The organism is Pantoea sp. S-LA4, from assembly GCF_054482835.1.
The window spans coordinates 459,358-511,440 of sequence record NZ_JBTLRC010000004.1 but is presented as its reverse complement, the minus strand read 5'-3'; the positions used below and the strand labels follow the sequence as shown (position 1 = coordinate 511,440).

The window sequence follows — 52,083 nt, the reverse complement described above, 5'->3', positions numbered from 1 at the left end:
CACTATCTTAGTGCAGGGCGAGAAAACGCGGACGTGGTGGTGCTGCTCGCCGGTTTTCCGCAAAGCAGCTATGCGTGGCGAGACGTCATCCCTGGGCTGGCTGACCACTTTCATGTCATTGCGCCTGACCTGCCAGGACAGGGCGACTCGGACTTTCCTGCTGAGGGTTACGATACCGACACGGTGGCGCAGCGGGTGATGGCACTGTTACAGCAGCTGGGCATGACGCGTTTTCATCTGGTGGGGCACGATATTGGTGCCTGGGTGGCCTGGTCGCTGGCGGCGCAGTATCCGCATCACGTCAGCCAGCTGGCGCTGCTGGATGGCGGCATTCCGGGCATTACGCTGCCTGAGTCGCTGCCGTTAGCCGGCGATAACGCATGGAAAACATGGCATTTCGCCTTTCACTGCGTCAGCGACCTGCCGGAAGCGATGATTGCGGGCCGGGAAGGGATTTACCTGGATTGGTTTTTTAATCGTAAAGCGGCCAATCCCCGCCAGATCGACGCGGCCGCGCGGGCTGAATATCTGCGCATTTACCAGCAGCCGGGAGCGTTGCGTGCCGCACTGGCCTATTACCGCGCCGTCGATCAGTCAGCCCGTCAGAACCGCCAGCGCGCGCAGGCCGGGAAGCTGGCGCTGCCGTTACTGGCGGTCAGTGCCGATCGGGGGTCGATTCCGGATATGGCGGCACCATTACGCGCGGTGGCGCACCAGGTCAGCGGTGCGGTTATCGGGGAATGCGGGCACTTTATTCCCGACGAACAGCCGGAAAAACTGGCGGAAATATTAACGGATTTTTTTACTCACTGATCCGCTAAGCGGGTAACCGTGGCAGTGTGCCTGCCGTATCGCCTCAGGCCGCCAGCGCCAGGCTGGCGGCGCTAAGCGGGGATGCTGATATTCTGAGACAGGAAATAATCCAGCCAGCTGACAGCACAGCTGAAACGGCGCCGAACTGACCGCCCGGTCCGATCGATTGCCGGACAGCGTTAAGCCTCAAACGGACGGAGCTGAACACAGTTTGCGCTGTTTTCGGAGGCGGGCAAAAGGGTCTTCTGTAAAGCCCCTGCAAAACTCTTCTGCAAAACGGATTGTTTTTTGACCACCAGACGCTTCCATCCCGGGTCACGATCGTCGTTATATTTATCTGTCATTTCCTGTCTTTTATGACCCAGAAGCGTCCGGGTATCATTTGCATTGTATCTGCCACCAGAAGAACCATTCAGAGTACTATCCGACTGTAGCCGGTTGAATGATAACCGGACACGCTGCGATACCGAGAGTTGCCCCTGGTCTGGCGAACGATCTGGGCTGCCTGCTCTTTGAACCCTGACATTTTCCCCCTAATCAACTCTTCCCACTCAGCTTATGACCATAAGATCGGCTTTCAGATGACCCATAACAGGCAGGTTAGGTTCGTAATACAGCAAATATAGGGGACGCGATAAAGGTTGATGGGAGGAAGATAACGTAAAACCACGTAGCGTAGAGTAAAGATGATAAAAATAACCAAATATAGCGAGGGGAGTTTTCCTATATCTGCGTGTGACACAAGGGAATGTCCGATAATTTATTAGGAATATTCGCAATAAATTTATCTCACGGTGTAAGTCAGGGCGTTAAGCATAAAACATCGCCCGGGAGAATATTCCTATTCAAAGAAAAGAATTTATATTATTTCTTAACATTTCATTTTAATTAATATCAACTTGCGCGGCGTTGTGTTGTTTTATTGTTGCTAATGAAAGTGGTTTTTATTCTTCCTATTTTTCTTCTAAGTCGCTTTATGCGATGAATCCCCTATAAAATATTGTTTTGTCCTTTTGATCTGATCGGTGAGGACGTTTTGTCTTTAATTTCATTGGTGCTCTGTTTTTTATTTTGTTTTTGCGTTCCCATTAGCATAACTAATTGTTTTTAAAGACTTTTATTTTTAGCGTTACTCTTTTTGTCATAATTTGACAAAACTTTTCTTTTTTATATTATTGCCGCCGTCAAATGTATTCGCCTGATCAGGACATGGTATTTTTATTTTGGAATCAGGTGAGTGTGACTTTGTTTTTTGCAATAACGTTAAACAGGAAAATATAAATGAAGTTTTCAAAAATTGCACTGGCAATGGGTTTAAGCATGGCTATGGTTAGCGGTTTCGCAAATGCTGCGGCATCGGGCACTGTTGGTGGTCAGGGTCACGGTACCGTACATTTTAAAGGTGAAATTATTGACTCACCATGCTCAATCTCTCCAGCTACCGCAGATCAGACCGTTGACCTGGGACAGGTATCTAATTCAACACTGGCAAATAACGGTAAATCCTCTCCGGTTCCGTTCGAAATTGCTCTGCAGAATTGCGATATCAACACCTATAAAACGGTCACCGCCACCTGGAGCGGTACCGCAGACACTAACATGCCTGAGGCATGGGGTATTTCAGGTACTGCAAGTGGTGCGGCGATCGTTATCAACGACGCATCTGAAAAACAAATCAAGCTGGGTCAGGAATCTGCAGCAACTACCCTGACGGCGGACGATACCACCATCGCTATGTCTGCTTACCTGCAAGGTGATGGTCAGGCTGTAGTACCGGGTTCATTCTCTGGTGCCGCTGACTTCGTACTCTCTTATCAGTAAGTCTCAGAGTCTTTGAAATCCTACGGTGCTCGCCTACGGGCACCGTCATACACCGACACACCTGAATGATGATGAACAGACACTTTTATGCAGTGATGGTGTTGCTGTGCATGGCACATCCGGTAGTGGCTGCGGGGCATGGGCATATCCGGGTGCAGGGTAGCATTATCGACACCCCCTGCGCGATTGCCACATCGGATGCCGATCAAAGTATAGAACTGGGAAACGTACCTGTCAGTGAATTGATTAATGACGGTCATGGTCCGCAAGTGCCTTTCACTGTGCATTTGGTCAATTGCGTACTCAATCAAAACGCCAGCCAGACGCATCAACCCTGGAAGGATGTGCGGATCACTTTTGAAGGGGCGGCAGACGGTCCGAATTTATTCGCTCTGCAGGGGAGCGGGAGCGGCGAAGGGGTGGCCATTCTGGATGAGCTCGGCACACCGGTTACACCAAATAAACCCGTGCCGACGATAAAAATTGTCCCAGGCAAGATGGCGCTGCATTACCGCATGCAACTGACGGGCGATAGCCATCCACTTCAACCGGGAAGTTATTACACCACCCTGCGATATTTTATGGAGTACGACTAATGAAACCCTTTCGTCATGGCGGCAGGTTTCCCGCGCTAAATCCGCTGACGCAGGCAATTATGCTGGCGCTGGCCCTGAGCGGCACGGCTGGCAGGGTAACGGCGCAAGACAGCCTGCCTGCGTCAGCGGATTCCCTGAGTGAGGAAGCGATACCCGCAGCTGCGGAGGTGACCGAGTTCAACACTGATGTGATGGATGTCAAAGACCGCAGCAACATTGACGTCAGCCACTTTGCCCGTTCCGGATATGTGATGCCGGGTGATTATCCACTGACGCTGAAAGTCAACGGATCTGAAGTCCGCGAAGTGACGGTGACCTTTGCGATTCCGCCAGATGATCCGCACGGCAGCGAACCCTGTCTGACCACAGAGATGGTGGAGTTGCTGGGTTTGAAAGAAGACGTCGCCGGGAAGCTGGCGTGGAAAACACTGAACGGCCAGCAGTGCCTGAATATGGCCTCGGTGCCAGGCATGACCGCTACCGGCGATCTGGGCAGTGGATCACTTCGTGTGTCCGTTCCTCAGGCTTATCTGGAGTACTCCTCGCCTGACTGGGATCCTCCTTCGCGCTGGGATGAGGGCATTGCGGGGCTGCTGTTTGACTATAACCTCAACGCCACGCAGCAGTTTGCAGCCCGTGACGGCGACAGCAGCAGTGTCAGTGGTAACGGGACCGCGGGAGCCAATATTGGCCCATGGCGTCTGCGTGCTGACTGGCAGGGGCAACGGTACAGTACCGGCGGTCACACCAGCCAGAATTTTCAGTGGAGCCGGTATTACCTCTATCGGGCTCTGCCAGGGCTGGGGGCAAAGCTGACGCTCGGTGAGGCCGATCTCGATTCCGGACTGTTTGATAGCTTTCGTTTTGTCGGGGCCAGTGTTGCAACCGATGACAATATGCTGCCGCCTAACCTGCAAGGATATGCGCCTGAGGTAACCGGGGTGGCGAGAACCAACGCGAAGGTCACCATCAGTCAGCAAGGACGGGTGATATACCAGAGCCAGGTGGCACCGGGTCCGTTCCGTATTCAGGAGCTGAGTCAGTCTGTCGCGGGAACGCTGGATGTGCGGGTTGAAGAGCAGGATGGACGCGTACAGACCTTTAAAGTCGATACGGCACAGATCCCTTACCTGACTCGTCCGGGAATGGTGCGCTATAAGCTGGCTACCGGGAAGCCGACAGACTGGAAGCACCGTGTGCAGGGCGATCCGTTCGCCACCGGTGAGTTCTCTTGGGGGGTTTCTAACGGCTGGTCACTGTTTGGCGGTCTGGTGGGCTCAAAGAACTATGCCGCGCTGGCTGTGGGTATTGGGCGTGACTTGCTGGCCTTTGGGGCAGTGTCATTCGACGTGACCGAGTCGCAGGCCACTCTGCCCAACGGGGAGAAAAAACAGGGGGGATCATACCGCCTGAGCTATTCCAAACGGTTTGAAAAAATTGATGGGCAGGTGACCTTTGCGGGTTACCGCTTCGCCGAGAAAGACTTTATGTCGATGAGTGACTATCTGGAGACACGCTTCGATGACCGGTCATGGGGTATGACGCGCGGCCGTCAGAAAGAGCTGTACACCATCACCATGAGCAAGGCTTTACGCGACTACAAAATGAGTCTGTTCGGCAACTATAGCCACCGGACCTACTGGGATCGTCCGGATCAGGATCGCTACAGCGTAACGTTGTCGCAGTACCTCGACATTGGCAGCTGGAAAAATATCAGCATTAGTCTGACCGGATATCGCAGCCAGTACTGGGGAGTTAAAGACGACGGTGCCTACCTGAGCCTGAGCATTCCGTGGAGCAACGGGGGATCCGTCAGCTACAACGCGCAGAGTACCCGCAGCGGCATCTCACAGACCGCTGGCTGGTATGACAGCATTGATAACAACAACAGTTACAGCCTGCAGGCCGGCACCGATGCGAAAAACCGTAAAACAGCCAGTGGCTACCTGACCCATAACGGCGACGTGGCGCGTGGATCACTGAGTGCCAGCTACAGCGAAGGGGAATATAGCTCAGTGGGGCTTTCGGTACAGGGTGGGGCCACCGCCACCCGCCACGGTGCGGCACTGCATCCGGTCAGTACTAACGGCGGAACCCGTCTGATGCTGGATACCGGTGAGGCTGCCGGTGTCCCGCTGAAAAACAGTTCGGTTGTGCAGCACACCAATCACTTTGGTAAGGCGGTCGTTACCGGAATGAATGGCTACTGGCGCAGCAGTGCCGGGGTGGATGTAGACAGTCTTGGCGATGATATGGAAGTCAGTCATCCGCTCACCGAACTGACCATGACCGAGGGAGCCATTGGTTACCGCAAACTGGATGTGATGATGGGCCGCAAGCTGATGGCCGTCATGAAGTTTGCCGATGGCAGCAGCCCGGCGTTCGGTGCGGTAGTCTGGCGCGATACGCATCAGGTAGGCGTAGTGGATGACAACGGCAGCGTGTGGCTGGCGGGCGTTTAACCGGGTGTGCAGATGGAAGTGCGTGAAAATGAAACCCCGGTTTGTCAGTTCAGGGTGCCACAGAAGCTGCCTGCAGCGGATAGCGGATTACCGTTATTCCTGACCTGTCAGACAGTGAAGGCTGGACAGGGACTATCACAACAATCTGACCACTAAATGTCAGGCATAGAGCCTGTTGCCGGAGAGCGGCAGGTAAAAAAGGAAGCACAGGGCGGTGCGGCCAGGGACGGCACTCACACCACTGAATAACAGAGAGACACTCAACATGAAAAGTAAGCTACTTCCTTCTGTGCAGGCTGCGGTTACCGTAGCGCTGATGAGCCTGACGGCTATGCAGGCAGCCAATGCCGCTGTCGCACTTGACCGAACCCGGGTGATTTTTGATGGTAGCCAGAAGAGCATGAGCGTCAACATCCGCAATGATAATACCAAACTGCCGTATCTCGCCCAGGCGTGGGTCGAAGACAGCAACGGGCAAAAAATCCAGTCGCCGTTGATGGCCTTACCGCCTTTGCAGCGTGTTGAACCGGGTGCGAAAAGTCTGGTGAAAATCCAGCTGTCGGCAGATGCCACAGCAAAACTGCCGCAGGATCGTGAGTCGTTGTTTTACTTCAACCTGCGTGAAATCCCGCCAAAGAGCCAGAAGGCAAACGTGCTGCAGCTGGCGCTCCAGACGCGAGTGAAAATGTTTTATCGCCCGACTGCCCTGGTGAAGAAAGGTGCCAGCAGCGAGACACCGTGGCAGGAACAGCTGACCCTGACGCGTCAGGGAGATCGCTATCAGGTGACCAACCCAACGCCGTATTACGTCACGCTGGTACCCGACGGTAAAACAGAGATGAAGCCGCTGATGCTGGCACCACAAAGCTCAGCTGACCTTGGGGTGCGCGCTGCCGCGCTGGGCAGTCAGCCACATATCGCCTACATCAACGACTGGGGCGGCCGGCCGGTGCTGACTTTTAGCTGCAATGGCTCTGTCTGCAAAGTCGCATCAAACACCTCTAAATAATCACGGCAGGCAGAAAACATCCCGGCCCGCCGTGCAGGAATAAGGAAAACAGATATGAAAAAAGAGACATCAGGCACGGGCGCCGGCATGCTGAAATCTGCTCTGACGGGCACGCTGGGAGGCACCCTGCTGCTGAGTGCTGTGATGCTGTTAGCCGGAACCGAAATGAGCGCCGGAGCATCCTTTGAGGACGTGGATAGAGAACATGGCCTGCTGCACGTTTACGGTCAACTGGTCGACTCCCCCTGCCGACTGGTTATGGATTCGCTGGACCAGACGGTTGACCTCGGCACGCTGGCTTCCGGTGATCTCAGCCAGCCTGGCGCGCGCAGTCAGCCAGTACCCTTTAGCGTGCGGCTGCAGGATTGTCTGGTGGCATCCGGGCACCTGATGGATGAGCGCACCGACAGTACGGTTCAGGGGTTGGATCAGCCGGTGGTCAGTGTCGCCTTTACTGCACCGGCAGACTTTAGCAATCCTTCGCTGATGAAGCTTAACGGGGTTGAGGGCATTGCCCTGCGCCTGACCGATAGCCACAACCGTGACATTCGTCTGGGGAGCCATGGTGTCCCTCAACTTCTCACCCCGGGCGATAACAGCCTGGCGTGGACGGTGGTTGCTGAACGTGTTCCGGGGCCGATGGTGCCGGGCGCGTTCCGAGCGGTAGCAGATTTCCGGCTGAGCTATGACTGAGGTTGATATGACAAACCCCATCTTTAAACGCCTCGTGCGCGTCCTGCTGCTTTGCAGTCTGATGACCGTGATTGGTGAAGTGCAGGCGGATAGCGATTCACTGACTATCAACATCAGCGGGACGATCGTGGCAAGCAGTTGCAGCGTGAACAACGGACAGACCGTCAGCGTCGAGTTTGGCGACGTGCAGGTTGATCAGGTTTACTCCGCCACGGCGCAGGTTCCGGTCTCAATCACCTGCGACAGCCCGCCAGCCGGTACCGTAAAAATGAAAATTGTCGGTACGCCGTCATCGTTTGATAACCAGGCACTGACAACGGATGTGCCCGGTCTTGGCATCACATTAAGTAACGTCAGCGCCACGGCTTACGGTGCGCTGGATCTGAACACATTTTATGACGTGAAGCAGGTGTTTGGTCTGTCATCCAATACCGGCAGCTTCAACATTACCGCCGGGTTGACGACAAAGCCTGGGATCAAACTTCCCGGCGGGGAATTTAACGCCTCGGCCACGCTGGTTCTGCAGATGAGCTGAGAAGAGGAGAAAATCATGCTGAAAAAAATAAAGAATCTCGCGGTTAACGTGAGTGCGGTGCTGCTGCTGTCAAGCCTGTTGGCTCCGGCGGCGATGGCTGATGCGACGGTGAAGTTTCACGGAACCCTGATCGCCGGTAGCTGCAGTGCCAGTGCTGTAGATGTCGATTTTGGCGATGTAAAAGTTGATGACATTACAGAAGGGAAGACGCGCACCAACATGGCTGTTTCATCAGGTGCCAGTGCGCAACCTTTCTCGATGACCATTTCCTGCACCAACGGGTTTACCGGCGGAGTGGAGTATCAGTTTAAAGGTAATGCCTCATCCTTTAATAATTTAGCGCTGTCAACCGATGTCCCGAGTTTAGGCGTTATCGTGGCGATTAATGATAGTAATATGTCAAACATTGTACCCAGCACCTGGTATCCGCTGAGTAAAGGGGCAGGAACCTATCAAATGCTGGCCATGCTGGTGAGAGAGCCAGGGGCTAAATTTGCCGGCGGGGATTTTAACGCAACGGCCACGCTGGCGGTGCAAATACCCTGAGGTAATGGAATGGAAATGGTAAACAAAACCTGTAGCGGCTGGTTTTATTCGGTTTTGATTGGCGGATTATTACTTGCGCCTGCGCTGTATGCCGCTCCAATTGAAGGCCCGGCAAAGTTTCACGGTACGCTAAGGGTGGTTGAGTGTTCCATCAATGCCAACAACGGCCGGCAGCTGGTGAATTTTGGTGACGCAGTTGGGATCCATAAAATCGATGGCAAGCGTTATCAGCAACACGTCCCTTTTACGGTGTCGTGCACTAACTATGCGGGGGCTGATGTACCCGACCTGACACTAAAAATTGAAGGCAAGGCCGTCGCATTTGATGAAGCAGCGGTAGAAACGGACGTCAACGGACTGGGCATCCAGCTACAAAGCAATGGCAAGCCACAAAAACTTAATCAGGCCGTTCGCTTCGGCTATAAAGCGGTACCCGTACTGACGGCGGTTCCGGTTAAAGATCCGGCTACAGAGTTAGACGCCCGACCTTTTAGCGCGACGGTGAAACTCACCGTGGAGGTCGCATGAACAGGCTATTTATGTTGCTGGTCTTGTTGAGCGTTATGCTGCATATGCCGGTACAGGCGGCCTCTTCGGATGTGGACTTCAAAGGTACGCTGGTGGCAGAACCCTGTACCGTGGCCACCGGTGGCGACGGCGAGAATGTGCTGGTTGATTTCGGCACCATTCCGGATAAAAACTTTTATTTTTACACCCCCCCGCGCACCTGGCAGTTTCCGTTTCATATTCTGCTAAAGGACTGCGACCTCTCGCTGGGTAGTCAGGTGAAAGTGACCTTTACCGGTACTGAAGATGCAGAACAGCCAGGGCTACTCGCCTTGTTCAGCCGCAATGGTGTTGACCACCTCGCCATTGGTATTCAGGCCGCGGATGGCGGTGATATTGCGGTTAATCAGCAAACTAAAGGATATCCGTTAAATGCCGGCACCACTGAGTTGAAGTTTTCATCTTATATTCAGGCCAGTGATGCAGGGGTGAAAAACAGAACTGTCGGGAAGGGCACCTTTGAAGCTGTGACCACGTTTTTACTGGAATATCCATAGTTTTTTGTTCGCTGACATCAATCAAACCAAGACGCCCCATGACTTAAATATTTATTTTGGGTTTCGTCTTATTTAATTAATCTGGACGTAAAAAATGAACACAAAAAAAATATTAATGGGTATTTTTTTGATTTTAAATATTATCACGCATTCTCGGGCTGCGATGATAACATGGCCCTATGTTTATAAAGTAGGGCCGGCGTCTCAATACTACGAAGCATCTGTCGCCGTTGGAAATATCTTTGTTGATGACAAACTAGCTGATACTAAATTAATGGATATGCCAGATTTTGCAGACAAATGTGATGCTGATTATTGGGGTGGCACGCATTGCCGGCTGGCTATTTTCGCCATTCACACGACAGACGGTACAGGTACCGGGCTCCCTACATTCATTTCACCAAATGATATTAATGGCGCATGGACGCTACGTGAGCTTTCAAGTCACGTTGGTAATATCACAGGTTCATTTTCACAAGCTGGCGGTACGCAGCATGTTTATCCAAAAGATGTATGTTTTGGCGTGGTATTGCATCACATTGGTTTTTATAACAGGTTCTGGACACCGCCATCAATGTCCGGAGCCTGTTTATTCCCGATGCCGAACAATGAAACCTGTTCGTTTAAAAATGCTTCTGTAGATATCCCTTTTGGTGATATTGCCAAAAAGAGTGCCGCGGGAGCAAAGGCAGAAAATAGCGTTAGTCTTTCCTGTACCGCAGCGATGAATATTAGTTTTCAGTCTGTTAATGGCACTAATAGCATTCCCTTGTCCAATGGTATGCAGGCAGGCTTAAAAATCAATAATAAAGAATTAAGTACGACGCACGCGGTTCCGTCGGGGATCAGTGCGCTGAAAATTACTGCAACACTTGAAGGCACGCCAACGGAAGGGGCTTTTTCTGGCTCAGCACCTCTGGTGGTGAACTATCAATAAGTGTTTCGGGAAAAATAAAATGAAAAAATTTATTATTTTCGGGTTTTGTTTGATCACCATGGTGATCATGACGAGCATTGCAGGTTGCAGCGCACGGGAAAATGTGTCGATCAAATCCCAACCCACTACAGAAAGAGAAAAGGTTTCGCCTGAGTCAGTAACAAATGAAGTGAGGTCGTCTTTATCTCCCCTTGCTCAGTGCAATCGCGATCTGGAATCCCTGCGCACCGTCAACATGACCGAATATCGCAAATATCTGGCGCAATACGACGGGCTAATGAAAAGTTCCGCCGGGTTTATGTCGGTGAAAGATGACGTCAGCCCGGAGGTGGCAGAGCTGGCCCGGCCGCGCTTTCAGTACGCGCTGGTCAACCTTTGTTATCGCATCAAGGGCGCGCTGGCCCAGACCCTGATTAACCAGGCTATTGACGTTCGCTAAGGATAACAGCCGTGCGCTGCTTCACTTCACATTTCAGACTGGTTGCCGTTGCTCTCTTTTTGATCCTGCCTGAGTGGGTTGCTGCGGGAACGATCTCTTCATCTGCCGCCGAGTCCCTGTTATCACAGCCGTCTGATGAAAGCTGGAGCCTCGAAGCGATGGTGGCGGCTCATCATCATGCTCAGTCAGCACCGCAACCGGCAACAAATGAAACGGAAACGGGCATTTCTAATCTGAAACAGCCTGGAAAAAGGAAAGAGCAGCCGGTTGCTGATTTAATTTTGCAGCGGCGGATAAATACACTGTCCAGCCAGCATAAAACAGATGTTGAAACCATTAAACAGCTGAACAAGCGACTGGAGGATGCCCTGGCACAGGCCAGCAATCATCCTGCAGCAGTAGCCAGCAGTCAACCTGCAGTAGCAGAAAGTGCCCAGGTAAAAAACCCCGCCTCATCCGAATCACCGGAGGTTGCCGCCCTGCAAGATGCGTTACAACAAAGCCAGCAACAGGTTGCCAGGCTGAACGGTCAGATTAGCGATCTGAACACCGATCTTAAACAGCGGGAGGACAAGCTACAGTTGCTGACTGCTACGGATGTTAAACAGCGTCAGCAACAGCAGCAAAATATTAAGGCGCTTGAGCAAAAACTTTCAGAACGCGATCGGGAACTGTTGATGTTAAAGCAAAATCTGGCGAAAAATCAGGTCGAGCTGATCCATAAAAACAATGCCCTGACCGGAAGTCAAAATACGGTCACAGAGCTTTTAAATTCTCTCAAACAGAAGGAACAGGCAGCCAGCGAGCTGGAACAGGCGCTTAACTGCCGCAGTGATGAGCTGAAACAAGCTGCCATCACGCTGGCAGAACTGCGTGAAAAAATGCACCAGCAAAACACGCCAGACCTGAAAAGCGCGGCGAACCGTCAGGCCTATATTGCCGGAGTGATGATGGCTAAAGGACTTCATGCCCGGCTGGATGACTGGCGCGATGCCGGTATCGATATTGATAATGTCACCTTCCAGGCAGGCATCAAAGATGGCCTGAGCACAGCCGTTCGCCTGAAGCCAAAAGAAGCCGGACGGGCACAGGCTGACTTTGTCAAAGCCGTACAGGTTGCTGTCGCGCAAAAGGTGATGCAGGGGGAGAGAAAAATTCGTTCGCTGGCGACAGGGCGCAAGCCGCTTAAATCGGCAAACGGCATTGTCTGGTATCGGGTACGCAACGGGAAAGCCGTGTCAGCGGGGCAGCCGGTCATGCTCTCGATGACTGAAGAGGTTGTCGACGGAACGGTTATCAGCCGGGTGCCTCCCATGATTTTACGTGCTGACGATGATATGCCTGCAATCGTTAAGGATGGTATGCGTTTGCCCGGCGAAGGGGGAGAGGTCGTTGCCTATGCCCTGGCCAAAACCGTCTATGGTGAACATCCTCTGCCGCCAGGCGTACGTCCTTATACGGTAATGGAATACCACCTGCGAGGAGAGAGGCTGCCTCAGCACAGTATCTGAGCGGAACTGCATCACTGCTTACGTCTGCCTGTCCAGGTGAGTTTGAATGATGTGGTGTTGACCAGCCAAAATGCGCCTATCCTGATAAAACGCCTTTATTTTTAAACGCAGGCCTAAAGATGACAGTAAAGCGCGTAAATTATTTCATCGGTCTGGTGTCGGCTGCCGACTGTAGCCAGCATTTTCGCGGCTGATAACCCTGAATCAGCGCCCGCATTGAGTTGCTGGAAAGAAACCCGCGCGCATAACGCTGAATGAGACTCTGTCTGTTAAAACCGGGCCGGCTGCCGCCCGGTTATGCATAGTGATATCAGTGGTGAGGTATCAGTCTGTCGAAGGGCTTCATCTGATGAAGGGGGCCTCTCTTGCATAGCGTTGAGCGTGCCGGTGCGGACTGCATCATCATCTTCAGACGGCATGAAGTCAGCGAACTGCCGCTGCTGTTCAACCCTGTACCTCCATCTTCTTTGATTGATATTTTTGCATCGGTTAGTATCAATCCCGGTACCAGCTTAAATGAACGCAATTTTTTAAAATCATACTGAATAGTTTACAGCCTGATGTTATTACTGTTGCGGTACATAATTTTAAAACGGCAGAAACCGTCATATTCTGCTGTTCAGGGCATACAGGGACCAGGTGACTGTCTCACGCGAAAGCGTTGGTCATTGTCCTGAAGAACAGGCCACGTTGCCGCCTGTCTTAACTCAGGAAGAACGCTGCAGGCAGAGAAAATACCGTGATCGCGGTCGTAGAATTTAACCGTAAGAGTATCCGGTTTCAACGGGTCGGTTTAAAACGCAAAAAATAGATCCTATCTTTGTTAATCATGGATTCGAAGAGGAATGATGTACATCATCGAAGAGGATTTCTTTTACGATGAAGCCAATAACGCTATCTGGCATCGTTTAAGTGAAAATGAAAAAACACAACTTCCGCTGACAGCCTCACGAATACTGTGCTTGTTGCTGGAAAACCGGGGTAAGGTCATGAGCCGGGAGCATATTTTTGATGAGATATGGAGCAATTACGGTGCTAATGCGTCCAATAATACCTTGAATCAGTATGTTTCCTTGCTCAGAAAAAAATTTGAGCAACTTGGTTTTCAAGGTGAGTTGATCAAAACAATAACCCGCGCGGGCTTTTTAATGCCTGAAGATCTGAAGGTTCAGCAGCTGGGTGTCGTCGGGAAGCCGGTAGCCATTGAGAATAAAAAGCCGGGTAAAAAGATTATTATAACCTCTGCTGTCTGTATACTGGCCATTACGATAATCGGTTACGCATTCATCAATCGTGGTGGATGGGATAAAAGTAATGTTTTCAAAATAGGTAGTGTTGGGCGTTGCAATGTTTATATGCTTTATCAAAACTCGCCTGAAACCGCTGAGGTTAAATTAAGGCTTGCTAAAGAGATGATAGATAAATATGCGCCTTGTATCGGTAATGATGTATATATTTATCATCCTTCCGATGAGGTTATTTTAAATGGCCAGGGTGCAGCATTTATAACCCGGTGTACTTATCAGAAAGATGGCAGTCAAAAATTCGCAGGATGCTATGATGTTTATGAATTTCCAAAGGCTTAGGGCTGTATTTGTCGTAATCATTATTCTGGCGATTACTCTGGTATTTCTTGCGTTGAAGAAAATAAATAATACAGTTGATTGCGTATCAACATTCTATACTGTACCGAATGATGGTGTATGGGAATACTTAAAAGGCACTATGTCCGTTACTTTTTCCAGCAAAGGGCAAGGCAATGTTATGTTTTCCGGCGAAGCGCGTAAAACTGCAGAGACAGGTAAGATATTTTCATTCGAAAGATTTATGCATTTTTCTTTTGAAAAAACTGACCAGAAAAATTATGAGTTGCGCAATGTTGTAGTCTCCAAATATAAAGGCGATGATCTCGATGATGCCGTTTTCACTAAATATATCTACTCGCATACATCTGAGCAGACCGACCACCTGGTTGTCGTTAAACAGAACAACGGCTATCTCATCGGTAATATGGTGGGGCCCCGACATTTATGCGTTAAACGGTAAAGCCATTCAATCAGACCAGCCTGATTCATCAGTAGTCTGAACCTGCAACCGCTAATGAGCAATGCTGTATTGTTCACTCCTCTTTGCCCTACCAATTCAGGAATGCATACTTCCAGAGTTTTATGCTGCTTAATATTATATAAGTGGATTATAAAATTATATTTTAATCGATGTGAAATATAATGAACTGACATGGCCGTTGGCGAGACATAATCGCTCTCATCACCGATACCGTTCGTTACCTGTTGATCTCACCATTTCAAGCATTGTGATGAATCGGTACGAATTTGAGAGGCTCTGGAAAATGAGAAATGCTAGCGTTCGCCATCACATTAATAATTTAGTTATTCCTGACTTTTGGGACGGTAATATCAGAAATAACATCAGATACCTGTCAGATGAAAAGACCGGCAGTGAGTATTATCTGAAACCCCGTATGAATATCTCCTCTGTGGAGATTGATAAAGTAATGATGATTGCCGGCAATGATTACGCCGTGATGGGCGTGCGGCATGTTTTAGCTAATAATCACTCTGTACATCTCAAGGTAACGTCTAAAGAAGCAGAGATTCAGCCTGTAGTTGATGAGTTTAGACCAAAGGTGGTTATATGGATGTTTAACTCCGCTAATGAGTTTTATGAAAGTATTACAGATATTTTGAATGTCCGGAGAAATCATAATAAAATTAAACAGATTATTATTAGTGAGGAGTTGCCTGCCACTTTTTGCGGCGAGGATGTTATTGTAGAAGGGGTTTCATTAATTCCCTCTACAGTGAGCGTTCAGCAATTGGCGGAGATGATTTCATCATGCCTTGTACAAAAACAATTTAAGCATTTTTTTGTCAGGAAATGGATGAGTAAACGGCAGTTTCGGGTTATGGCGGAACTGGGGAAAGGCAAAAAAACCAGTGATGTATCGCGTGTGTTAAATATTGATTGCAAAACAGTCCTCGCCCATAAATATAAAGCCGTCAATAAGCTCGGCATCAGCAATCGTAAAGAAGAAGCCTGGGCTATGCGGGCGATAACACAACTGTATACAGCCATACCCTGTCTGGAGAAATTATGTAGAAGAACCGCCGGGTGCTGATTTTTTAACAGACTTTACTGATAATGATAAATATTCTGGCAATAAAATTATATTAATTACCGGCAGGTTTTTGGCTGGTGGGTGGATAGCTGAATATTGTATGCTGCACTGCTCATCTGAACACGCGGCGATCAGGTGCGAAATTGTTTGAGCTTTCTGTAATCATAACTAACCTGGCATAGATAAACTGGCGCAGAACAGCCAGCTTCAGAAGATGCTAGTGACGGTTTAATAACGCGGTGGCGTTATGAGCGTCAATCTTTAAATGCCACAACACGAAAAAAATATGCCCGATGTTTATTATCGCTTTCCGCGCTTAAGGCAACTTAACATCCCAACTGAACTGAAAAATGAAGATAATCCGGAAGATGCAACGAAAATGGGCAGCGGAGTTGAAGCTGTTTTGTCTCTCACGCGGCGCATTTACGCTGGCTCTCATAACACTTTACCTGTTTTTTATTCTGCCGATTTATTTTGAAAATAATGGCGGAACAGGGCTGGAAATGCCTCAGAACATCCTTGCATGGAGTGTGATGCTTTTGTGCATTTTATCTGCTCTCCTGAATGTGTTGCGAACCGGAGAGATCCTGATATCACGTTTCATGTTCATCGCCTTTTTGGCAGTAGCTATGCTGTTGCTGCCGTGGTTCTGGACATCATCAGTTTTGTGGCGAGAGCATGCCGTGCCACGTCTGGCAGGAATCGCTGGAGCGCTGCTATTTTGTCTGGCTCTCTGTCAGGTGAGCCTAACGTCGTCTAAGCGACGCATTTTACTTGCTTTGGTGGTTTTATCTTCTCTGCTGCAGGCTGGCGAAGCCATGATGCAGGCCTGGTTGCCGGAGATCGCCCTGCGTTTGATGGATTTTTATGGCACTTCACCCTATGGCATTTTTCAGCAGCGTAACCTGCTGGCAAGCTGGCTGGCTACGGGCGCAGCAGTAACGCTCTATCTTGCGCTTACCGCAACCACACGCAGAAGCACATTTGTTTGGCTACTTCCCTCGTATCCGCTATGCGCGGCGATAACGCTTAGCCAAAGCCGTACCGGGATGATCGGTGTGATTTTATCCATGCTACTGACCGGATTTGCCGACTGGCGACGCCAGCCGCGAATCGATCCTAAAGCGGCTCTGTGGAAAGGCGGGTTAATTGTCTCGTTAGCAGGATGCTGTTCAGCCATTGGCTTATGGGCAATGCCCGCAGGGCAGCACGCCGATTTGATACACCAAAAATCTACTGTTGAACGTGTTCTGATGCTTGAAGCGACCGCTGAAATGATTGGACAGCATCCGTGGGCCGGCAGCGGATTGGGTAGCTTCGAAGCGCAATTCCCACTGGCGGTAGTGACCCTGGGTTTAGTACAAAAGAGTGACACTGTTACTCACCCGCATAATGAAGCGTTGTATGTCTGGGCCGAAGGCGGAATCATTGCCATGGCAGGCTTGCTGTTATTGGCCGGTATCTGGATATGGCCACTCATCCTGCGGCTGCGTGACTCACTCTATCTGGATAAGTCTGGCTGGCTGTTACCACTGACGGGTCTGCCTGTCGTGATCCACATGATGCTGGAGTATCCACTCTATCTTTCAACACCTCATCTCATGCTGCTGCTTGTATTGTTTCGTATAAGTTTACCCGACTCAGTTCTGCAGCCTGTCAACGTATCCCGCTTTGGACGTGCAGTAACGATTCCGTTTTTGTTGGGTGGTTTGGTGATTCTTGTTGGGCTGAAAGCAGGTTTTATTACGCAATCGATGCTGACCCAGGCCGAAGCGGAGATGAATCAGGGATCGCTACCCACGTTACCGATGGCGAGCTGGCGAACAATGACGCAGGCAGAACGGCTGGACTACGATCAACACCTACTGATAGCCAATACGCCTGGATTTTTGCAAAGATCTCAGGCGATAGGGGAATTTTACATCTGGGGAGAAAAGTGGCTCGCGGTTCATAACAACCCTGAGGTCACTGCAGCAATGATGATCATTGCGCAACGCCGGGGAGACCACACGACTTATGAACGTCTGCGCGCCAATGCAGCACGTGTGTTCATCCATGATGAACGATTTATGCAAGGGCATGAATAATAAACACTGAATGAACTTTAACGGTAAACATCGGGGCTGATCCGCAGGTAATCTGCTCGTCTCTTGCAAAGCGGACGTCCGGAATGGTTTTTTGACCTATAACGGATACCCTGCCGCTTCAACAGGAGGACCGTTAGTCTTGAGTATCAGAAATAATACAGGTCAGTAAGTAAGAGCGGCTTTCCCTTCTACCTTTTGTTACAAGTCCTTTTTTAATGGCTTGTTCTGCATTGTAAATTTTACGGGCAGACTCTGATGAAGTTATTTCACTCGGTTCCTAAGGCGTAAGGGTGGTACATGATGCATAAATTTACCGCAGGAGTCCGTTATAGCCTTCATCCTCCTGCAGAATTCTTCTTGCCTGATCGGGTTTAATAAAATCTGCTTTCATTCATAGCAGCGGCTGGATTACTTAACGTTCCGGATAAGCGATCTACCTGGACTGGTTCTTTAACCGTAAAGCGACCAGTCCGCACCGGATAGATGCGGCGGCGCGCGCTGAATATCTGCGCCTTTATCAGCAGCCCGGCGCGCTGCGGGCCGGGCTGGCTTACTGCCGGGCGGTTGAGCAGTCGGCCGGCCAGTCAGAATCACCAGCGCGCGCAGGCTGGAAAGCTGGCGCTGCCGCTGCAGGCGGTCAGTGCCGAACAGGGTTCAATACCGGATATGGCGACCCCGCTGCGTACAGTGGCTGAGCAGGTCAGCGGTGCGGTTATCGGGAAATGCGGGCATTTTATTCCCGACGAACAGCCGGAAAAATTGGCGGAAATATTAACGGATTTTTTTACTCACTGATCCGCTAAGCGGCTAGCCGTGGCAGTGTGCCTGCCGTATCGCCTCAGGCCGCCAGCGCCAGGCTGGCGGCGCTAAGCGGGGATGCTGATATTCTGATGCTGATTAAACAGGCTCAGGGTCGGTCCGGTTTTGAGCTGTTTTCTTCAGCCAGAAAATCTTTCTCATCAGCCCGGCAGAGGACGAAAATTCTGTTCTCCTTCAATAAATCGCTGCTGACGTAAATGTGCTTGTCAATTAACGCTAACCTGCCATGCTGGGCCCCCTTTTACCGGGGATGGCCCTAATGTGTATTCATGAGGTTCGCTAAATTTCAATGTCCGTTCTGCGGTGACAGGAAGTTTACCTATTCTCTCCTGTCTGACATGAAGAAAGGTGCTCACGGAGCAGTCTGTTTTGGATGCGGCAGGCCGGTAACCGTGGCAAATTTTCAGAGGCTTACGCTGGTCAAAAAATAGCGTAATCCGACAGAGGTTTTGTTAATTATTTTCAGCCAGTGAACCAGTGAAAATGGTTAATCAGCGTTTCCTCAACCTGATTAACTGCCAAATATAGGTTTTATAGAGTATTTCCCATGAAAAACGTTGTGTTAAGCATGCTTGCCAAAATCTCTAAAATTGATGCGGCAACCAAACAGTTAACTGCCCGCGTCGAGGCTCAATCGCTTCTGATCAGCGCGCTGGTGCTTGCAGTGAGTAAGCAGGGCGGTGTGACTGAAATGATGGAAAGCGCCGGAAAGGCCATCAATACGATTATTGAGTCCGTGGATACCGATGAGGTGCTGAAATCGGATGCGGCCATTCTGCTGCACGAACTGCAGGACTTACTCATGATGGCCCGGACTGTTGATGGTGCCGCGGCTGAAATCGATCAGGATGGGCTTTCTGACATCACCGGCGTTTCTGCCGCAGAGGATGTGCAGCGTAAAAACGAGCAGTAGCCGGATACCTGCCGGGCTAACCGCCGCTTATTACTCCCGCAATCTCTGTACCAACGACTATCAACGTTTCCCGGGGAGAAGCCCCGGGAAACGAGCCCGCGTAGTGTGCACGCCATTAAGCATTACGACGGTTACGTACTTGACCGTGCCACATCCGGTAGCAGGCAACCTGGGTAAGCAGACAGAACCTTCTGCGCGGTAGCGTATCAACAGGTTGCTGCACCAACCATAATCTGCCTGTGCTACTCCGCTTCCGTCCCGACCGCTTTACTCACACCCTATTGGCCGTTGCCCGCTTATAACACCTCTCCGGCCGGTTTAACTCAGCAGATCGCATTGGCAACTGATGCCGGAACGTTCAGCGCCTTAGTAAATATCAGCGCTAAGGCGATGATCGATAACCGGTTCCACAGACCAGCAAGAGCCTCGTGGCGATCCGTGACGGGCATCATGGCAGGAAGGATCTTAAAGCCGCCTGTCAGAGTATTTTTTGGCAGGCCAGTAAGCGTCTGGCATAGTTAAGGCTGAATCGCTTTACCCTGCTCATCAAGCAGATCGGTCAGGAGTGCCGTGCCATCGCTCCCGACGCGGAATGCCCCGTAACGTGCCTGCGCGAAACGCTCGCCATGGCCTTCCTGAAAGAACCAGGCGTTGGTGCCGACGGTCAGCGAGCCAGAATGTTGATGGTATTTCACCCGTAGCTGATTCGCCTGCAGAGGCTCACCGTGATCAAACCGGGCCTGAGTCGCATGACGCTGCGCATCGAGGTCAACAATCAGCGTCCCGCTGGTGGGCAGGCAGGGCGCTGACAGGGTCGCGCCGCAGGTCTCAGCCTGCTGATACAACCTCAGTTCCAGAGGTCGGGTCAGGGCATAATTCAGCGCCATGTAATCACCCTGCATCAGGGATCGCGGGTCAACCGGCGCAAGGGGTAAAATCATGACCGCGCCCTGTTTCAGCACCTGCTCTTTTTGCCAGATGCTGACATTGACGGCCACCAGCGCCAGCGCTATCACTGCGCCTGCCAGCCATCGGCTCTGTTTACGCATTCTCACTGGCACCTCCGATCGGTGCGGGTAACACTTTTTTGACTCCCCATACCAGCCCCAGTAAAACCAGACCACCGACCATCAGCAGCAGGGATTTTTGCAGCAGAGTAACCGCCAGGAAGTAATACCAGCCAATGACATACAGCACCATGAAACCGCCACTGACCACCAGTAATCCCTGACTTCCCTGATAACGCGCCATCAGAATCAACCACAGGCCCAGTCCAATACCCGGTGCATAGAGGGCGACAGCCCCGCAGATCAGGGCGGCGGGCAGTGTGATAATCGAAAACAGCGACTGGCCATTCCTTTTCTGACTGAGTGCACTCAGCACTAAGCCTGCCGCGATCCCTGTGCCTGTCGCAGACTGAAGCGTAGTCAACTGCGCAGTTGACCAGATGAAATCCGTGAGATACGCCGCGTTTATCCCGAGGAAACTCAGCAACATCAGACCAGCCGGGATGCCATACAGCAGGGGATGTACCGCGTCAGCGTACAGCCCTGCCTGTAACCTCAGCTGATGACTGACGATCCACAGCCACCAACACGTTATCGCCGCCACCACTCCGCAAACAGCAAGGCGGCCAGCCGTCGGCGACAGGGACAGCCGGGCCAGAGAATGGCCCGCCAGCACCAGAAAAAAGGTCAGGGCAGTGATGGCCATAAATCGATAAGTGCGGTCGGGCATAGCCACCGCCATCGCGGCCAGGATCGGCACTGCACATAGTGAACTGAGCATAAGGAAGCTGACGTCATTGCTGTGGATTTGCAGCAGAACGCCGGATATCAGCCCGCAGGTCGCCGCAATTGCCCATGCCAGCCCGAGGTGATGTTTACCGTCACGCTGACTGTGCAGCAGGCCGCGCGCAATGACGGCGAGCAGCAGTGAAGGAAGAATAAGGGTGGCGGCATTCGGTTGGTCGAGTAAGTCAGCGGTATAGAGCAGCAGTATCAGCAGTAACAGAATGATGATCGCTGCGATCCAGCCACCGACGCTTAGCGCCAGCCTCAGATACCAGGGCAGGTCGGAGGCGAGATCGCGTTGCTGAATTTCTTCAATCTGCGAGGCGCTTAGCAAACCCTGCTGACGCAACGTGTCTGTCAGTAAGGTCAGCCTGGCCGGAACCGGATCGATCGGCTCCTTTTCAACCATTTTGCGTTGCCACTTCAGCAGGATAGAACCATTTACCGCCAGCCAGAATGCCATCAGGGCACCGGTCAAAAACAGATCGCCCGTATCGTAGGCGTAAAGAAATAACCGCATGATTAGCGCACAACCAACAACAGTCAGACTGGCGATGCCCAGCGTCAGCATGCAGAGATCCTGATAGCGGTAACGGTACAGGTAATAACCTGCCAGCAGGGTGATCGCCCAGCCGACCGTGATGTAAGTAAAGTGGTTGTTACCGTCCCAGTCAGAAATGTTCCCGGCCACGATGGTGGTCAGCAGCAGCAGTAAAAATCCAGCCATCACCCGTGAGAACCAGCGACTTGCCAGCCAGCTCTCAGGATGATGCGTTATCGCCCGCCAGGCCAGCGCTTCCCTGATAATCAGGCAGGCGGCCAGCAGCGCCAGATATCCGTGAAGCACCGCCGACGGGAGTCGGGTGAAGCTGTCAGACACGGCGAGATCCAGCAGTGAGGTCGGCATCGTGGTGTAATAGAGCTGGAACGCCAGGTTAGCGACCAGCCAGCTGCAAAACCACAGGCTGTTTTGCCGGGCAATCAGCGCCAGCGGCAGAAGAACGCATAACCAGGCCCGGAATAGCTCCCAGCTGTCAGCCCCGGTCTGATAAATCTGCCCATAAAGCGCAAACAGGGCACCGAAACTTAACCCTGCTGCCAGCAATGCGCTGCGTGCCAGCGTGCTGTACCAGCGCCACCAGACCACCACCGCCAGCGCGACAATCAGCAGTTCAGCAAGGGCAAATTTCGCCATCTTCGGCAGCCACGCCCAGTTCCAGGCAATAAAGAACACCGATCCGGCAACCAGTGACAGTAATCCCAGACAGCAAAGAACCGGGATAAGAAACTGACGCCATTGAGCATCTGACGGTCTGATACCACAAAAAGCATAGATGCGCTGGCAGGTCTCCGGGGTCAGGCTTCCTCCTTTCACCAGGCGTGCAGTCTGACGGCAAAGATACTCTGCCGTGCGTGACGGCATACCGGTTATGCCCTCAGGTGCAATCTCCCTCATACTTTCCCTGCCTCTGTTTGCGGAGTTACTTTTAATGTTAACGACGGGTCTTCCCTGCGATCAATCCGCGTGTCGGTGAGTAACACTCTGCTGAGCGGCAGAGCCGCGGATAAGTTTGCTGAATAAATGTAATCATCTTTTCGCGGACATAACAGCGTCAATCAAAGGCGACTGGTGGACCCGGATTGCAGGATGATTCAACAAACCTCTTCTGCATGCCGGGAATCATACCGCAACTGAGCCTGCTCCATTTCCGCACCATGTTTTAGCGCCCATCCATACAGCGCACTAAAAGGCTCCTGAAGCGTCTGTGCCAGTGATGTAAGACTGTACTCCACACTCACCGGCGAAGTCGGCAGTACCTTTCGATGCACCAATCCATTGCGCTCAAGCCGTTTAAGCGCATCAGACAAGGCTTTGTGCGTAATCCCATCCAGTCGGCGACGGAGTTCATTGAAGCGCACGGGTTCACTACAAAGTACGGTGAGAATTAAAATTGACCATTTATTGGTGATGTTCTCCAGCACCGGTCGGGTTTTTCCTATTTCTGTCAGGTCATTACTCTCAATTTGAGCCATAGCGATATATTCCTCGATACCTGATATAAACAAAGTGCGTAATTGTTATTAAGTATAAAAATTATATCATCTGTTTTCCATCCCGACAGGAGTGAGCAGATGCGTAGATTAGAGAATAAAGTTGCCCTGATACTCGGCGGAGCAAAAGGCATTGGTCTGGCTATCAGCCAGCGATTTGCCAGTGAAGGTGCAACGACCTGGCTGACCTCGCGCCGAAATGAAGAGTTAGAAGCAGCCAGCCACACCATAAAGGGCACCGCCAGGCCCGTTCGTGCTGATGTCAGCCAGATAAGCGAACTGACGCGGATAGTTGATGTAATCAGGGCAGAGTCTGGCCAGATAGATGTGCTGGTCATCAATGCCGGAATGGCGGAATACTCGACGATTGATGACGTCACCCCGGCACATTTTGATGCTATTTTCGGCCTGAATGTGCGCTCACCGCTTTTTGCTATGCAGGCAGCACTTCCCCTGATGAAGAAGGGCGCGAGCGTCGTTTTGATCGGGTCGATTGCCGATGTGATTGGCACGCCGGGATATGGCGTATATGGCGCCAGTAAAGCAGCACTTCGTTCTTTTGCCCGCACATGGACAAAAGAACTCTCCGACCGTGGCATTCGAATAAATGTTGTCGCCCCTGGCCCCATCGATACGGAAATGATGCTTGCGGCCTCTGAAGAGCTACGTAATGGGATAATCAGCACCATTCCGTTATCAAGAATGGGCAGACCTGAAGAAGTTGCCAGTGCTGCACTATTCCTCGCAAGCGATGAAAGCAGTTATATAGCCGGAGCAGAAATCTGTGTGGATGGGGGGATGACGCAAGTATGATCAATGACGTTCAGTTTTATTAACACCAGAGAAAGGCTGAATGAGAGACGAACCGGGCTATTACCCGGTTTTTATCTTTCGCCAAAGCGGGTCGCTGTCAGTGGCTAGGCAGGCAGAGGTCCGGACGCGCGGTATGAATCGACCAGGGCATCGAAAAGCGAAATATCCGAGCGACTTCTGGCCAGAAGCTGGGCACCGACAATAGCTGCGAAAATTGCACGTGCTCTGGATTCACTCTCACCTGATTCGCACACCTTCGCAGCCACCAGAAGTTTACTAAGCCATGTAATGTTTACTTCAGCAAATTTCTGAATTTCATTGGTCATTTCAACGGGTAAAGTATCGGTTTCAGCGCCCATAAAACTGCCCAGGCAGAGACGATTGTCGGCCTCAAGCGATCTGCGGAAGATTTCAGGAAAGCGATGCAGCGCGTCAAGCGGGGACGGGCTTTCTGATTCGATCATCTCCAGCGCGAGCGCGCCGTCCTCCCAATATCGTCTGGCAACGGCAATACCCAGATCGGCTTTGCTGGGAAAATGGTAGTAAATACTCGCCGCTTTGATACCAACAGCTTCCGCGAGATCGCGGAAATTCAAACCATTGTAGCCCTGCGATTGGGCAATTTTTTTGGCCGCCAACAAAATGGCTTCCTTAGAATTGACGCTCATCTTTGTGCCTTTCGTCCAGGGACGATCTCTTCAATAAAGAAGGCTATTTTACAGCAAATACCTACCGTGTGACAGGTAGATTGTCAGGCAGAGCACTGCGTTCACTGCGACCAGGGTGCTCAGGCAGACGCCGTTCCTTCATGGTTCAGAAAGCGGCATCGCCAGCCGATACTAGCGGGACCACTACGGTCACCGGGAAAGTTAAAGGATGGCGATCCCGGCGTACCGGCGTTTTCATTGAGAAGCTATTACCGGGCTGGCGAATCCAGCTCAGGAATGCCGCTGCTGCGATCGGCGTAGGCTGCCTGGAAAGCAGGACGTTTTGTCCAGCGCTGCCAGTACGCATCCAGGAACTCAAAACGCTCGTCCAGTGGTGTGGCATTGACCGGGAATTTCGAGAAGGCGATGGCGGTTGCCAGCGTAATGTCCGAGAAGGTCGGGGCATCGCCGCCGAGCAGCCATTCGCGGCCGTCTGACAGATGACGATTGACCAGTGCGGCGTGAGCCAACGCTTCCTTACGGCAGTGTTCGCCCCAGGCCTCATTTTTGGTCAGTTCCAGCTTGAAGCCGAGGCCGGTATGCAACACGTGGAATGCTGTAACGATGCGGTACAGGATGTGCACCCAAACCCGGTTATCCCACATGTTATCCAGACCCTGTTCCAGTGCGGTCTCTCCCATGATCTTGCGACCGGGATACTCCTGGTCAAGATAACGAACGATGGCAGCCGTTTCGGAAATATAGCTACCGTCAGCCAGTTGCAGAGTGGGCGTTTCGCCCCACGGGTTCATATTCAGATGACGCCAGCCACGCTGTTCTCCCACAGGGGACATATCATAAATGGTTTCGGCAAAATGGTCAGCGATGCCTTTTTCGTGCATGAACAGACGCAGACGCTGTGGGTTCGGAAAGGCTGAAGGCGAAGTGAAAAGCTGAAGTTTAGTTGTCATGGTCGGCATCCTGAAAGTTGGGGTTGAGTTGCCTAACAAACGTTAGGTAGATAAACCTTAGCTGCCGATTCGATGTGCGTCAACACCTATCTAACACTTGTTAGGTAAATCTTTTATGTGCCGTTCCGTTTGCTACGCTATTTCAGCGTCTGCCTGGCTGAAGGCGGGGGCAGAATGACGCCAGATGGTCGAGCGAATGAATGACGGGTCAGGTCGAATGCTCACGGATGTTCAGGTGAGTGGCACGAGGTGAGGTTAACGCGATAGCTGATGCAGACTATACGATTCCGCAGAGGCACCGGCGGGGATGAGGCAGGGTCGGCTTACAGCGAACGATGGCCTGAACCGCCCGGTGTTCGCTTAATGCTGATCCGAAACCCGTTTTAACGGGTACGCAGGCTGAATCAGCGGAATTAATTTCAGACACGCATCGCTGTTTTTACCGTGTCCACGAACAGTCGCAATGCAACAGGCATATGGCGATTTTGCAGAAAGTAGAGTGCGATACCCTGCGACGCAATCGTCCAGTCTTCCAGTAAAGTAACCAGCCGCTTCGTGTCGAGAGCCTGCCGGGCGTAGGGCTCTGGCACATAGGCCACAGCTAATCCTGCGACAGCCGCTTCCACCATTAAAGCGCTACTGTCGAGGGTCAGGCTGCGCGGCACATCCAGCGCAAACTGTTGCTCATGCTGCTGATATTCCCAGTGATAACGTTTGCCGCCAGGCAGACGCTGGCGCAAACAGGCATGTTGCATAATATCCTGCGGATGCGCGACTTCGGGCCGATCTGCCAGGTCACCGGCCTGCAGGCGATCCTGACTGAGCGAGAAATGCAGCGTCGGCACCCGCAGCACCCAGTCCGTATTGACGTTTCTCATCATCGGGATGGCCTGCACTTAGTGAGCAATCGCGCGCAGAGTGGCAGAGTCCGGTCCCATAACGCGGCAGGCCAGCGGATAAGGCGAGTAGGGGCTTAACACCCGTTGTGTCAGCCGGACGCATGCTTCTGACGCCAGTCCGTGAGCCGCTGCATCCCGCGCTGGCCTGCGCGGTGGCTGAACCGCTCAGCAAAGTAACGCTGCTGAACTGCGGGCATTTTATTGCCGACCAACAGCCGCAAAAATTAGCGCAATATTAACAGGCATGTTTAATTCAACTGTCCGGTAACCGGCTTTCATCACCATATAAGTAGTGAAAGTAATGTCATCTTGCGGATTATTAATATTATTGCTGATCTGCCCGATTCTCATTCAATCTTCCTGAGGTTATTTCTATCTCATTGATTTTAAAACGACTGCGACCGGCTTTTGCGCGTTGCTTTCTGCGTCATGCTGTGAATAAATAAACGGTCGCAAACACCAGAAATCATGATCACATAAAAAAAGAGTCTGCATTACGATGCCGACCCAATATTGCCGGGGCTGCTATGAATCAGGATAAAGCACTGCTGGCCAGAGAAATAAAAGCCAGAACGGAACAACTGGAATCGCATTTAGTGGCGATTCGACGCGATATTCATGCCCACCCGGAATTAGGCTTCGATACGCTGCGTACCGCCAGCCTGGTAACACAACAGTTACAGGCGCTGGGGCTGACGCCACAAACCGGCATCGGCCGCAGCGGCGTGATGGTGGATATCGACGGCGCTGAGCCGGGGAAAACCCTGCTGCTTCGCGCCGATATGGATGCGTTACCGATCCACGAACAGACCGGGCTGCCTTTTGCCAGCGTCTGGCCCGGCAAAATGCACGCCTGCGGGCATGACATTCACACCGCCACCCTGCTGGGCGTAGCAGCGATTCTGCCGCATTATCGTCAGCAGCTAAAAGGGAGAGTCAGGCTGATTTTCCAGCCCGCCGAAGAAACCCCGGACAGCGGCGCGCAGGCGATGATCGCTGACGGTGCGGCGGAAGGCATCGACTGGGCGATTACTCTGCACAATAAGCCTGAACTGGCGGCTGGTGAAGTAGCGTTAACCCGCGGCGCCAGTACCGCGTCCAGTGACGAATTTGACGTGACGGTGCATGGCGTTTCAACCCACGCCGCGCGCCCGCACATGGGCAGCGATCCGATTATTGCCACCGTGCATCTCATCAGTCAGCTACAAACTATCATCTCGCGCGAACGCGATCCGGCCCACTCGGCGGTGTTAACCATCGGCCACATTCAGGGCGGCACCACCCACAATATTATTCCTGACAGCTGCCTGTTTCAGGGCACTATCCGCACCAAATCGCCTGCGGTACGTGCCGACATGGAAGCGGCATTCAAACGGATGTGTGAGGGCGTGGCGCTGGCGCAAAATGTGCGCGTGGAGGTTAACTTCCAGCGTGGCGTACCACCGCTGATGAATGACGATCGGCTAATCGATGCGCTGGAGCAGATTCTGTCGCACCAGTTCGATAAGCCGATTATCGCGCAGCCCAGCGACAGCTTTGGTGCCGAAGATTTTTCGCTGTTTACCGAACGGGCGCCGGGTTGCCAGATCCACATCGGGTCTGCCACGCCGGGCCGTGACGATCATCTGCACAATTCCGACTATCAACCGGATGAACGCAGCATTGCCGCCGGGACGCAGGCGCTGACCCGCCTTGCGATTGATCTGCTCTCTTAATAAAAAAAATGAGGTTTCTATGATGATGCACAACCGTCTGTTTGCGGCTTCCCTGACCGTGGCATTACTGGCGACGTCTGCTGTCAGCCAGGCAAAAGATTTTGGCACCCTGAAATTTGCCACCGAGGCGGCTTATCCCCCGTTTAACCAGACCACTCCGAGCGGCAAAATCGTCGGCTATGAGCCGGATATGGTGGCGGAGCTGGCTAAGCGCGCCGGTTTCAAATATGAAATCATTGCCCAGAAATGGTCCGGCATGATCCCAGGCCTGATCGACGGTAAATATGATGCGGTCATTGATGCCGTTACCGTTACCCCCAAGCGCGCCGAAGCGATCGATTTTACCCATCAGTACACCGTCAGCGTCTCCAGCTTTGTGACCTCTAAAACCTCGCCGCTGGCAACTCTGCCAGGCAGCGGCACGGTGGTCACGGCCGATGATGAAGCGGGCATGAAAAAAGCGATTGAGGATCTGAAAACCACCTTTAAGGGCAAAACCATCGCGGTGCAGGTCGCCACCATTCAGGCTGACTTCCTGCAAAAATATCTCGGCGATGTTGCCACTATCCGTACCTATCAGGCGGGCCCGGAGACCTTCGCTGACCTGATGAATGGCCGGGTTGATGCGGTAATGGCGTCACGCACCAACCTCAACGCCTTTGTGAAAAAACATGCTGAGGCGATCAGCAGCAGCGGCTACGGCTTCTCTGGCGGCGTACTGGGTGCCGGCTCAGCGATTGGCCTGCGTAAAGGCAACAGTGAACTGCAGCAGGTGCTGAACCAGGCGCTGGAATCGATGATCAAAGACGGCACGCTGAGCAAACTGTCGATGAAATGGTTCGGCGAAGACGTCGCACCCAAAGCGTAACCGCTGATGTTGATGAATATTGACTGGCAGATACTTGGCTTTGGCGACGAAGGGTGGGGCGGTGTGCTGCTTAACGCCGCCGCCGTCACGGTCAGCGTCTCGCTCTGTGCCTGGCTGCTGGGTGCGGTGCTCGGCAGCGTACTGTGCTGGATGCAGATTGCCGGCTCGCGCTGGCAGCAACGGCTGGCGGCCAGCTACATTACCCTGTTTCGCGGCGTGCCGGAATTGCTGGTGATCTACCTGTTCTATTTTGGCGGACGGCAGGTGGTATCGACCGTCGGCACCGCGCTGGGCTTCCAGGGGCCGTTTGACGTGAACGGCTTTGTGGCAGGCGCGATTGCCATCGGGCTGATCTCCGGCGCCTACCAGAGCGGTGTGTTTCGTGGCGCCTTTTACGCCATCCCGAAAGGCACGCTGGAAGCGGCAACGGTCACCGGGATGGGGCGCTTAATGATGTTCCGCCGCATTATCGTCCCGCAGGCGTTGCGTACCGCGCTGCCGGGAATGGGTAACCAGTGGCAATCGGTGATCAAAGAGTCGGCGCTGGTGTCGGTGACCGGGCTGGTGGAAACCATGAATCAGGTGTCAACCGCCGCCAACTCCACGCAGATGTCGTTTTTCTTCTACAGCGTCGGCGCGGTGATCTACCTGATCATCACCACCTGTTCTGACATGGTTTTCCGCTACGTGGAAAAATTTGCGATGCGCGGTCAACAGCGCGTAAAGGAATAAGGAGTCCACGTGGATATCACTTTTTTACAGCAAACGCTGCTGGCACTGCTGAAAGGGCTACCGCTGACGATTAATCTCGCCCTGTTGTCGCTGCTGGGCGGCGGCCTGCTGGCGCTGCTGCTCAACCTGCTGCGCATGACGCGGGTCGGCAGCCTGTTCTGCCGTTTCTATGTCTGGCTGTTTCGCGGTACGCCCCTGTTGATTCAGATTTTCATGGTCTATTACGGACTCGGCAGCTTACCGGCGGTGCGGGAAAGTCTGTTCTGGCCGCTGCTGCGCGATCCATACTGGTGCGGGTTACTGGCGTTGATCCTCAACGATGCGGCCTACACCTCTGAAATTCTGCGCGGTGGGCTGCGCGCCGTCAGCCAGCAGTCGCTGGAAGCGGCAAAGGTTTCGGGTATGGGGTCATACAAAATCTTCACCCGGATTACCTTACCGATCGCCATTCGCCAGGCATTACCGGCCTACAGCAACGAAATAATCTCGATGATTAAAGCCACCTCGCTGGTCAGCACCATCAGCCTGATGGAGATGACCGGGATTGCCGATTCGATTGTCTCGTCAACCTTTCGGGCGCTGGAAGTGTTCCTCAGTGCTGCGGTTATCTACCTGATACTGACCATGCTGGTCAGCAAAGGCGTATCGATGCTGGAACGTCGTTTATCACCTTACTATTTTGGAGCGCGTTCATGACGGCACCGACTATCATGCTGAGTCATCTCAGAAAGAGTTATGCGGGACATGAAGTGCTGCACGACATTAGCCTGACGGCGCAGGATGGCGATGTGATTTCGCTGATCGGCGCCAGCGGCTCCGGCAAAAGCACCCTGTTACGCTGCATCCCGTTTCTTGAAGTGCCGCAGGCCGGGGAGATCGCAGTGGGTGAGGTGACGGTCACGCTGGATAATGCTGATGAAAAACTGAACCGTGAGCAGCGTCGCCGCATCAAACTGATGCGTATGCAGCTCGGTTTTGTCTTCCAGAGTTTCAATCTGTGGCCGCACAAAACGGTGATGCAGAACATCATCGAAGCGCCGATTCACGTCCAGAAGCGCAGCCATAAAGAGGCGCTGGAAGAGGCGGAGGCATTGCTGCATAAAGTGGGGTTGTACGCGAAGCGCGACGCCTGGCCGTCGCAGCTTTCCGGCGGACAACAGCAGCGTGTGGCGATTGCCCGTGCGCTGGCGCAGCAGCCAAAAGCGATCCTGTTTGATGAGCCCACATCGGCACTTGATCCGGAGCTGGTAGGCGAAGTGCTGCGGGTGATCCGTAGCCTGGCGGAAGAGGGACGCACCATGATTATCGTCACTCATGAGATGGGCTTTGCGCGGGAAGTGTCCAATAAAGCGATTTTCCTGCATCAGGGCATGATTGAAGAGTCCGGCGCGCCGGAGCAGGTGTTCCTCGATCCCATCTCGCCGCGCTGTCGCGCGTTTGTTAACAGCCACTTTGAGCGTAATGCGGGTTAAACCTGCAGGATTACATCAAGTCGCAGACATTGCGTCAGGCCTCTTTCAGAGGCCGCTCTGAATTCCTGCAGGCCATCACAAACCTATCTGGACGACACCGTTTCAGCTATTGATACTCTTTTCGGACCGCTCATTGCTGGGCTGGTCGGGGAATTTTGTTGCCTGAAGGGAAACACCTTGCTATATTGTTTCCCGTTGAGAAACAGGAGTGATCAACGTGATTAAAAGCTGGAAGCATAAGGGATTGCAAAGGCTATACGAAAAAGGTGACACGAGCGGTCTGCAGGCAAAAGATATTGATCGGATCATGCTGCGGCTGATGGTGCTGGATAATGCCATGACAATTAATGAATTCAGGCACTTTCAGGGGTTCAACTTTCATACACTGAAAGGTGACAAATGCCATCTTTACGCGATAACCGTGCGTGCTAACTGGCGCATCACTTTCGAATTTCTCGACGGTGATGTCTATATTCTGAACCTTGAGGATTATCACTAATGACAATGATTAACCCACCCCATCCGGGAGGATTGATTACGGAATACCTCGACGATCATCAGATGAGTCTGCGCAGTCTGGCCCGCCATATTGGCGTCTCACCATCGGCGCTGAGTAAGGTGGCAGCCGGTAAAACCGCGATCAGCCCCGAAATGGCGCTCCGGCTTGAAGCCGGTTTGGGCATTGCGGCCCGGCTCTGGCTGGCGATGCAGGCATCCTACGATCTTAATCGGGCGCGCGAGTGGGTTGATCTCTCTGGCGTCAAACTCTTATCCCCTGCTGATAAACAACTGGCGCAGTGAGCCTGCCAGCTGGCTGCGTGATGGTTTGGCTCTGAAACGATCGTTATTTCTACCCGGCGTTATCGGGCTGACCGCCGACTGCTGACATACTTGCAGCGGTTGTGATCGATCATCGGCCCTTCACTTGACGAACCTGCCCGCTTAACTTAAAACTAGAACCCGTCAGGGGAGTCTCGCCAGAGAGACTGAGAGGCTAATAGCGCAGCGCGCGGCTTAGCGACCCTTTGAACCTGACCCAGTTGATACTGGCGTAGGAAGACGGGCATCCGCTCTTTGCAGATGCTTGCCGCAAGGGCATCGCCATTCATGCTCTCGCTTTTTTCCCTTCTGGTATCCCGGGTCTTCGCGTAGTTACGACGAGGCCACTATGAACCATCCTATCCTGAATGACGCAACGCCCGCAGGGCGGACAGCATGAGCCGCTGGTCGGTACTCGGCAGTGGTGTGGCCGGGCTGTGCGTAGCCACGCTGCTGGCAGAGCGCGGTGAAACAGTTGAAGTCATTACCCGTCCTGAATGTCTTGCGGCCTCTCACTGGGCTGGCGGGATGCTGGCGCCCTGGTGCGAAGCGGAGAGTGCGCCGCCGCAGGTCATTGAGTGGGGTCAGCACGCCGCGGCCTGGTGGGCGCAGCGGATTGAGGGCGTTGTGCAGCACGGCACGCTGGTGGTTGCGCCGCCGCGCGACAGCCGCGAACTGATCCGCTTCGCCAGTCTGACTCATCAGCACCAATGGGTCACGCCCGGTGAAATTGAACCGGCGCTGGAAAATCGTTTTGCTCGCGGGCTATTTTTTGCCGCTGAAGCCCATCTCGATCCGCGCAGTGCGCTAAAGCAATTGCAGCAGCGTTTGCTGGCGGCCGACGTGTCCTTTCATTCCGGCGCGCCCGGCGGTCAGATTATTGATTGCCGGGGCATCCACGCCGCCGAGATGCAACCCGCGCTGCGGGCGGTGCGCGGCGAAATGCTGATCCTGCACGCGCCTGACCTCACTCTTTCCCGTCCCGTTCGCCTGCTGCATCCGCGCTTCCCCTGTTATCTGGTGCCGCGTGCCGATGGGGTCTTTATGCTGGGCGCCACTATGGTGGAGAGCCATGACAGTAGCCCGATCAGCGCGCGTGCCATGATGGAACTGCTCAGCGCCGCCTATACCCTGCATCCGGCCCTGGCCGAAGCGCGCGTGCTGGAGAGCGGCACCGGCCTGCGTCCCGCTTACCGCCACAACCTGCCCGAAGTCCGCTATCAAAACGGGGTTTTCTCGATCAATGGACTTTATCGCCACGGCTTCCTGCTGGCGCCGATGATGGCTGAACAATTTATCCAGCAACTGACTCAGGAGATGACTCATGCGAATTGAACTGAATGGACGCGGCATCGATACCGCGGCGCGCACAGTAGCCGAACTGTTGCAGGAGCAGCAGATCGATCCGGCCACGGTTGCCACGGCGCTGAACGGTGAATTTGTGCCGCGCGCCCGTTACGCCAGCCAGCGTCTCGAAGCCGGGAATCAGCTGGAAGTGCTGTCACCGATGCAGGGAGGTTAAGCATGTTTTATCAACATACGCCATCATCGCGGTTTTTACTGGGCACGGCAGGCTATCCGTCGCCCGCTATTCTGCAGCAGGCGATTGCGGCTTCGGAGACAGAGATCATCACCGTGAGTTTACGGCGCGAAGGCAGCGCGGGCGGCGCTTTCCGTGAACTGTTGCAACAGCTCAACACCCGCATTCTGCCAAATACCGCCGGTTGCCACACCGTTAAAGAGGCGGTAACCACTGCGCTGATGGCGCGTGAACTGTTTGGCACGCCGTGGATTAAGCTGGAAGTGATTGGCCACGCCGATACCTTGCAGCCCGATCCCTTTGCGCTGGTAGAGGCGGCGCGCATTCTCTGCGCCGAGGGTTTTCAGGTCTTTCCCTATACCACTGAAGATCTGATTGTCGGCGAAAAACTGCTTGAGGCGGGCTGTGAAGTGCTGATGCCGTGGGGCGCGCCGATTGGCTCGGGACAGGGTCTGCGTAATATTGAAGGGCTGAAAACGATGCGCGCCTGGTTCAGGGATGTGCCGCTGATTATTGATGCGGGCATCGGTGCGCCCAGCCAGGCGGCGCAGGCGATGGAGATGGGATTCGATGGCGTTCTGCTCAACACCGCGGTGGCGAAAGCACGCGATCCGGTGCAGATGGCGACGGCATTCTCCGCCGCTATCGCGGCCGGACATCAGGCATATCAGGCCGGTCTGATGGAGCAACGCGATATGGCCGCCGCATCCACCCCGATTTTCGGGCTGGCACAGTTCAGCTAAGGAGCCGTGATGGATCGTTATCAGCGACAAACCATGTTGCCGGAAATCGGCGAAACGGGGCAGCAGCGCTTACGCGCGGCACGGGTGCTGGTGGTCGGCGCAGGCGGACTCGGTTCAACCGTGCTGCCGTTGCTGGCTGGTGCGGGCGTGGGGTTTATCCGTCTTTACGATGGCGATCGGGTTGAGCTGCATAATCTGCATCGCCAGACGCTGTTCGGCATGGCGGATATCGGTGAGCCAAAAGTGTCAGCCGCCCGTCGGGCGCTGATTCAGCGCAATCCTGACTGTGAGGTAGACGCGCGGGCGCAGGTGTTAACGGCCAGCCTGCTGCCAGAGGCGCTCGACGCGATCGATCTGGTTATTGATGCGGCTGATAACTTCGCGATTACCTATCAGCTGTCGGATGCCTGTCTGCTGCGAAGCCTGCCGCTGGTCTGTGCGTCGGTACTGGGTCGCAAAGGGTACGTCGGCGGTTTCTGCGGCGGTGCGCCCGGCTATCGTGCGCTGTTTCCGCAACTGCCCACCACGGCAGGCAACTGCAACACGGCGGGCGTGATGGGACCGGCGGTGGCGACGCTGGGCGCTTTGCAGGCGCAGATGGCGCTGAGCCTGTTGCTGAAGCTGACGCCCTCTCCGCTGGGTTGCATGATCCACTGTGATTTTATCAACTGGCATCTGCGGCAGTTTCGCTTTGATGATGCGCCGGAACCGGCAGTGCCTGGCATACCTTTTATCGATCTGCCGATGCTGACCGCCAGGGACTGTATTGTTGAATTGCGCAGCCGGGAGGAAGCGCCGGTCAGCGTGGCAGAGAAGGTGCAGCGAATCCTGCCGCAGCAGATAGCGGACTGGCAGCCGCCCGCGGATCAACGCATCGTGCTGGTGTGCGCCAGCGGGATGCGTGCGGCACAGGCGGCGGAGCTGTTACAGGCACGCGGTTTCCCGCGCCTGGCACTGATGGCGGCCAACAGCCTGTAGCGCAAATCAGCCGAAGTGAATCAGATCACTTCAACCAGCTGGAAGGTTTCAAACACCAGTTCCATCTCAGGATGGAAATAGCCTTCCCGCTGGAAAAAGCGCTGATGCTCCTGTTGCCAGTATTCCAGACTGAGATCGCCTTCGCCTTCCAGCATCGCCATCTCAGGCGTGACGCGGTCAAAGCGGGTCAGGAACAGACCGGTAGTGCGGATCACGCAGACCGGCCGCTGTTCACCATTGAGGATAATGCTGTGACGGCCCGGTTCAGGTTTGTCTTCATCATCCTGCCAGCTGTGCAGTGAACCACAGCTGGCAACTTTTTTTCCGGCAATCACCAGCGTCGCCAGCTGGCTGGCGAGTTCAGGTGAGTCGCCGAGCGATGCCGCATTTGCATCCGGATATTTGTCTTGCAGTTGTTCCAGCGTCATTGCCATCAGGAAATCCTCGATTCAGGGCAGCATCTGGCGACGGTTCTGCGCATTACGACGGGTAAGCGCGAAGCAGGCCAGCGGGACCGGTAGAGTAAACAGCAGCAGTAACCACAGCAGGACATAAACCGCGTCCACACCATCATTCTGCAAATTGTTGTACAGCTTAACCGGCATCCCCTGCGGAAAATAGGCAAAAATCATCACGATACCAAATTCCCCCATTGCCCGAACCCAGGCCAGTGCCACTGCGGTGGCTAAGCCTGACGATGCCAGCGGTAAGGATAACCGCCAGAAGCGTTGCCACGGCGAGGCGCCCAGCGTCCGGCCTGCCTCCAGAATCACCACCGGCACGTCGGCAAAGGCGGCGCGTGCCGCCATCACAAAATAGGGCAGGGCGCCGTACCACTGTGCCAGCACAAAGGCGGCAGGATTGTTGGTCAGCGCAATACCGGCCCGCGCCAGCAGTGAACCGGCCGGGCTGTAAGGTCCCCAGGCGCTGACCAGTAAGATGCCCATCGCCAGCGGTGGCGTCAGCAGCGGGATCAGCACCAGCAATTCAGCCACCAGCCGGGGTTTACCACGCGCCTGCGCCAGCCACCAGGCCAGCGGCAGGCCACTGAGGATCACCAGCATCAGGGAAACGGCACCGAGAACCAGCGAGGTGGCAATGGCGTTGCTGTCACCCCACGCCAGCCGGAAGTGAGTCCAGTGAGTCAGGCCGATCAACGTGACAAACGGGACGGCCAGCATCAGCAAGGCGGGCAGAGAGAGCCACAGTGCAGTGGCCGGCGGTCGTCTCATGGCCAGATCGCATCACCTTTGGCGGCGGCGTAACCATATTGCTGAAACAGCTGCTGACCCTGTGGGCTGCGCAAAAAATCGATAAAAGCCTGACCGGTCTGTTCGCCGTGTGGGGCGTTTTTCAGCACCGCTGCGTAATAGACCAGCGGTTGGGTATGCAGCGTTTTGTCATGGCCCTGACTGTCTTTCAGCGTGAAACTCACGGTGTCGTACCACTGTTTCGCCTCGGCCGGATTGCTGAGATTGATGGCGTCCGGCAGGGACAGATAAGGCAGGTGCGCTGAACGCACTTCACTTTCATAACCCGCTGCCGCATCCACCTGACCGCTTTCCAGCCGCGTCAGCAAGCCGCCTTCAAGGTTAACCTGCGCCGGATTTTGCACCCCGCCCATAATCTTCTCTGCCATACCCGGCTTCTGGTAAAACTTCTCTGCCAGCAGCAGGGTAAAAACAATATTCTGACCTTTAGGATCGTTGACCGGATCGGTGCGGCCAAATTTTAGTCCCGGCGTCGCCAGCAGATCCAGCCAGCGGCTATCGTTGCCGTTTAACGCAGCAAACTGTTGGGCATATTTTCCTTTCGGGTTATAGGCAATCACCATGCGGGTGCTGGCAACCGGAACCGCGTTATCGATCAGTCCGGCCTGTTTCAGAATGCGCATCGGACCCGGCGTAATCGAAACAAACACATCGGCGGTCAGTTTCTTACTGGCCAGCAGGCGTGCCATTCCGTAAGCGCCCTGTCCCTGACCCTGATAATGGCTGTTCTGCTGACGGGCGAAGGCGGGCCCAAGACCTTCATCCATCACCTTGCCCATTGAGCCCGCATAGGTAACGTGAATATCGTTACCGGCGAGCGCCGATGCGGTTAAACCCATTCCCAGTAAAAGCGCCGAATATCGTAATAAAGCCATGTCGTTTCTCGTTATATAAAAAAGTAGATAGCGATTATCGGAACTGAAACAACGACAGGCAAGCGGGAAATTATTGCGAAATATAGCCCGGCGTCGGGTGGTCTGAATTTCAGCCAGGAAAAGGCAGGTTGATCGGATCATGCCGCCAACTTGTATTGATGAGATATGAACACCTGAATGGTTGTCAGAAAGCACTGAATTTTTCGCCCGATGCACAAACGGGTAGCGATCGGTCGCGAACCCGTCATCACAGCACAGGAACCAGCTAAAAAGTCAGCCACATCATTCAGTTACGCGCGCAGAAAAACTGTTAAAAAAATCGCCGTTTGAACCGAACTGGCGGCGTAAAACGAGACAACGCGCGACAAAAAGATTTAAACTCATCGGCTTTTGGAATTCTGACGGCCTGGCCCGGCGCAAGCGTTAAGAAGCAGCTATAGTTATCACCAGACTTCAGAGCCATTAACTTGCAGACCCGATGCTGCGATACATTCCGCTATACCTTTGCCCGGAGCCAAATAGCGTTAAAAGAGGTTAATTTTGCAGACAGATCTCTCCTGGAAAACTCTTCACCACATCATTAATCAGACCATCTCTGACATGCTGGATGAACATCAGTCGATTAACGTCTTGTCTCTGCGGGCGAGGCTGCGCGAACTGGCTGAAAAGGAAGAAGATGAGATGCTGGTGTTGTGTTACTGGCAGGCGAGCAAAATTCTGATGCGATTACCGGCCACCGTGACGGCCAGCCAGCTGATGTCCGCGGCGCGTCATGCTTTCCGCACTCCCCTTAATCACGACCCGCTCTGACCGCTCTCGCGCAGCATCCGCTGTGCGGCAGAAAAATTCCGCATTTAACCGATGAAAGCTGCACATTAACAGCAGCTTATGACGGCTGTCTGTTGCTAAGCTGACCCTTGAGTTGCCCACGTTATCCCCCGGCGATGCATTCATCCGTTGATTGAGGAAAGAGAATGAGTATCAAAAGTTATGCCGCTCTTCATCCCGGCGAAGCGCTACAGCCCTATGAATACCAGCCCGGACCGCTGCAGTCAGAAGAGGTTGAGGTCGCGGTAGAATACTGCGGCATCTGTCACTCCGATCTCTCAATGATTGATAATGCCTGGGGCGGATCGACCTATCCGCTGGTGGCGGGACATGAGGTGATTGGCCGCATCGTGGTATTGGGCGACGGTGCGCAGCAAAAAGGGCTGCATATTGGTCAGCGCGTCGGCATCGGCTGGACGGCGAAGAGTTGCCACTATTGCGATGCCTGCCTGAGCGGCGATCAGGTTAACTGTCGGCGGGGAAAAGTCTCCACCATTAATAATCATGGCGGATTTGCCGAACGACTGCGGGCGGACTGGCAATGGGTGATCCCGCTACCTGAGGCGCTGGATGCCGCCAGCGCAGGCCCGCTGTTATGTGGCGGCATGACGGTGTTTAAACCGCTGCTGATGCACAACATCACAGCCCTTAGTCATGTCGGGGTCATTGGTATCGGCGGCCTGGGTCACATGGCGATCAAAATTCTGCGCGCGCTGGGGGCCGAGGTTACCGCATTCAGCTCGACAAGCGAAAAGACGCCGTCAGTGCTGGCGCTGGGGGCAAATCAGGTGGTCGACAGCCGCGATCCTCAGGCGCTGACTGCGCTGGCGGGGCAGTTTGATTTAATCATTAACACCGTTGCGGTCGATCTTGACTGGCAGCCCTATTTTACCGCCCTGGCGCCGCATGGAAAATTTCATACGCTGGGTGCGGTGATGACGCCGTTCAGCGTGCCCGCCTTTAACCTGATTGTCGGCGATCGCAGCCTGAGCGGTTCTTCTACCGGATCGCCGGTTCAGCTCCGGGCGCTGTTAAAACTGGCGACCCGCGCCGATATCGCGCCGGTAGTGGAGTATTTTCCGATGTCGCAAATCAATCAGGCGCTCGACCATCTGCGTGCCGGGAAAGCCCATTATCGCATCGTACTGAAGGCGGATTTTTAATTCTGACGCCTGAGTTTGCGGCTGCTTCGTTCAGGCGCCGCTGTTTTTCCTGAACTCTGTTAAAATTGACCTTTACGCCACTTTGCAGGATGCATGTTCGGGAGAAACTATGTTGTGGATTTGGAATGCCCTGATTGTTCTGGCCACCGTTATTGGCATGGAGATAACGGCTGCGCTGGCACACAGATATATCATGCATGGCTGGGGTTGGGGCTGGCATCTTTCACATCACGAGCCGCACAAAGGCTGGTTTGAACTCAACGATATGTACGCGGTGTTGTTCGCCGGGCTGGCGATTCTGCTGATTTATCTCGGCAGCATCGGCTTCTGGCCGCTGCAGTGGATCGGCGCGGGCATGACGGTATATGGCCTGCTCTATTTTATGGTGCATGACGGGCTGGTGCATCAGCGCTGGCCGTTTCGCTATATTCCGCGTCGCGGCTATTTCCGCCGTCTCTATATGGCGCACCGGATGCATCACGCAGTGCGCGGTAAAGAGGGCTGCGTGTCGTTTGGCTTCCTGTACGCGCCGCCGCTGTCAAAGCTGCAGGCGACGCTACGGGAACGTCACGGCGCTAAAGCGGGCGCTGCCAGAGATGTGCCGGACGAGGAGCATGACGCGCCAGCCGGGAAGTAATCGCCTGGCCTGAAGCCGCCACCAGCAGCGCCAGTTTCTCGGGTGTGCTGGTGGACTGGCGCTGATCCCACGCCTGCTGACCCGCCTCATCGACCTTCATCCCAATCTTACGGTACACCTGCTTTGCCGTGGCGATCGCCCATGCCGAGCGCAACGGTAAGCCGGCTAAACCCGCGGTGGCGGAGTGATAATAGGGTTCCGCGTGCTGCACCAGCCGCCGCGCAATCCGGCTCAATGCCTGACGATGTTCAGGCGCGGCCAGGTTTTCTGTGGTTAATCCTTCTTCAGCCAGCCACGCCGCGGGCAGATAGCAGCGGCCCGCTTGCGCATCGTCGACAATGTCGCGCGCAATATTGGTCAGCTGAAAGGCCAGGCCTAAATCGCAGGCACGATCGAGCGTTGGCTTATCGCGTACGCCCATGATCTGCGCCATCATCAGACCCACCACGCCCGCTACGTGATAGCAGTAGCGCAGGGTATCATCCAGCGTCTGATAACGCGCACCGCGCACGTCCATCGCAAAACCGGCCAGATGATCAAAGGCATAAGCAGGCAGGATATCGTGCGCCATCGCGACTTCCTGAAACGCGGCAAAGGCCGGTTCATGCATCTGCGAGCCGGCGTAAGCCTGGCGCGTTTTCATCTCCAGCTGCGCCAGCCGCTGTTCAGGTGATTGCAGCGAAGGGGTATCGTTGCTGAAACCCAGTACCTGATCGTCAATCACGTCATCACAGTGGCGGCACCACGCATAAAGCATCAACACGCTGCGCCGGGTTTTGGCATCAAACAACTTCGAGGCGGTGGCAAAACTTTTCGATCCCACCTCCATGGTTTCAACGGCATGATCGAGTAATGACGCATTATTCAAGCCAGATCCTCCAGCATTAATCCCGCTGTCGCTTTCGCCGATCCAATCACGCCGGGAATGCCCGCGCCAGGATGGGTACCTGCGCCAACCAGATAGAGATTGTTGATATGCTTATCGCGGTTGTGCGGCCGGAACCAGGCACTCTGAGTCAGGATCGGCTCCACCGAGAAGGCGGAGCCCTGATACGCATTCAGCTCATCGCGGAAATCAAACGGCGTGAACATCCGATGCGTCACCAGCTGGCTGCGCAGGCCTGGCATGTAGTGCTGCTCAAGATAGTCAAAGATACGGTCGCGCAGTTTCGGGCCTTCGACGGCCCAGTCGAGATCGGCGGTGCCGAGATGCGGCACCGGCGCCAGCACGTAGTAACTGCCGCAGCCCGGCGGGGCAAGCGACGGATCGGTGACGCACGGCGCATGCAGGTAAAGTGAAAAGTCCTCAGCCAGACCATCGCGATTGAAAATTTCATCGATTAATTCGCGATAGCGCGGCCCAAAGCAAACGGTGTGGTGCGCGAGCTGATCGTGATGATGATTCAGGCCAAAGTAGAGCACAAACAGCGAGTTACTCATTCGTTTGCCCTGCAGGGTTTCTCCCTGCGCGACCGATGCCGGGTGCTGACTCAGCAGATCGCGGTAGGTATGGACCACGTCGGCATTGGAAGCCACAGCGGTGGTTGGCAATACCCGCCCGTCCTGAAGGTGAACCGCAGTGATCTTATCTCCGGCGGTTTCCAGTCGGGCGACTTTGGCATTCAGCTCCACTTCCCCACCCAGATCTTCAAACAGCTTCACCATGCCCTGTACCAGCGCACCGGTACCACCGCGCGGGAACCAGACGCCCCATTCACGCTCCAGCGCATGGATCAGGGTATAAATCGACGAGGTGGCAAACGGATTTCCACCCACCAGCAGCGAGTGAAAAGAGAACGCCTGGCGCAGATGCTCATCTTCGATGTAGCTCGCGACCTTGCTGTAAACACTGCGCCACGCCTGCAATTTAGCCAGCTGTGGCGCGGCGCGCAGCATATCGCGGAAGGATAAAAACGGCACGGTGCCGAGCTTCAGATAACCCTCGGCAAACACCGCGCGCGAATAGGCGAGGAAGCGGCGATAGCCTTCAACGTCACGCGGATTGAAAGCGGCAATCTGTGCCTCCAGCGCTGGCTGGTCATTGTCGTAGCTGAAGACCTTGCCAGACTCCCAGCACAGGCGATAAAACGGTTTCACCGGCAGCAGTTCGACATAATCGGAAAGCTGCTTACCGGCCAGCGTGAACAGCTCTTCGATGGCGCTGGGATCGGTAATGACCGTCGGGCCAGCGTCGAAGGTATAGCCCTGATCCTGATAAACATAGGCCCGACCGCCTGGCTTATCGCGCTGCTCCAGCAGTCGGGTCGGGATGTCTGCAGCCTGAAGGCGGATCGCCAGCGCCAGGCCACCAAAGCCTGCGCCAATAACTGTGGTTCTTTTCATTGCATCGCCTGTTGACGGTGAGGAGTCATAACAGCCTGTAACGCAGCCAGTACGGGAACCGGTGGCTTGCCGCTTAAAATGCGCAGCCGATCAGGCAAAGTGAGTTTTCCCGCATAAAAACGGGCGATCAGGCCTTCCGGCAGGCCGTAAAAACGTTGCATCACCTGCCAGCGCTGGTCAGCCGGACCGGCCAGAAACAGCATCCGGTTCAGCATGCGAAAGAAGCGCTGTTGCTGCCAGGCCTGGCTGGCGAAGTGTTGAATAGTGGCGTGCAGCGTATCCGGGTTAAAGGTGGTCATCTGCGCCAGCCGATCGGCCAGCGCCACCGCCAGCGGCAGGGAGTAACCGGTGGTGGGATGAAACAGCCCGGCGCGCAATCCGCTGCACGGCAGATCGCGGGTCTGCCAGAAGGCGTCAATGTCGCCGGTCAGGGTAATCGGCAGCGCACCCTGTTCTTCACGCAGCAGCCGCGTTAACTGCCAGCCCTGACGAGCAGCATAGTCGCGAATATTTTGCCGCGCGCGATCGGCGCTCAGCGTGGCGTCATCAATATAGTGGGTATCTTCAATCAGCAGGGTATCGGCTGAGAAGGGCAGGCTATAGACAAAGCGGTAACCTGCCTGTTGATCGACCGTTGCATCCATAATGATCGGCGTGGTGAGACCGTGCGGCTGGCTCAGTTGCCACTCCTGCCCGACAAACGCCTGAAATCCCATGCGTAACGCCGCATCCGGCTGATAACCCCGGCCATCAATCACGGCGCTGGCCTCCAGCACACGGCCATCGGCCAGGGTTACCGAGCGTGACGCCACGCTTTCAACCGCGGTGTTCAGCAACAGATGCTGTTGAAAACGATCGCGCATCACCTCCGCGAAGCGCTCGGCGGTCACGCAAAAATAACCGCTGTTCAGGCTGCGGTGGCGCTGGGGAAAACGCACCTGATAGCCCGGCCAGTGATGAACCACCAGCGGGGCGATCCAGCGGTGCTGGGTTTCGCTGAGATCCTCGGCGTGAAACGACCAGGTATGATTAGCACCGGGCTGGCTCTCAGCCTCAATCAGCAGAATACGCAGTGACGGATGTTGCTGGCGCAGGCGTAACGCGATTAAGCCATTCGCCAGCCCGCCGCCGACCAGAATCAGATCATACGACGGCATAATCCCTCCGGCTCAAAACGGGCCTGCGGGTCAGCATCGCCTGTTCGACAATGTCTGCTGCCAGCGCGGTGCCGCCCGCCGTGGTAACGGCGTGACGCATCCGGCTCATCTGTTGCCGGTAGCTGTCGTCATCGAGCAGCGCCTGCAGTTGCCGGGCCATAGCGTGGCTGGTGGCGAAACGGGAAACGCGCCGGCCCACGCCGTGATAAACGATGCGTGCGGCAACGCCAGGCTGATCAAAAGCCAGCGGAATCGCCAGCAGCGGCGTCAGATGATTGATGGCGTCCAGCACGGTATTCATGCCGCCGTGGGTTATCACCAGATCCGCCTGGGATAAGGCGGCAGCCTGGTCGGCGAAATCGACCACCTGCGTCTGGCTGCTACGCGCCAGCTTCTCGGCCTGAAACGGTGTCAGGCGACCACAGTGCGCCAGCAGCAGCTGGGCATCCAGCTCCTGACAGGCGCGGACGACAGTTTTGAATAAGCCGTAACGGTGTCCCTGCAGCGTGCCGAGCGAGGCAAAAATACGCGGCTTATCGCCGTGTGGAAAGTAGCGTGGCGCAGGTGATGACGGCGGCTTAATGGCGCGCAGTGGACCGACCGCGTGAAAATGGTCTGGCAGCGCCTGGCGCGGAAAATCAAATTCCGGAACCAGCTGGCTGATCTGGGCCAGCGGTGAAAAACAGTGATGCAGTTTTTCCCGCGGCGCTAATCCCAGCGCATGGGCATTGCGGGCGATGACCCGATCGTGACGCCGCATCAGCCAGTCATAAATTTTTTCACTGGTGCGATAACGCTCGCGCGCCGCATCGCTGGTGCCATAGTCAAACGGCATCACCGCCAGCGGAAAATCGGCTTCACGGTTAAGCGGCAGGGCGCAGGCCACCGACACATAGGGCAGATCCAGCGCTTCCGCCGCCAGCGCGCCGGCCGGTTCCATCTGATCAACAATCACCCCATCCACCGCCAGCGTGTTAAGCACCACCGGCAGTTCACGACACAACATATCGCTGGTACGGGCCATTTCGTTGATCAGTTTCAGCATTGACGGACCCAGCGGATGCGCCGCCAGTTGCAGCGTATGCGCCAGGCTGCCGGCCGGATGGCTGGCTAGTCCCAGCGGGAAAAAACCGATATCACTGTCGTTGAGTAATGCCCTGACGTCAGTTTGCTGGATAAACGTCACGCGATGACCGCGTGCAATCAAGGCCTGGCTGAGATGCTGAAGCGCCCGGACGTGGCTGAAGAAAGGCGGCGCAATCACCGCAAAGTGGCTCATGCAGCATCCTTAACTGACGGCAGCGAGTTTTTTCTCAAACCAGGCCTGAATGAAATGTTGTGTGGCGTAACCGTCATGGCAGGCCAGCAGAAGATGTTCGCTAGCGCAACGCAGATGGTCTCGCAGGCGTTTTTCCACCGCCTGAGCACCCAGCAGATTGACCAGCGTCGATTTGCCCGCGTCCTGATTGATATCTTTACCGGTATCACCCATGCCATCGGTTAAATCATCCAGCAGCTGAAAGGCCTGCCCGAGATTGAGTGAGAAGCGATGAAGCTGCTCGCGCACGTCATCTGACGCACCGGCGGCAATGGAGGCCATCTGCATCGAGGCACAAAACAGGGTGCTGGTTTTAAAGTGATTGGTCATCAGAATGGCGTCAGCGCTGCGTGGTTTATCCCCTTCGGACAGGTCTTTAAACTGGCCCTGCACCAGCCCCTGCATCCCGATTGCATGGGAGAGTTCGCTGACCGCCTGCGTTCGGGCGCTGGCCGACAGGCTTTCCGCCGTCGCAATCACACCAAAGGCTTTGCTCAGCAGCGCGACCGCCGCCAGAATCGCCACATGCTCACCATACTGGCAATGAATGGTAGGACGTCCGCGCCGCATCAGCGCGTCATCCATACAGGGCATATCATCCAGAATAAGCGAAGCGGCGTGGACCATCTCAACCGCACAGGCGAGATCCAGCAGGCCGGTCGGACTGGCTTTACAGCCGAGATCGCGTGCCGCCAGCAGCAGCAGCATCGGACGAATACGTTTACCCGGTGCCAGCGCGCCTTCGCGCATTGCCGCACCAACAAAATCACGTTCACCTTCAACCGGCAACAAGGCGTCGAGCCGTTGCTCAATATCGTTCAACAGATTTGCTGCATCGCTGTGTGTGGAATTGACGTGTTTTTCTGCGCAGACCGTCATTAAGGCTGTCCTTATCTACAGAGGAATTCACAGCAGGTCGAAATGATTCGATGCCATCTTTAATAATCGTCCCCGGCTGCCATAGCATAGTTGGCAGGTTTTCAAAGAACGGCGGGTAAATCCATTCAAACAATAGTAGTTGAGGATCGCGAAAAAGTTGGGAAATTCAGCAGCATTCAGCGTTTCTTTACCTGAATTTTCACCTGGCACAGACGCCGGATTAGCCGAGTAAACGACGCAGCTCGCTGATTATCCCGGCGACCTCTTCAGCGCTTAATGCACCATCTTTAGCGAAGCGAACTCTGCCCTGACGATCAATCACCGCGACCGCCGCGTTGCCCGGTTTGAGCTGCCAGCTGTGGGCTGTCACGCCGCTGTTATCAATAATAAACTGCTGCCACGGCGCGGCTTTCTTGCTTGAGGCGATGCTGCGAACCACAAACAGACCGCTGCCGGGCAGGGCATCGTCGGTATTCACAATGGTGGTGGTCTGGAAACCCTGACGCGGCAAATTCGCCTGCTGGATCGCCTCGATTAATCCTGCGCTCTGCTCTTTGGCCGACAGGCGACCCGCAACATGAATAATTAACCTGACTTTACCGGTCAGGGTCTGGCTATTCCAGCGCTGGTAATTAATCTCGTCATGCTCGATGACCATCTCGCCTTTATCGGCAATGTAAACCGGGGGAACCGGCTGACCGGGAACCAGAGTATGTGCGCAACTTAATGCTGAAACAAATAGCAGACTCATCAATCCATAACGGCGCACGGTATCCTCACTTCTTGGTGGTTTGGCGGTCGGCTGCGGGCAATTTCAGTAACAGGCAGATGATTAGTAACACATCTCTGTTTCAGATCAATAAAAGCATTTAAGAAATGGACCGAAAATGCAGGCTGGTAATCCGTTCAGGAGGTGAGAGATGAGTACAGCATTAATGACATTACCTGAATTTGCCCGTTATATTGGCATCGAAACACCGACGCTGGCGCGTGCGTTTTGTTGCCGTGGATCGCTGGCCGGCGTGCCGCTGCCCCAGGCGATGGATGATGCGCCGCTGACTCAGCGTCACTGGCTGCGCGACGATGTGCGGCAGTTCAACCATATATTCAGGCGGGTTCAGGCGATGCAGCAGCAACGGTCGCAGTAACGCCGCGATCAGAACCAAAGGTTATTAGCGCGGGAACGATTCCCGCGCAGGGTTATACCACGCTGTCAGGTTTAACCAGAAAGCAGATCAGGTTGGCGTCACGGTCACCAACAATTTCCAGCGCGTCATCAACGCCACTGACGGCGTCACCGCGAGACAGTCGCTCCTCACCAATCCGAATCACGCCCTCCAGCACCGTCATGTAAGCGACGAAACCCGGCAGCGACGGCACCTCAAGCGTATGACCACGCTCCAGCAGCGCGTCGTAGATGTACGCATCCTGCCGCAGCTCCAGCGGGGCGTCAGAGGTTTCCGGCCCTGCCAGCTCGGTCCAGCCGTTGGCCATAATACCCTGATCGCGCTCCAGCACCTGGGTCATGCCTTCGCCGCCGCGCTCAGCCGGTCGGATCACCGCCTGCAACAGTTCCGCCTCATACAGCGGAACCGACTCTTCATACTGTACGCCATCACCGGCGTTGACCAGCATCACCCGCTTAGCAGAGAGTGAGGTGCTTTCACCGTTACTGTCCTGATGGCGCATCGATCCGCGCCACAGATAGGTAAAGACCTCTTCATCGCGATGCAGCTGCATCGGAATACGGGCATCGAGTTTCAGCGTCATCAGGTCAACGCTGACCAGTGGGCTTAACGCCTCGCCGGGGCGCTGGCGGCGTACGGTAAAAGGTCCGTACTCAAACAGTTGTTCAGGATTAGCACGCACGATGTTCATGATGGGCTCTTTTATAAGGGGTCGATAACAATGATGATAGCGGTTACGCAGGGAATGAGAAGCCGGCAGATTTGCCGGGCCTCGTCAGTTAATTTGAATAACGGATTGCCCGCCGTTGAGACGGGCAACCGGTTTTATTTGCCTTGTTCGTCGCTTTCGCCCAGGAAGAAATACCACAGCGGAATCGATAACAGACCGGTGAAAACCGTGGAGTAAAGCAGGATCATCATCGCCTGGGTGATGTACATGGTCAGCGACCAGCTGCTGAACGGGATCTGATACTGATCGATGACACCGCCGATCATCGCGTTCGCCATCACGGTTATGACAATCAGCGCCAGTACCGTCACGCTGCGCAGAAAATAGCGCATCTCTTTGCGTTTATTGGCGAAGCGCGCCTGAATAATCGCCAGCGGTGACTGCTTATCCGGCGCAGTATCGACGCGCTGTTCCGTTGCGCGCTGCGCACGACGCCAGCGCTGGATATCGATCAGCACCATAATCAGCAGGCTGATCCCCATCAGCGGCAGCGCGTAGCCCAGTGCCAGTACCAGAATCAGGCTGGCACCCTGAACGTAGCGCGGCAGCGCCAGCCAGGCTGACAGCAGCGTCTGCGACGGGCTAATCTGCGGCACGGCCGGACGACGCATCCACCACATACGGTAGCCCAGCACGATCATCGCACAGAGTCCGAAACCGAACAGTGCCAGAATCAGCTGGTTGGGCAGGCCAAACAGCACGCCCATGTGCGCATCCACGCCCCAGCGGGTCAGTTTTGCCACCAGCGGGAAGTGAGCAAACTCCACCCGATCGACCAGGCTGAAATCGTTGGGATTGATCGAGACCGCATCGACCTGGCTCGGCCAGCTGCGATCAATCTCAGAGATGGTCCACGCCTGATCAGCTTTTTTCGGCTGACGTAACTCCAGCTTGCTGGCGTGCAGACCGGCGTCACGCGCGGCGTCCAGTGCGCGATCCCAGTTGGCATCCGGCTGATTTGGCATCACGGGCGCGGCTTTTCTGGCCGGCATCGCCATATCGGCCATTGTCATGCCTTCACTATTTCCGCGGTGGTCAGCATGGGGATCGGCGGCCGCAGCAGGCGCGTCACCGTTCAGCGCGGTGGTAACCTGCGGCGTCATCCAGCCCAGATCGCTACGCATTTTTTCAATATTGCTGCCGGCCCACTGTGACCAGGTCAGCCCGGTGACAGAGAAGAACACCAGCCCGATCGCCAGCACCAGTCCCAGCGTAACGTGCCAGTGACGGGTCGCGGCGAAACCGCGACGCGGTTTTCTGGCGGCACGTCGGGGCCGGGTTCCCAGCCACAGCACGATCCCCCCAAGTGCCGCGACCCACAGCCAGGAGGCAGCGAGTTCGCTGTAGTTACGGCCTGCGTCGCCCAGCAGTAACCCGCGATGTAGCTGATCGAGCCACATCCGCAGCGGCAATACACCGCTGGTGCCATACACCGTCATATCACCCTTAACCTGCAGCGTGTAGGGATCGATAAACAGCGAGCGGGATTCCGACGGGCCGAGGTCGCGGCCGGTGAACTGCACCCGGGTGGTATCCTGCGGACCGGGGGCCGGACGAACGGCGTAAATGCGGGCGTTTTCACCTGCGCGCTGGCGGGCAGCGGCGATCTGCGCCGACAGCGGTTTTGCCACGCCCTGCGCATCCGTGGTTAAGGCGTCATGGTAGATCGCCTGCTCAAGCTGCGGCGTCAGAACGTAAAGCGTGCCGGTCAGCGCGGCGACAAAAATGAAAGGCGCAATGAACAGGCCAATATAGAAATGCAGGCGGCGAAACAGATTCAACACCGTGCCGTGCGGTGCAGGTGTTATTTCATGAGAAGAGGACATAGATTCCACACTTTTCAAAAGACAGAACAGAGCTTCTGACGCCATAACGCGTAAGAAGTCGGGGTCAAAAAACAGTGAGGTTCAGCGTCGGCAACGGAGGCGCACGGGGACGATGGGTACGCAGAAAACGTCGCCGCCGCGGTGGATTGATTGCGGGCGGCGGCGGTGTCCGGCAGATCAGACACATCCACCAGATAAGCGGGGTAAACACCCACAGCATCAGCGGGACATGAATCAGTAAATCACAGTAGCCACAGGCGAAACCCGGCTCCATCATCATGTCGTGACCTGGCATCGACATGTCGCTGTGCTGCGCCATCATCGTCCTGTCGCTGTGATGATGCATCATCGGCATCTCGTCACTGATGGCGGACAGACGCTGCTGGCTGGCGTGATGCTCTGCCAGATTTTTGGATACCATCGGCGCAACAAACAACAGCAGCACGGCCAGGATCGCAATACCGGCAGTGAGTCGTTGTCTGAAGGCAGTTCTATGCATGATTTACATCAGGGTCAGGGGTCACCATTGAGGGCGGCAGTGTAACGCGAAGGGGGTAAAAGGGTTAAATAAAGTGGCGATAATCCTGAAAAAATTCGCACAGTTTGAACATATTCACTTTAATTCCGCTGTCATTTAACCTGTTCGTTACTCATGAAATACATAAGACTAACATTGCTGCGCAACCAGACGCTGACTGGAGGCGCTTATTGCTGTTAACAAAGGATGAAATATGAAAATCGTGATGCTGGATGGTGAAACGTTACCGCTGCCGCTAACCGCACCGCCAGGCTGCAGTGACTGGCAGGTGCGTGGTCATACCGCAGAAAACGCCATCGTAACGGCGCTGCAGGATGCCACGGTGGCGATCACCAACAAAGTGCCGCTGCGTGCCGCCACGCTGGAGCAACTCCCGTCGCTGCGGTTTATCTGCGTTGCGGCGACCGGCTATGACTGTATCGATATTGATGCCTGTCGCGCGCGCGGCATCGTGGTAAGCAACGTGCCGGGCTACTCGACACAGAGCGTGTCGGAAGGCGTGATTGCCGCCATTTTTGCCCTGCGTCGTCAGTTACTGGATTACGCCACCAGCACGCGTACCGCGTGGCCTGAAGCGCAACATTTTTGTCTGCATCGCCAGCCGATTCAGGACATAGGCGGCGCGACGCTGGGCATTATCGGCAAAGGTGACATTGGTCAGGCCACCGGAAAACTGGCGCAGGCGTTGGGCATGAAGGTTCAGTTCGCCGAGCGCAAAGGCAGTACGTCGCTGCGTGACGGCTATGTCAGTTTTGAACAGGTGCTGGCGACCAGCGATATCCTCTCGCTGCACTGTCCGCTGAGCGAACAGACCCGACAGCTGATCGACCGTGAGGCGTTAAGTCAAATGAAGCCGCAGGCGCTGTTGATCAACACCGCGCGCGGCGGGCTGATCAACGAGGAGGATCTGGCAGAGGCGCTGCAACAGGGCCGGATTGGAGGAGCAGCGCTCGACGTACTGAGCAGCGAACCGCCTGCCGCCGATAATCCGCTGCTGCGGCCTGGCCTGACTAATCTGCTGCTTACGCCGCATATCGCCTGGGCCAGTCAGAGCGGCGTGCACAATCTTTTGCAGGGCATCACTGCGAATCTGGTGGCCTTTAGTCTGGGCCAGCCGATCAATGTGGTGAGCTGATTCAGAAAATCGAACGACCCAGTTTATCGGTCAGACACTCCAGCGCGGCAGTTCCGGCCAGCGAATTGCCCGCGCTATCCAGTCCGGGTGACCAGACCGCGATGCTCATCTCTCCGGGAATGACCGCAATAATCCCGCCGCCGACACCTGACTTTGCGGGCATACCGACGCGCCAGGCAAACTCGCCTGCGCCATCATACATGCCGCTGGTGATCATCAGGGCGTTAATCTGCCGTGCCTGACGAGGGGTAATCATCCGGCTGCCATCCAGCGTCACTCCCTGATTCGCCAGATAGACAAAACTGCGCGCCAGTTCGATACAGTTCATCGACAGCGAGCAGTAGTGGAAATAGGTTTGCATCACGCTGGTGACGTCGTTATCAAAATTCCCGAACGATTTCATCAGCCAGGCGATGGCGGCGTTGCGCGCGGAATGCTCGAACTCGGAGCGGGCGACGTGGCGATCGTAATTGATATCCGGCTGCTGACTCAGCTGACGCACGATCTCCAGCATCCGCTGACGCGGGGCGGTCAGGCGGCTCTCCAGCAGGTCGCAAATCACCAGCGCACCGGCATTGATAAACGGATTGCGCGGCTTGCCCTGTTCCAGTTCAAGCTGCACCAGCGAATTAAACGGCTGGCCCGACGGCTCCTTGCCGACCCGCTGCCAGATTTCGCTGTCGTCATAGCGGGTCAGCGCGACGGTCAGTGACAGCGCTTTGGAGATCGACTGAATCGAAAAGCGGGTTTCCGCATCGCCCGCCTGATAC

Annotated in this window: 57 protein-coding genes, 1 pseudogene and 1 riboswitch (1 of these 59 only partly in view); of the genes and pseudogenes, 36 read left to right on the top strand and 22 right to left on the bottom strand. The window is 54.6% G+C overall.

The annotated features are described in order from the left end of the window. The coding region (locus ACX3P5_RS22940; RefSeq protein WP_458969469.1) for an alpha/beta fold hydrolase at nucleotides 1-813 on the top strand (813 nt) is incomplete at its 5' end. A gap of 179 nt (nucleotides 814-992) precedes the next feature. Here ACX3P5_RS22940 and ACX3P5_RS22935 read toward each other — a convergent pair. Continuing rightward, nucleotides 993-1,157, bottom strand: a complete 165-nt coding sequence (locus ACX3P5_RS22935; RefSeq protein WP_458969468.1) for a hypothetical protein — start codon at nucleotides 1,155-1,157, stop codon at nucleotides 993-995. Between the two features lie 937 nt (nucleotides 1,158-2,094). Between ACX3P5_RS22935 and ACX3P5_RS22930 the strand changes: the two genes are divergently transcribed. From ACX3P5_RS22930 to iraP, 18 genes are all read left to right on the top strand, one after another. Beyond that, complete coding sequence (locus tag ACX3P5_RS22930; protein WP_458969467.1) at nucleotides 2,095-2,634, top strand: fimbrial protein; 540 nt, start codon at nucleotides 2,095-2,097, stop codon at nucleotides 2,632-2,634. 110 nt (nucleotides 2,635-2,744) lie between these two features. After that, a complete protein-coding gene (locus ACX3P5_RS22925; protein ID WP_458969466.1) occupies nucleotides 2,745-3,230 on the top strand; it encodes a fimbrial protein in 486 nt (161 codons plus the stop codon). Continuing rightward, a complete protein-coding gene (locus ACX3P5_RS22920) occupies nucleotides 3,230-5,692 on the top strand; it encodes a fimbria/pilus outer membrane usher protein (RefSeq protein WP_458969465.1) in 2,463 nt (820 codons plus the stop codon). The genes ACX3P5_RS22925 and ACX3P5_RS22920 overlap by 1 nt, the downstream gene beginning before the upstream one ends. 265 nt (nucleotides 5,693-5,957) lie before the next feature. After that, nucleotides 5,958-6,701, top strand: coding sequence for a fimbria/pilus periplasmic chaperone (locus ACX3P5_RS22915; RefSeq protein WP_409519753.1), 744 nt, complete (start codon nucleotides 5,958-5,960; stop codon nucleotides 6,699-6,701). Nucleotides 6,702-6,755: 54 nt separating this feature from the next. Continuing rightward, nucleotides 6,756-7,394, top strand: coding sequence for a fimbrial protein (locus ACX3P5_RS22910; RefSeq protein ID WP_458969464.1), 639 nt, complete (start codon nucleotides 6,756-6,758; stop codon nucleotides 7,392-7,394). A gap of 7 nt (nucleotides 7,395-7,401) precedes the next feature. Further along, nucleotides 7,402-7,929, top strand: a complete 528-nt coding sequence (locus ACX3P5_RS22905; protein WP_233988548.1) for a fimbrial protein — start codon at nucleotides 7,402-7,404, stop codon at nucleotides 7,927-7,929. A gap of 15 nt (nucleotides 7,930-7,944) precedes the next feature. After that, nucleotides 7,945-8,475 carry a fimbrial protein gene (locus ACX3P5_RS22900; RefSeq protein ID WP_233988549.1) on the top strand — a complete coding sequence of 177 codons (531 nt, stop codon included), beginning with the start codon at nucleotides 7,945-7,947 and terminating at the stop codon, nucleotides 8,473-8,475. A 9-nt stretch (nucleotides 8,476-8,484) separates the two neighbouring features. After that, the gene (locus tag ACX3P5_RS22895) at nucleotides 8,485-9,003 is read left to right on the top strand and encodes a fimbrial protein (protein ID WP_233988550.1); all 519 of its coding nucleotides are present in this window, start codon (nucleotides 8,485-8,487) and stop codon (nucleotides 9,001-9,003) included. After that, the gene (locus tag ACX3P5_RS22890) at nucleotides 9,000-9,539 is read left to right on the top strand and encodes a fimbrial protein (RefSeq protein ID WP_233988551.1); all 540 of its coding nucleotides are present in this window, start codon (nucleotides 9,000-9,002) and stop codon (nucleotides 9,537-9,539) included. The genes ACX3P5_RS22895 and ACX3P5_RS22890 overlap by 4 nt, the downstream gene beginning before the upstream one ends. Before the next feature lie 94 nt (nucleotides 9,540-9,633). Further along, the gene (locus tag ACX3P5_RS22885) at nucleotides 9,634-10,476 is read left to right on the top strand and encodes an MrpH family fimbial adhesin (protein ID WP_233988552.1); all 843 of its coding nucleotides are present in this window, start codon (nucleotides 9,634-9,636) and stop codon (nucleotides 10,474-10,476) included. 19 nt (nucleotides 10,477-10,495) lie between these two features. Further along, nucleotides 10,496-10,915 (top strand): hypothetical protein, encoded by a 420-nt coding sequence (locus ACX3P5_RS22880; protein ID WP_233988553.1) that lies wholly within the window; start codon nucleotides 10,496-10,498, stop codon nucleotides 10,913-10,915. Between the two features lie 11 nt (nucleotides 10,916-10,926). Next, nucleotides 10,927-12,426 (top strand): hypothetical protein, encoded by a 1,500-nt coding sequence (locus tag ACX3P5_RS22875; RefSeq protein WP_458969463.1) that lies wholly within the window; start codon nucleotides 10,927-10,929, stop codon nucleotides 12,424-12,426. An 845-nt stretch (nucleotides 12,427-13,271) separates the two neighbouring features. Then, nucleotides 13,272-14,012 carry a winged helix-turn-helix domain-containing protein gene (locus ACX3P5_RS22870; RefSeq protein WP_458969462.1) on the top strand — a complete coding sequence of 247 codons (741 nt, stop codon included), beginning with the start codon at nucleotides 13,272-13,274 and terminating at the stop codon, nucleotides 14,010-14,012. Continuing rightward, nucleotides 13,984-14,472 carry a hypothetical protein gene (locus ACX3P5_RS22865; RefSeq protein WP_233988556.1) on the top strand — a complete coding sequence of 163 codons (489 nt, stop codon included), beginning with the start codon at nucleotides 13,984-13,986 and terminating at the stop codon, nucleotides 14,470-14,472. Before ACX3P5_RS22870 ends, ACX3P5_RS22865 begins: the two co-directional genes overlap by 29 nt. A 304-nt stretch (nucleotides 14,473-14,776) precedes the next feature. Then, nucleotides 14,777-15,565, top strand: a complete 789-nt coding sequence (locus tag ACX3P5_RS22860; RefSeq protein WP_233988557.1) for a LuxR C-terminal-related transcriptional regulator — start codon at nucleotides 14,777-14,779, stop codon at nucleotides 15,563-15,565. A 368-nt stretch (nucleotides 15,566-15,933) separates the two neighbouring features. Then, nucleotides 15,934-17,652: an O-antigen ligase family protein gene (locus ACX3P5_RS22855; RefSeq protein WP_233988558.1), complete on the top strand. Its 1,719-nt coding sequence runs from the start codon at nucleotides 15,934-15,936 to the stop codon at nucleotides 17,650-17,652. A 483-nt stretch (nucleotides 17,653-18,135) separates the two neighbouring features. Further along, complete coding sequence (locus ACX3P5_RS22850; RefSeq protein WP_458969461.1) at nucleotides 18,136-18,447, top strand: hypothetical protein; 312 nt, start codon at nucleotides 18,136-18,138, stop codon at nucleotides 18,445-18,447. 571 nt (nucleotides 18,448-19,018) lie between these two features. Beyond that, nucleotides 19,019-19,384 (top strand): anti-adapter protein IraP, encoded by a 366-nt coding sequence (gene iraP, locus ACX3P5_RS22845; protein WP_031377586.1) that lies wholly within the window; start codon nucleotides 19,019-19,021, stop codon nucleotides 19,382-19,384. A gap of 518 nt (nucleotides 19,385-19,902) precedes the next feature. Here iraP and ACX3P5_RS22840 read toward each other — a convergent pair. The 3 genes from ACX3P5_RS22840 to ACX3P5_RS22830 all read right to left on the bottom strand — a co-directional run bounded on the left by ACX3P5_RS22840 (nucleotide 19,903) and on the right by ACX3P5_RS22830 (nucleotide 23,211). After that, entirely contained in the window at nucleotides 19,903-20,433 is a 531-nt protein-coding gene (locus ACX3P5_RS22840; protein ID WP_031377585.1) for a GDYXXLXY domain-containing protein, read from the bottom strand. Further along, a complete protein-coding gene (locus tag ACX3P5_RS22835; protein ID WP_458969460.1) occupies nucleotides 20,426-22,633 on the bottom strand; it encodes a DUF4401 domain-containing protein in 2,208 nt (735 codons plus the stop codon). The genes ACX3P5_RS22840 and ACX3P5_RS22835 overlap by 8 nt, the downstream gene beginning before the upstream one ends. Before the next feature lie 197 nt (nucleotides 22,634-22,830). Further along, nucleotides 22,831-23,211: a winged helix-turn-helix transcriptional regulator gene (locus tag ACX3P5_RS22830; RefSeq protein ID WP_069729128.1), complete on the bottom strand. Its 381-nt coding sequence runs from the start codon at nucleotides 23,209-23,211 to the stop codon at nucleotides 22,831-22,833. A gap of 99 nt (nucleotides 23,212-23,310) precedes the next feature. On the opposite strand from ACX3P5_RS22830, the gene ACX3P5_RS22825 reads away from it, so the two are divergent. Next, on the top strand, nucleotides 23,311-24,042 hold the full coding sequence (locus ACX3P5_RS22825; protein WP_458969459.1) for an SDR family NAD(P)-dependent oxidoreductase: 732 nt from the start codon (nucleotides 23,311-23,313) through the stop codon (nucleotides 24,040-24,042). Nucleotides 24,043-24,146: 104 nt separating this feature from the next. Here ACX3P5_RS22825 and ACX3P5_RS22820 read toward each other — a convergent pair whose 3' ends face one another. From ACX3P5_RS22820 to ACX3P5_RS22800, 5 genes and pseudogenes are all read right to left on the bottom strand, one after another. Further along, nucleotides 24,147-24,710, bottom strand: a complete 564-nt coding sequence (locus tag ACX3P5_RS22820) for a TetR/AcrR family transcriptional regulator (protein WP_458969458.1) — start codon at nucleotides 24,708-24,710, stop codon at nucleotides 24,147-24,149. Nucleotides 24,711-24,958: 248 nt separating this feature from the next. Then, nucleotides 24,959-25,660 carry a glutathione S-transferase family protein gene (locus ACX3P5_RS22815; protein ID WP_233988564.1) on the bottom strand — a complete coding sequence of 234 codons (702 nt, stop codon included), beginning with the start codon at nucleotides 25,658-25,660 and terminating at the stop codon, nucleotides 24,959-24,961. Nucleotides 25,661-26,079: 419 nt separating this feature from the next. Next, nucleotides 26,080-26,454: a LysR substrate-binding domain-containing protein gene (locus tag ACX3P5_RS22810; RefSeq protein ID WP_458969485.1), complete on the bottom strand. Its 375-nt coding sequence runs from the start codon at nucleotides 26,452-26,454 to the stop codon at nucleotides 26,080-26,082. A 6-nt stretch (nucleotides 26,455-26,460) separates the two neighbouring features. Beyond that, nucleotides 26,461-26,697, bottom strand: a pseudogene (locus tag ACX3P5_RS22805) (hypothetical protein); the annotation flags it as partial. Between the two features lie 60 nt (nucleotides 26,698-26,757). Continuing rightward, the gene (locus tag ACX3P5_RS22800) at nucleotides 26,758-26,910 is read right to left on the bottom strand and encodes a hypothetical protein (RefSeq protein ID WP_458969457.1); all 153 of its coding nucleotides are present in this window, start codon (nucleotides 26,908-26,910) and stop codon (nucleotides 26,758-26,760) included. Nucleotides 26,911-27,086: 176 nt separating this feature from the next. Between ACX3P5_RS22800 and ACX3P5_RS22795 the strand changes: the two genes are divergently transcribed. The 11 genes from ACX3P5_RS22795 to ACX3P5_RS22745 all read left to right on the top strand — a co-directional run bounded on the left by ACX3P5_RS22795 (nucleotide 27,087) and on the right by ACX3P5_RS22745 (nucleotide 35,426). Then, nucleotides 27,087-28,274, top strand: coding sequence for a M20 metallopeptidase family protein (locus tag ACX3P5_RS22795; protein ID WP_336756278.1), 1,188 nt, complete (start codon nucleotides 27,087-27,089; stop codon nucleotides 28,272-28,274). A 19-nt stretch (nucleotides 28,275-28,293) separates the two neighbouring features. Further along, nucleotides 28,294-29,142 (top strand): ABC transporter substrate-binding protein, encoded by an 849-nt coding sequence (locus ACX3P5_RS22790; RefSeq protein ID WP_458969456.1) that lies wholly within the window; start codon nucleotides 28,294-28,296, stop codon nucleotides 29,140-29,142. A 6-nt stretch (nucleotides 29,143-29,148) separates the two neighbouring features. Next, complete coding sequence (locus tag ACX3P5_RS22785) at nucleotides 29,149-29,874, top strand: ABC transporter permease (RefSeq protein ID WP_233988568.1); 726 nt, start codon at nucleotides 29,149-29,151, stop codon at nucleotides 29,872-29,874. A 9-nt stretch (nucleotides 29,875-29,883) separates the two neighbouring features. Next, complete coding sequence (locus ACX3P5_RS22780; protein WP_094119056.1) at nucleotides 29,884-30,570, top strand: ABC transporter permease; 687 nt, start codon at nucleotides 29,884-29,886, stop codon at nucleotides 30,568-30,570. Continuing rightward, nucleotides 30,567-31,346 carry an ATP-binding cassette domain-containing protein gene (locus ACX3P5_RS22775; protein ID WP_233988569.1) on the top strand — a complete coding sequence of 260 codons (780 nt, stop codon included), beginning with the start codon at nucleotides 30,567-30,569 and terminating at the stop codon, nucleotides 31,344-31,346. Before ACX3P5_RS22780 ends, ACX3P5_RS22775 begins: the two co-directional genes overlap by 4 nt. Nucleotides 31,347-31,563: 217 nt before the next feature. Continuing rightward, entirely contained in the window at nucleotides 31,564-31,845 is a 282-nt protein-coding gene (locus ACX3P5_RS22770) for a type II toxin-antitoxin system RelE/ParE family toxin (protein WP_233988570.1), read from the top strand. After that, nucleotides 31,845-32,147, top strand: coding sequence for a HigA family addiction module antitoxin (locus ACX3P5_RS22765; protein WP_094119058.1), 303 nt, complete (start codon nucleotides 31,845-31,847; stop codon nucleotides 32,145-32,147). The genes ACX3P5_RS22770 and ACX3P5_RS22765 overlap by 1 nt, the downstream gene beginning before the upstream one ends. A 154-nt stretch (nucleotides 32,148-32,301) precedes the next feature. Beyond that, nucleotides 32,302-32,421: riboswitch (TPP riboswitch) on the top strand. Between the two features lie 140 nt (nucleotides 32,422-32,561). Next, nucleotides 32,562-33,500 carry an FAD-dependent oxidoreductase gene (locus ACX3P5_RS22760; protein WP_458969455.1) on the top strand — a complete coding sequence of 313 codons (939 nt, stop codon included), beginning with the start codon at nucleotides 32,562-32,564 and terminating at the stop codon, nucleotides 33,498-33,500. Continuing rightward, nucleotides 33,490-33,687, top strand: coding sequence for a sulfur carrier protein ThiS (gene thiS / locus ACX3P5_RS22755; protein ID WP_336756270.1), 198 nt, complete (start codon nucleotides 33,490-33,492; stop codon nucleotides 33,685-33,687). Before ACX3P5_RS22760 ends, thiS begins: the two co-directional genes overlap by 11 nt. Before the next feature lie 2 nt (nucleotides 33,688-33,689). Continuing rightward, nucleotides 33,690-34,448, top strand: a complete 759-nt coding sequence (locus ACX3P5_RS22750) for a thiazole synthase (protein WP_233988573.1) — start codon at nucleotides 33,690-33,692, stop codon at nucleotides 34,446-34,448. 9 nt (nucleotides 34,449-34,457) lie between these two features. Beyond that, nucleotides 34,458-35,426 carry a HesA/MoeB/ThiF family protein gene (locus ACX3P5_RS22745; protein ID WP_233988574.1) on the top strand — a complete coding sequence of 323 codons (969 nt, stop codon included), beginning with the start codon at nucleotides 34,458-34,460 and terminating at the stop codon, nucleotides 35,424-35,426. Nucleotides 35,427-35,446: 20 nt separating this feature from the next. Here the strand turns inward: ACX3P5_RS22745 and ACX3P5_RS22740 are convergent, their stop codons facing one another. Genes ACX3P5_RS22740 through ACX3P5_RS22730 form a run of 3 tightly spaced genes read right to left on the bottom strand, consistent with a single transcriptional unit; the run spans nucleotide 35,447 to nucleotide 37,572 of the window. Beyond that, nucleotides 35,447-35,860: an ASCH domain-containing protein gene (locus tag ACX3P5_RS22740; protein ID WP_233988575.1), complete on the bottom strand. Its 414-nt coding sequence runs from the start codon at nucleotides 35,858-35,860 to the stop codon at nucleotides 35,447-35,449. Nucleotides 35,861-35,875: 15 nt separating this feature from the next. Next, on the bottom strand, nucleotides 35,876-36,658 hold the full coding sequence (locus ACX3P5_RS22735; RefSeq protein WP_458969454.1) for a molybdate ABC transporter permease subunit: 783 nt from the start codon (nucleotides 36,656-36,658) through the stop codon (nucleotides 35,876-35,878). After that, entirely contained in the window at nucleotides 36,655-37,572 is a 918-nt protein-coding gene (locus tag ACX3P5_RS22730; RefSeq protein ID WP_458969453.1) for an extracellular solute-binding protein, read from the bottom strand. Before ACX3P5_RS22730 ends, ACX3P5_RS22735 begins: the two co-directional genes overlap by 4 nt. Nucleotides 37,573-38,112: 540 nt before the next feature. Here ACX3P5_RS22730 and ACX3P5_RS22725 point away from each other — a divergent pair. The 3 genes from ACX3P5_RS22725 (at nucleotide 38,113) to ACX3P5_RS22715 (ending at nucleotide 40,200) form a co-directional block, all read left to right on the top strand. Further along, on the top strand, nucleotides 38,113-38,382 hold the full coding sequence (locus ACX3P5_RS22725; RefSeq protein ID WP_233988578.1) for a hypothetical protein: 270 nt from the start codon (nucleotides 38,113-38,115) through the stop codon (nucleotides 38,380-38,382). A 164-nt stretch (nucleotides 38,383-38,546) separates the two neighbouring features. Next, on the top strand, nucleotides 38,547-39,563 hold the full coding sequence (gene ahr / locus ACX3P5_RS22720; protein WP_233988579.1) for an NADPH-dependent aldehyde reductase Ahr: 1,017 nt from the start codon (nucleotides 38,547-38,549) through the stop codon (nucleotides 39,561-39,563). A 109-nt stretch (nucleotides 39,564-39,672) separates the two neighbouring features. Next, nucleotides 39,673-40,200 carry a sterol desaturase family protein gene (locus ACX3P5_RS22715; RefSeq protein ID WP_458969452.1) on the top strand — a complete coding sequence of 176 codons (528 nt, stop codon included), beginning with the start codon at nucleotides 39,673-39,675 and terminating at the stop codon, nucleotides 40,198-40,200. Here ACX3P5_RS22715 and crtB read toward each other — a convergent pair. From crtB to ACX3P5_RS22685, 6 genes are all read right to left on the bottom strand, one after another. After that, complete coding sequence (gene crtB / locus ACX3P5_RS22710) at nucleotides 40,139-41,068, bottom strand: 15-cis-phytoene synthase CrtB (RefSeq protein ID WP_233988581.1); 930 nt, start codon at nucleotides 41,066-41,068, stop codon at nucleotides 40,139-40,141. The two genes, ACX3P5_RS22715 and crtB, sit on opposite strands and share 62 nt — an antisense overlap. Next, complete coding sequence (locus ACX3P5_RS22705; RefSeq protein WP_458969451.1) at nucleotides 41,065-42,543, bottom strand: phytoene desaturase; 1,479 nt, start codon at nucleotides 42,541-42,543, stop codon at nucleotides 41,065-41,067. Before ACX3P5_RS22705 ends, crtB begins: the two co-directional genes overlap by 4 nt. Beyond that, a complete protein-coding gene (crtY, locus tag ACX3P5_RS22700) occupies nucleotides 42,540-43,700 on the bottom strand; it encodes a lycopene beta-cyclase CrtY (protein WP_458969450.1) in 1,161 nt (386 codons plus the stop codon). The genes ACX3P5_RS22705 and crtY overlap by 4 nt, the downstream gene beginning before the upstream one ends. After that, complete coding sequence (locus tag ACX3P5_RS22695; protein ID WP_458969449.1) at nucleotides 43,687-44,979, bottom strand: glycosyltransferase; 1,293 nt, start codon at nucleotides 44,977-44,979, stop codon at nucleotides 43,687-43,689. The genes crtY and ACX3P5_RS22695 overlap by 14 nt, the downstream gene beginning before the upstream one ends. 9 nt (nucleotides 44,980-44,988) lie before the next feature. After that, nucleotides 44,989-45,897, bottom strand: a complete 909-nt coding sequence (locus tag ACX3P5_RS22690; RefSeq protein WP_458969448.1) for a polyprenyl synthetase family protein — start codon at nucleotides 45,895-45,897, stop codon at nucleotides 44,989-44,991. A 220-nt stretch (nucleotides 45,898-46,117) separates the two neighbouring features. After that, nucleotides 46,118-46,648: a YtfJ family protein gene (locus ACX3P5_RS22685; protein WP_233988586.1), complete on the bottom strand. Its 531-nt coding sequence runs from the start codon at nucleotides 46,646-46,648 to the stop codon at nucleotides 46,118-46,120. A 169-nt stretch (nucleotides 46,649-46,817) separates the two neighbouring features. On the opposite strand from ACX3P5_RS22685, the gene ACX3P5_RS22680 reads away from it, so the two are divergent. Continuing rightward, nucleotides 46,818-47,045, top strand: a complete 228-nt coding sequence (locus ACX3P5_RS22680; protein WP_233988587.1) for a hypothetical protein — start codon at nucleotides 46,818-46,820, stop codon at nucleotides 47,043-47,045. Nucleotides 47,046-47,097: 52 nt separating this feature from the next. Here ACX3P5_RS22680 and ACX3P5_RS22675 read toward each other — a convergent pair whose 3' ends face one another. From ACX3P5_RS22675 to ACX3P5_RS22665, 3 genes are all read right to left on the bottom strand, one after another. Next, a complete protein-coding gene (locus tag ACX3P5_RS22675) occupies nucleotides 47,098-47,775 on the bottom strand; it encodes a pirin family protein (RefSeq protein WP_233988588.1) in 678 nt (225 codons plus the stop codon). 134 nt (nucleotides 47,776-47,909) lie between these two features. Then, nucleotides 47,910-49,640, bottom strand: coding sequence for a DUF2534 family protein (locus tag ACX3P5_RS22670; protein ID WP_458969447.1), 1,731 nt, complete (start codon nucleotides 49,638-49,640; stop codon nucleotides 47,910-47,912). A gap of 64 nt (nucleotides 49,641-49,704) precedes the next feature. Further along, the gene (locus ACX3P5_RS22665; RefSeq protein WP_458969446.1) at nucleotides 49,705-50,139 is read right to left on the bottom strand and encodes a DUF2946 domain-containing protein; all 435 of its coding nucleotides are present in this window, start codon (nucleotides 50,137-50,139) and stop codon (nucleotides 49,705-49,707) included. 232 nt (nucleotides 50,140-50,371) lie between these two features. Between ACX3P5_RS22665 and ACX3P5_RS22660 the strand changes: the two genes are divergently transcribed. Continuing rightward, nucleotides 50,372-51,313 (top strand): D-2-hydroxyacid dehydrogenase, encoded by a 942-nt coding sequence (locus ACX3P5_RS22660; protein WP_458969445.1) that lies wholly within the window; start codon nucleotides 50,372-50,374, stop codon nucleotides 51,311-51,313. A gap of 1 nt (nucleotide 51,314) precedes the next feature. Here ACX3P5_RS22660 and glsB read toward each other — a convergent pair whose 3' ends face one another. Beyond that, on the bottom strand, nucleotides 51,315-52,083 hold the 3' portion of the coding sequence (gene glsB, locus ACX3P5_RS22655; protein WP_262287735.1) for a glutaminase B. 152 nt of this gene lie beyond the right edge of the window; only the last 769 of its 921 coding nucleotides appear in the window; its start codon lies beyond the right edge, outside the window — the gene reads right to left on this strand; its stop codon occupies nucleotides 51,315-51,317.

Bases quoted from the DNA above. Each gene is read 5' to 3' on its own strand.
- ACX3P5_RS22660 (WP_458969445.1), top strand. From the start codon at position 50,372: ATGAAAATCGTGATGCTGGATGGTGAAACGTTACCGCTGCCGCTAACC.
- ACX3P5_RS22790 (WP_458969456.1), top strand. From the start codon at position 28,294: ATGATGATGCACAACCGTCTGTTTGCGGCTTCCCTGACCGTGGCATTA.
- ACX3P5_RS22730 (WP_458969453.1), bottom strand. From the start codon at position 37,572: ATGGCTTTATTACGATATTCGGCGCTTTTACTGGGAATGGGTTTAACC.
- ACX3P5_RS22880 (WP_233988553.1), top strand. From the start codon at position 10,496: ATGAAAAAATTTATTATTTTCGGGTTTTGTTTGATCACCATGGTGATC.
- ACX3P5_RS22850 (WP_458969461.1), top strand. From the start codon at position 18,136: ATGCGGCGGCGCGCGCTGAATATCTGCGCCTTTATCAGCAGCCCGGCG.
- ACX3P5_RS22795 (WP_336756278.1), top strand. From the start codon at position 27,087: ATGAATCAGGATAAAGCACTGCTGGCCAGAGAAATAAAAGCCAGAACG.
- ACX3P5_RS22890 (WP_233988551.1), top strand. From the start codon at position 9,000: ATGAACAGGCTATTTATGTTGCTGGTCTTGTTGAGCGTTATGCTGCAT.
- thiS (WP_336756270.1), top strand. From the start codon at position 33,490: ATGCGAATTGAACTGAATGGACGCGGCATCGATACCGCGGCGCGCACA.
- crtY (WP_458969450.1), bottom strand. From the start codon at position 43,700: ATGCCGTCGTATGATCTGATTCTGGTCGGCGGCGGGCTGGCGAATGGC.
- ACX3P5_RS22905 (WP_233988548.1), top strand. From the start codon at position 7,402: ATGACAAACCCCATCTTTAAACGCCTCGTGCGCGTCCTGCTGCTTTGC.
- ACX3P5_RS22840 (WP_031377585.1), bottom strand. From the start codon at position 20,433: ATGCGTAAACAGAGCCGATGGCTGGCAGGCGCAGTGATAGCGCTGGCG.
- ACX3P5_RS22695 (WP_458969449.1), bottom strand. From the start codon at position 44,979: ATGAGCCACTTTGCGGTGATTGCGCCGCCTTTCTTCAGCCACGTCCGG.
- ACX3P5_RS22690 (WP_458969448.1), bottom strand. From the start codon at position 45,897: ATGACGGTCTGCGCAGAAAAACACGTCAATTCCACACACAGCGATGCA.
- ACX3P5_RS22925 (WP_458969466.1), top strand. From the start codon at position 2,745: ATGGCACATCCGGTAGTGGCTGCGGGGCATGGGCATATCCGGGTGCAG.
- ACX3P5_RS22915 (WP_409519753.1), top strand. From the start codon at position 5,958: ATGAAAAGTAAGCTACTTCCTTCTGTGCAGGCTGCGGTTACCGTAGCG.
- ACX3P5_RS22665 (WP_458969446.1), bottom strand. From the start codon at position 50,139: ATGCATAGAACTGCCTTCAGACAACGACTCACTGCCGGTATTGCGATC.
- ACX3P5_RS22715 (WP_458969452.1), top strand. From the start codon at position 39,673: ATGTTGTGGATTTGGAATGCCCTGATTGTTCTGGCCACCGTTATTGGC.
- ACX3P5_RS22765 (WP_094119058.1), top strand. From the start codon at position 31,845: ATGACAATGATTAACCCACCCCATCCGGGAGGATTGATTACGGAATAC.
- iraP (WP_031377586.1), top strand. From the start codon at position 19,019: ATGAAAAACGTTGTGTTAAGCATGCTTGCCAAAATCTCTAAAATTGAT.
- ACX3P5_RS22800 (WP_458969457.1), bottom strand. From the start codon at position 26,910: ATGAGAATCGGGCAGATCAGCAATAATATTAATAATCCGCAAGATGAC.
- ACX3P5_RS22885 (WP_233988552.1), top strand. From the start codon at position 9,634: ATGAACACAAAAAAAATATTAATGGGTATTTTTTTGATTTTAAATATT.
- ACX3P5_RS22705 (WP_458969451.1), bottom strand. From the start codon at position 42,543: ATGAAAAGAACCACAGTTATTGGCGCAGGCTTTGGTGGCCTGGCGCTG.
- ACX3P5_RS22740 (WP_233988575.1), bottom strand. From the start codon at position 35,860: ATGGCAATGACGCTGGAACAACTGCAAGACAAATATCCGGATGCAAAT.
- ACX3P5_RS22865 (WP_233988556.1), top strand. From the start codon at position 13,984: ATGATGTTTATGAATTTCCAAAGGCTTAGGGCTGTATTTGTCGTAATC.
- ACX3P5_RS22900 (WP_233988549.1), top strand. From the start codon at position 7,945: ATGCTGAAAAAAATAAAGAATCTCGCGGTTAACGTGAGTGCGGTGCTG.
- ACX3P5_RS22820 (WP_458969458.1), bottom strand. From the start codon at position 24,710: ATGAGCGTCAATTCTAAGGAAGCCATTTTGTTGGCGGCCAAAAAAATT.
- ACX3P5_RS22785 (WP_233988568.1), top strand. From the start codon at position 29,149: ATGTTGATGAATATTGACTGGCAGATACTTGGCTTTGGCGACGAAGGG.
- ACX3P5_RS22775 (WP_233988569.1), top strand. From the start codon at position 30,567: ATGACGGCACCGACTATCATGCTGAGTCATCTCAGAAAGAGTTATGCG.
- ACX3P5_RS22910 (WP_458969464.1), top strand. From the start codon at position 6,756: ATGAAAAAAGAGACATCAGGCACGGGCGCCGGCATGCTGAAATCTGCT.
- ACX3P5_RS22825 (WP_458969459.1), top strand. From the start codon at position 23,311: ATGCGTAGATTAGAGAATAAAGTTGCCCTGATACTCGGCGGAGCAAAA.
- ACX3P5_RS22815 (WP_233988564.1), bottom strand. From the start codon at position 25,660: ATGACAACTAAACTTCAGCTTTTCACTTCGCCTTCAGCCTTTCCGAAC.
- ACX3P5_RS22895 (WP_233988550.1), top strand. From the start codon at position 8,485: ATGGAAATGGTAAACAAAACCTGTAGCGGCTGGTTTTATTCGGTTTTG.
- ACX3P5_RS22935 (WP_458969468.1), bottom strand. From the start codon at position 1,157: ATGACAGATAAATATAACGACGATCGTGACCCGGGATGGAAGCGTCTG.
- ACX3P5_RS22680 (WP_233988587.1), top strand. From the start codon at position 46,818: ATGAGTACAGCATTAATGACATTACCTGAATTTGCCCGTTATATTGGC.
- ACX3P5_RS22745 (WP_233988574.1), top strand. From the start codon at position 34,458: ATGGATCGTTATCAGCGACAAACCATGTTGCCGGAAATCGGCGAAACG.
- ACX3P5_RS22685 (WP_233988586.1), bottom strand. From the start codon at position 46,648: ATGAGTCTGCTATTTGTTTCAGCATTAAGTTGCGCACATACTCTGGTT.
- ACX3P5_RS22855 (WP_233988558.1), top strand. From the start codon at position 15,934: ATGCAACGAAAATGGGCAGCGGAGTTGAAGCTGTTTTGTCTCTCACGC.
- ACX3P5_RS22860 (WP_233988557.1), top strand. From the start codon at position 14,777: ATGAGAAATGCTAGCGTTCGCCATCACATTAATAATTTAGTTATTCCT.
- ACX3P5_RS22670 (WP_458969447.1), bottom strand. From the start codon at position 49,640: ATGTCCTCTTCTCATGAAATAACACCTGCACCGCACGGCACGGTGTTG.
- ACX3P5_RS22675 (WP_233988588.1), bottom strand. From the start codon at position 47,775: ATGAACATCGTGCGTGCTAATCCTGAACAACTGTTTGAGTACGGACCT.
- ACX3P5_RS22750 (WP_233988573.1), top strand. From the start codon at position 33,690: ATGTTTTATCAACATACGCCATCATCGCGGTTTTTACTGGGCACGGCA.
- ACX3P5_RS22830 (WP_069729128.1), bottom strand. From the start codon at position 23,211: ATGGCTCAAATTGAGAGTAATGACCTGACAGAAATAGGAAAAACCCGA.
- ACX3P5_RS22870 (WP_458969462.1), top strand. From the start codon at position 13,272: ATGATGTACATCATCGAAGAGGATTTCTTTTACGATGAAGCCAATAAC.
- ACX3P5_RS22835 (WP_458969460.1), bottom strand. From the start codon at position 22,633: ATGAGGGAGATTGCACCTGAGGGCATAACCGGTATGCCGTCACGCACG.
- ACX3P5_RS22930 (WP_458969467.1), top strand. From the start codon at position 2,095: ATGAAGTTTTCAAAAATTGCACTGGCAATGGGTTTAAGCATGGCTATG.
- ACX3P5_RS22920 (WP_458969465.1), top strand. From the start codon at position 3,230: ATGAAACCCTTTCGTCATGGCGGCAGGTTTCCCGCGCTAAATCCGCTG.
- ACX3P5_RS22735 (WP_458969454.1), bottom strand. From the start codon at position 36,658: ATGAGACGACCGCCGGCCACTGCACTGTGGCTCTCTCTGCCCGCCTTG.
- ACX3P5_RS22760 (WP_458969455.1), top strand. From the start codon at position 32,562: ATGAGCCGCTGGTCGGTACTCGGCAGTGGTGTGGCCGGGCTGTGCGTA.
- ahr (WP_233988579.1), top strand. From the start codon at position 38,547: ATGAGTATCAAAAGTTATGCCGCTCTTCATCCCGGCGAAGCGCTACAG.